This window comes from Massilia cavernae (genome assembly GCF_003590855.1).
In the GTDB taxonomy this organism is placed as follows: Bacteria; Pseudomonadota; Gammaproteobacteria; order Burkholderiales; family Burkholderiaceae_D; genus Telluria_A; species Telluria_A cavernae.
This window is the reverse complement of record NZ_QYUP01000109.1, coordinates 1-41,487: the sequence shown is the minus strand read 5'-3', so window position 1 is coordinate 41,487 and position 41,487 is coordinate 1. Positions and strand designations below refer to the sequence as shown.

The 41,487-nt window shown below is 64.6% G+C and carries 31 protein-coding genes; 16 read left to right on the top strand and 15 right to left on the bottom strand.

Going from position 1 to position 41,487, the window contains the following annotated elements; all coding sequences use genetic code 11:
* Nucleotides 1–214 precede the first annotated feature (214 nt).
* Together D3872_RS11265 and D3872_RS11260 are read right to left on the bottom strand one after the other, a co-directional pair.
* Nucleotides 215–748: an A24 family peptidase gene (locus D3872_RS11265; RefSeq protein ID WP_119810854.1), complete on the bottom strand. Its 534-nt coding sequence runs from the start codon at nt 746–748 to the stop codon at nt 215–217.
* 74 nt (nt 749–822) lie between these two features.
* Complete coding sequence (locus D3872_RS11260; protein ID WP_182915778.1) at nt 823–1,005, bottom strand: Flp family type IVb pilin; 183 nt, start codon at nt 1,003–1,005, stop codon at nt 823–825.
* A 444-nt stretch (nt 1,006–1,449) separates the two neighbouring features.
* Here D3872_RS11260 and D3872_RS11255 point away from each other — a divergent pair, with 444 nt between their 5' ends.
* Complete coding sequence (locus tag D3872_RS11255) at nt 1,450–2,499, top strand: GGDEF domain-containing protein (protein WP_119810853.1); 1,050 nt, start codon at nt 1,450–1,452, stop codon at nt 2,497–2,499.
* Between the two features lie 14 nt (nt 2,500–2,513).
* Here D3872_RS11255 and D3872_RS11250 read toward each other — a convergent pair whose 3' ends face one another.
* Nucleotides 2,514–3,734 carry an HD-GYP domain-containing protein gene (locus tag D3872_RS11250; protein ID WP_119810852.1) on the bottom strand — a complete coding sequence of 407 codons (1,221 nt, stop codon included), beginning with the start codon at nt 3,732–3,734 and terminating at the stop codon, nt 2,514–2,516.
* Nucleotides 3,735–3,863: 129 nt separating this feature from the next.
* Between D3872_RS11250 and D3872_RS11245 the strand changes: the two genes are divergently transcribed.
* The 3 genes from D3872_RS11245 to icmF all read left to right on the top strand — a co-directional run bounded on the left by D3872_RS11245 (nt 3,864) and on the right by icmF (nt 11,989).
* On the top strand, nt 3,864–4,796 hold the full coding sequence (locus D3872_RS11245) for a LysR substrate-binding domain-containing protein (protein WP_119810851.1): 933 nt from the start codon (nt 3,864–3,866) through the stop codon (nt 4,794–4,796).
* A gap of 219 nt (nt 4,797–5,015) precedes the next feature.
* Nucleotides 5,016–8,582 carry an indolepyruvate ferredoxin oxidoreductase family protein gene (locus tag D3872_RS11240; protein WP_119810850.1) on the top strand — a complete coding sequence of 1,189 codons (3,567 nt, stop codon included), beginning with the start codon at nt 5,016–5,018 and terminating at the stop codon, nt 8,580–8,582.
* 119 nt (nt 8,583–8,701) lie between these two features.
* Nucleotides 8,702–11,989: a fused isobutyryl-CoA mutase/GTPase IcmF gene (icmF, locus tag D3872_RS11235; RefSeq protein WP_119810849.1), complete on the top strand. Its 3,288-nt coding sequence runs from the start codon at nt 8,702–8,704 to the stop codon at nt 11,987–11,989.
* Between the two features lie 15 nt (nt 11,990–12,004).
* Here the strand turns inward: icmF and D3872_RS11230 are convergent, their stop codons facing one another.
* A complete protein-coding gene (locus D3872_RS11230; protein WP_119810848.1) occupies nt 12,005–13,093 on the bottom strand; it encodes a WD40/YVTN/BNR-like repeat-containing protein in 1,089 nt (362 codons plus the stop codon).
* Nucleotide 13,094: 1 nt separating this feature from the next.
* Nucleotides 13,095–13,364: a MoaD/ThiS family protein gene (locus tag D3872_RS11225; protein WP_119810847.1), complete on the bottom strand. Its 270-nt coding sequence runs from the start codon at nt 13,362–13,364 to the stop codon at nt 13,095–13,097.
* 152 nt (nt 13,365–13,516) lie between these two features.
* Here D3872_RS11225 and D3872_RS11220 point away from each other — a divergent pair, with 152 nt between their 5' ends.
* On the top strand, nt 13,517–13,831 hold the full coding sequence (locus tag D3872_RS11220) for a hypothetical protein (RefSeq protein WP_119810846.1): 315 nt from the start codon (nt 13,517–13,519) through the stop codon (nt 13,829–13,831).
* Here the strand turns inward: D3872_RS11220 and D3872_RS11215 are convergent.
* Genes D3872_RS11215 through D3872_RS11205 form a run of 3 tightly spaced genes read right to left on the bottom strand, consistent with a single transcriptional unit; the run spans nt 13,828 to nt 16,293 of the window.
* Complete coding sequence (locus D3872_RS11215) at nt 13,828–14,376, bottom strand: GNAT family N-acetyltransferase (protein WP_182915777.1); 549 nt, start codon at nt 14,374–14,376, stop codon at nt 13,828–13,830. The two genes, D3872_RS11220 and D3872_RS11215, sit on opposite strands and share 4 nt — an antisense overlap.
* A 22-nt stretch (nt 14,377–14,398) precedes the next feature.
* Nucleotides 14,399–15,337 (bottom strand): GNAT family N-acetyltransferase, encoded by a 939-nt coding sequence (locus D3872_RS11210; RefSeq protein ID WP_119810844.1) that lies wholly within the window; start codon nt 15,335–15,337, stop codon nt 14,399–14,401.
* Nucleotides 15,334–16,293: a polysaccharide deacetylase family protein gene (locus tag D3872_RS11205; protein WP_119810843.1), complete on the bottom strand. Its 960-nt coding sequence runs from the start codon at nt 16,291–16,293 to the stop codon at nt 15,334–15,336. Before D3872_RS11205 ends, D3872_RS11210 begins: the two co-directional genes overlap by 4 nt.
* Nucleotides 16,294–16,804: 511 nt before the next feature.
* On the opposite strand from D3872_RS11205, the gene D3872_RS11200 reads away from it, so the two are divergent.
* The 5 genes from D3872_RS11200 to prsR all read left to right on the top strand — a co-directional run bounded on the left by D3872_RS11200 (nt 16,805) and on the right by prsR (nt 24,210).
* Nucleotides 16,805–18,094 carry a nucleotide sugar dehydrogenase gene (locus tag D3872_RS11200; RefSeq protein ID WP_119810857.1) on the top strand — a complete coding sequence of 430 codons (1,290 nt, stop codon included), beginning with the start codon at nt 16,805–16,807 and terminating at the stop codon, nt 18,092–18,094.
* Between the two features lie 91 nt (nt 18,095–18,185).
* Nucleotides 18,186–19,220, top strand: coding sequence for an SDR family oxidoreductase (locus D3872_RS11195; protein ID WP_119810842.1), 1,035 nt, complete (start codon nt 18,186–18,188; stop codon nt 19,218–19,220).
* Nucleotides 19,221–19,280: 60 nt separating this feature from the next.
* Complete coding sequence (locus tag D3872_RS11190; RefSeq protein ID WP_182915776.1) at nt 19,281–20,678, top strand: TIGR03013 family XrtA/PEP-CTERM system glycosyltransferase; 1,398 nt, start codon at nt 19,281–19,283, stop codon at nt 20,676–20,678.
* Nucleotides 20,679–20,751: 73 nt separating this feature from the next.
* Entirely contained in the window at nt 20,752–22,827 is a 2,076-nt protein-coding gene (gene prsK / locus D3872_RS11185; protein ID WP_119810841.1) for an XrtA/PEP-CTERM system histidine kinase PrsK, read from the top strand.
* A gap of 15 nt (nt 22,828–22,842) precedes the next feature.
* A complete protein-coding gene (gene prsR / locus D3872_RS11180) occupies nt 22,843–24,210 on the top strand; it encodes a PEP-CTERM-box response regulator transcription factor (RefSeq protein WP_119810840.1) in 1,368 nt (455 codons plus the stop codon).
* A gap of 156 nt (nt 24,211–24,366) precedes the next feature.
* Here the strand turns inward: prsR and D3872_RS11175 are convergent, their stop codons facing one another.
* From D3872_RS11175 to D3872_RS11150, 6 genes are read right to left on the bottom strand one after another with little or no spacing between them, the layout of a single operon-like run.
* Nucleotides 24,367–24,999, bottom strand: coding sequence for a tetratricopeptide repeat protein (locus tag D3872_RS11175; protein ID WP_119810839.1), 633 nt, complete (start codon nt 24,997–24,999; stop codon nt 24,367–24,369).
* A 43-nt stretch (nt 25,000–25,042) separates the two neighbouring features.
* Nucleotides 25,043–25,897, bottom strand: a complete 855-nt coding sequence (locus tag D3872_RS11170) for a hydrolase 1, exosortase A system-associated (protein WP_182915779.1) — start codon at nt 25,895–25,897, stop codon at nt 25,043–25,045.
* On the bottom strand, nt 25,872–26,738 hold the full coding sequence (locus D3872_RS11165; RefSeq protein WP_119810838.1) for a hydrolase 2, exosortase A system-associated: 867 nt from the start codon (nt 26,736–26,738) through the stop codon (nt 25,872–25,874). Before D3872_RS11165 ends, D3872_RS11170 begins: the two co-directional genes overlap by 26 nt.
* A complete protein-coding gene (locus D3872_RS11160; protein ID WP_119810837.1) occupies nt 26,738–26,983 on the bottom strand; it encodes an acyl carrier protein in 246 nt (81 codons plus the stop codon). The genes D3872_RS11165 and D3872_RS11160 overlap by 1 nt, the downstream gene beginning before the upstream one ends.
* A gap of 50 nt (nt 26,984–27,033) precedes the next feature.
* On the bottom strand, nt 27,034–28,050 hold the full coding sequence (locus D3872_RS11155) for a polysaccharide deacetylase family protein (protein WP_119810836.1): 1,017 nt from the start codon (nt 28,048–28,050) through the stop codon (nt 27,034–27,036).
* Nucleotides 28,040–29,395, bottom strand: a complete 1,356-nt coding sequence (locus tag D3872_RS11150; protein ID WP_119810835.1) for a putative O-glycosylation ligase, exosortase A system-associated — start codon at nt 29,393–29,395, stop codon at nt 28,040–28,042. The genes D3872_RS11155 and D3872_RS11150 overlap by 11 nt, the downstream gene beginning before the upstream one ends.
* A 250-nt stretch (nt 29,396–29,645) precedes the next feature.
* Here D3872_RS11150 and D3872_RS11145 point away from each other — a divergent pair, with 250 nt between their 5' ends.
* Genes D3872_RS11145 through D3872_RS11125 form a run of 5 tightly spaced genes read left to right on the top strand, consistent with a single transcriptional unit; the run spans nt 29,646 to nt 36,748 of the window.
* A complete protein-coding gene (locus D3872_RS11145; protein ID WP_119810834.1) occupies nt 29,646–31,244 on the top strand; it encodes an acyl-CoA ligase (AMP-forming), exosortase A system-associated in 1,599 nt (532 codons plus the stop codon).
* On the top strand, nt 31,241–32,476 hold the full coding sequence (locus D3872_RS11140) for a pyridoxal-dependent decarboxylase, exosortase A system-associated (RefSeq protein ID WP_119810833.1): 1,236 nt from the start codon (nt 31,241–31,243) through the stop codon (nt 32,474–32,476). The genes D3872_RS11145 and D3872_RS11140 overlap by 4 nt, the downstream gene beginning before the upstream one ends.
* A gap of 59 nt (nt 32,477–32,535) precedes the next feature.
* Nucleotides 32,536–34,386: an asparagine synthetase B family protein gene (locus tag D3872_RS11135; RefSeq protein WP_119810832.1), complete on the top strand. Its 1,851-nt coding sequence runs from the start codon at nt 32,536–32,538 to the stop codon at nt 34,384–34,386.
* Between the two features lie 23 nt (nt 34,387–34,409).
* Entirely contained in the window at nt 34,410–35,597 is a 1,188-nt protein-coding gene (locus D3872_RS11130; RefSeq protein WP_147373860.1) for a DegT/DnrJ/EryC1/StrS family aminotransferase, read from the top strand.
* Complete coding sequence (locus tag D3872_RS11125) at nt 35,594–36,748, top strand: GNAT family N-acetyltransferase (protein ID WP_182915775.1); 1,155 nt, start codon at nt 35,594–35,596, stop codon at nt 36,746–36,748. The genes D3872_RS11130 and D3872_RS11125 overlap by 4 nt, the downstream gene beginning before the upstream one ends.
* A gap of 4 nt (nt 36,749–36,752) precedes the next feature.
* Here the strand turns inward: D3872_RS11125 and D3872_RS25265 are convergent, their stop codons facing one another.
* Nucleotides 36,753–38,585: a hypothetical protein gene (locus D3872_RS25265; RefSeq protein ID WP_147373859.1), complete on the bottom strand. Its 1,833-nt coding sequence runs from the start codon at nt 38,583–38,585 to the stop codon at nt 36,753–36,755.
* Between the two features lie 2,367 nt (nt 38,586–40,952).
* Here D3872_RS25265 and D3872_RS11115 point away from each other — a divergent pair.
* On the top strand, nt 40,953–41,487 hold a 535-nt coding region (locus D3872_RS11115), incomplete at its 3' end, for an asparagine synthetase B family protein (protein WP_220476931.1).

Below are 41,487 nucleotides of genomic sequence, written 5' to 3'. Positions count from 1 at the left end.
CACGGTCTTCGGCTGCGGCGGCAAGGTGGCGACCGGCTCCGGCGCGGAACCCGGCTGCAGGCGCAGCGCCTCATTGCTCCTGGCTGCTGCAAGTTCCGCATCGATCATGTTTTTCCCCTTCTCCGGCCTTCGCTTTTTGGAAAGTTACGAATTGATTCTACGGGCCGGGCGTGGCGGTCTTTTGACAATGAGCAAGTAATCCAATGTGGCAAACTCAGCCGTGGCGCAGCACCAGCACCAGCATGGTGGCGGCGGCGATCGCCACCCCATAGGGCATGCCGCCGACGCTGGGAACCGCCAGCAGTTCGCCGGTGGCCGGCGCCCCGGTCAGGCGCATGTAAAGCGGACGCAACAAGGCGCGCATATTGGCCAGGGTGGCGCGCAGCAGGCCGCGGGCCAGCACGATGGCCAGCGCCATCAGGCCGCCGATGCAGAACGCCGCCAGCGCGATTTCCAGCGCCAGCACGGGGCCGGTGAAGGCGCCGGCCATCGCCATCAGCTTGACGTCGCCGGCGGCCATGCCGCGCACACAGTAAAGGGGGAAGAACACGGCGAAGCCGACCGCGAGGCCCGCCAGGCCGGTCGACAACAGCGAAAAGGGTATGCCGGAGGCAAGATGCAGCACGGCGGCGCTCAGCAGCCCGCAGCCGATCAGGCGGTTGGGGATCTTTCGTTCCACCAGATCATGCACACTGGCTGCAAGCACCAGCGCAATCAGGAACAGGTCGAGGGAGGTCAGGGTGCTCATGGCGGTCTCAGGGGAAAAATGCCTTCCGGGCCGGGCCCAGCCCGGAAAGCTGGCGTTGGCTAAACCGTTGCGGGTCAGCCTGGGACTACAAGCTTGCCGGAGATCTGGGTGAACGCGTTCGTCAGCCCATCGCCCAGCACGTCCACGCCGATCAGCAGTGCAGTGGCAATCAGGGCCGCGATCAGGCCATACTCGATCGCGGTGACGCCATCTTCGTCATTCACGAACTGTTTCACGGCAGTGGTAATGGTGTTCATGACAACTCCTTCGCTAAAGTTCGACACAAAGCCCTGGCGCGGTTGGACAGCGGTAAGTTGCTTTCCTTGAAGATTTTTTCCGTACTTCAATTCTTGCGCCATTGAGTCCACTATATATTTCGATGCCACACGGCAATTTGACTGCGCACAAATTTTCCATGTGGAACTACTTGATGCTTTTCTGGATGCTTTGGCAACGTGTGTATCCAGAAAGATAAATTTACCGCCAGCATGTCGTCGCGCACGCACACGGCGTTAGAATCGCGCTGTAGGGCTGACGGGTGCACGCAGCAATTGCCAAATATGCAAAAAACTATTATCCTGCAATGCTGTTCTTTGGAATTGCCTGTGCTTGGCTTCTCAGTGCGCCTTTGCTAAGTTGAGGATTGGACGCGGTTATTCCTGAGCTGGGCCTAGTTGCTTGATTACATTTCTGAGAACGACATGGATTCACTTCTGAGACACATGGTGGACATGACCGGCCACCGCGATCACACGATGCTCGACATCTCGGCGATTTCGGCGGTGCAGGAACTGGCCGGCGCGCTGCAAACCCGCGTGCTCGCCATCAACACTGTCCGTGGCCAGAAGTTCGTCCGTCCCCGCGCGATGGTTGGCGCCGGCCTGCCGCCGCGCCTCTTCGACCAGCCCGACAGCGCCCAGCTGGACGAACCGCTGTCCGGCTACCCCGAGCTGGGCGCCTGCATTGCGCAGCACGAGGACAGCGTCGAAGCGATCACCGCCGACGGCAGGCGCATCCTGTGGTTGCCGATCTGGATGGGCGACAAGGTCACCACCTGCCTCGAAATCGTCCACCCGCACCCTTACTCCAGCGACACCATCCACGTCATCGGCGGCATCGTCAGTGTCTACCGCAATTTCCAGAACCTGCTCGACTACAGCGAGCGCGACTCGCTCACCGGCCTGCTCAACCGCAAGACCTTCGACGACCAGCTCAACAAGATGGTCCAGGTCACCGCCGAGCACGAACCGGCGCCGCCGCCGCTGCCGGGCCAGCCCGAGCGGCGCCAGCATGTTGATTCCGAGAAGCAATGGCTGGCGGTGGTCGACGTCGACCATTTCAAGGCGGTCAACGACAAGTTCGGCCACCTGTACGGCGACGAAGTGCTGATCCTGATCGCCAACTTGCTGCAGTCCTCGTTCCGCGCCCAGGACCGCGTGTTCCGCTTTGGCGGCGAGGAATTCGTCGTGCTGCTGCGCTCCACCTCGCTGGTCAACGCGCAAAAGATCATCGACCGCTTCCGCACCAACGTCGAGAGCTACGAGTTCCCGCAGGTGGGCCGGGTCACGGTCAGCGTGGGCTTCGTCGGCATCAGCGCCTACGAGTCGCCGGTGAACATCCTGGGACGGGCCGACCAGGCCCTGTACTACGCCAAGAGCAACGGCCGCAACCAGGCCTGCCACTACGACCAGCTGGTCTCGGGCGGCCAGCTGCAGGCGGTCGCCTCCAACGCTACGGCGGAATTTTTCTGAGTTTGGCTGGCCGCTCAGGCCAGCAGCATGAAGCGCATCGGGTCGACGTTCCACTTCTGCGGCGATTCGTGGCGCACGATCTTGTCGCCGCCGCCGAAGCCGAGCGCGCGCGACAGGTCGACCGTCTCCGGCCTGATATAGGCGTTTTGTTTGGTGTGGAAGAACACGTTGACCTTCGGCGCCAGCAGATTGGTTTCGTGCGCCTCGATGACCACGCCAAGCCGCCCCGATTCCAGCATCACCATGGTGCCGACCGGGTAGATCCCGACGCAGCGCATGAACTCCTGCACGAACACCGGGTTGAAGTGGAACTTGCTCCACTCGTAGATCTTGCGCAGCGCTTCCGCCGCCGACATGCCCTTGTGGTAGCAGCGGTCGGCGGTGATGGCGTCGTACACGTCGACGATCGCCGCCATCTGGACCAGCTCGCTGATCGCGGCGCCGGCCTGCTTGCCGGGATAGCCGCTGCCGTCGTGGCGCTCATGGTGGTGCAGCGTGATGTCGAGCGGGATCTGGCCGATTTCGGGCGACTTGCGCAGGATGTCGTAGCCGTCCTTCGGGTGCTTGCGGATGATGTCGAATTCTTCATCGGTCAGGCTGCCCGGCTTGTTCAGGATCGCGTCCGGCACCAGCGCCTTGCCGGTATCGTGCAGCAGCCCGCCCAAACCGGCCTGGTAAGTGGTTTCCGCATCCAGCCCGCGCGCGCGGCAGAACGACACCAGCAGCGCGCACACGCTGACCGAATGCAGGAAGGTGTAGTCGTCCTTGTTCTTGATGCGCAGCAGGCCGACCAGCGCGCCCGGATTGCGCAGGATCGATTCGGTAATGTCCTGCACCACCGGCGCCACCCGGTCGACCTCGATCGCCTTGCCCAGGCGCGCGTCCTGCATCACGCTGCGCACCATCGCCGCCGCCTGCTGGCGGATCTCGGCCGCGCGGCGCAGCTCCTCGCCCAGCGACGTGCGGGCGACGACCGCCGGCCTGGCCGCGATCTCGGCCAGCGCGGCCTCGGTACGCGCCGCCGTTTCCTCCACGGTGGGCGCATCCGCGACGTCGAGCCCGCGCGAAACGTCGATCACGACGTCGTGAATGCCCGCATCGACGATCTTGCGAATCTCGTCCTGGGTGCGCAGCAGCAGCTTGTTGCGCACGAAGGGATGGGTCATCCAGTCACAGCTCAGGTCATGGATGAACATCCCGACCTTCAATTGCGAGGCGTCGACATTTTTGAGCATAGTGGCAGGTAGGCGTGGTCTAATCCCGCAAACCGGGTGGTGAATCGAGTATATCGCTTCTGTTTCATCGTGGCGTTTCTTTCAGGCATTTAAATTGCATTTTTGAAATTTCTTTTGGGTTTACGCAACATGGAATTACGCCAACTCCGGTACTTCGTCGCGATTGTCGACCATGGCTCGCTGTCGCGCGCGGCACTGGTGCTGCATGTCGCCCAGCCGGCCCTGACCCAGCAGCTGCGCCAGCTCGAGGATGAGCTCGGCGCCCGGCTGCTGCACCGTTCGGCGCAAGGGGTGTTGTGCACCGACGCCGGCAAGGTGTTCTACGAGCATGCCCAGGCGATCCTGAAACAGGTGGCCGACGCCCGCTCGGCCGTCACCCAGTCGACCACGCGCCCGTCCGGCAGCGTCACCCTCGGCCTGCCGCACAGCATCTCGGGCGCGCTGGCGCTGCCGCTGCTGATGGCCACCCGCGAGCACTACCCCGAGATCACGCTGCAGCTGACCGAGGAACTGTCCGGCAACCTGTCCGAACAACTCAGGTCTGGCCGCATCAACCTGGCCGTGCTGTTCGACGACGGCCAGCTCGGCGCCTTCACCAGCACCCCGCTGATCGAGGAAGACCTGATGTTCATCTGCCGCGCCGGCTCGGCCCTGGACCCCGGCGGCGCCAGCGTCGCGTTTGCCGACGCGCTCGGGCGCACCCTGATCCTGCCCGCCCAGCAGCAGGGCGTGCGACCGCGCATCGAAAACGCCGCCCACGCGGCCGGCCTGGCGCTGGCCAACGTCATCGAGATCAACTCGATCGCCATCCTCAAGTCGGCCCTGCTGGCCGACATGGGCGCCACCCTGCTGCCGGCCGCGCCGCTGCAGGACCAGGTCGAAAGCGGCGCCCTGGTGGCGCGCCCCATCCACAGCCCGGCGCTGGCGCGCAGCGTCACCCTGTGCGCCTCGAAGAACATCCCGCTGACCAACGCCGCCGCCGCGGTCGGCCGGCTGGTGCACCAGGTCGCGCGCGACTTGTGCGAACGGGGCGCATGGCGCGGCGCCCACCTGCCCAAATAAGCGGCAGCGCAACAAGCCCCATCATAAATTCTTATACCCCCATCCCGAAAGCCTATTTCCCTACCGCGGGGAAGGTCATTACACTCGCGCACTGGCCGTGATTCCGCCCACGGAAACGGCCGGCAAGTCCGCTAACAGCGGCACCCTCCCCGGCAGGACCGGCGCTTACCCGGCGCCACTCCTGCCCGAGAATTCTGAATTACCATTTTGGAGCCTCACATGCCAGACGACACCTCGGCGATCGCGCCTGCCGCGCAGGAAATCGCATCCCGCCTGACCACGGTCACCCTCGACGACAAGTACACCGCCACCACCGGGAACATCTTCCTGTCCGGCATCCAGGCGCTGGTGCGCCTGCCGATGATGCAGCGCGTGCGCGACGCCGCCGAAGGCCTGAACACCGCTGGTTTCGTGTCCGGCTACCGCGGCTCCCCGCTGGGCGGCCTCGATGAAAACCTGTGGAAGGCGAAGAAGCACCTCGAAGCCCACCATGTGCAGTTCGTCCCCGGCGTCAACGAAGACCTGGCCGCGACCGCGGTGTGGGGTTCGCAGCAGGTCGACCTGATCGGCCCGGCGAAATACGACGGCGTGTTCGCCATGTGGTACGGCAAAGGCCCTGGCGTGGACCGCTGCGGCGACGTCTTCAAGCACATGAACCATGCCGGCACCTCGAAGCACGGCGGCGTGCTGCTGGTGGCCGGCGACGACCACGGCGCCTATTCGTCGACCCTGCCGCACCAGTCCGACCACCTGTTCTCGGCCTCGATGATCCCGGTCCTGTATCCATGCAATGTGCAGGAATACCTCGACCTCGGCATCCACGGCTGGGCCATGTCGCGCTTCTCCGGCTGCACCGTCGCCTTCAAGGCGCTGGCCGACACGGTCGAATCGTCGGCCTCGATCGACGCCGACCCGTTCCGCGTCACCGTCAAGATCCCGCAGGACTTCCAGATGCCGGAAGGCGGCCTGAATGCACGCCTGTCCAGCATCCCGCTGGGCCAGCAGGCGCGCAACCAGGAAGCGCTGATGCAGGACTACAAGATCTACGCGGCGCTGGCCTATGCGCGCGAGAACAAGCTCAATCACGTCACCATCGACAGCCCTGACGCCAAGCTTGGCATCATCGCCTCCGGCAAGTCCTACCTCGACGTGCTGGAAGCGCTGGCCGACCTCGGCATCGACGAGAAGATGGCCCGGGAAGTGGGTCTGCGCCTGTTCAAGGTGGCGATGCCATGGCCGCTGGAACCGGACAGCGTGCGCGAATTCGCCCAGGGCCTGGACGAGATCCTGGTGGTCGAAGAGAAGCGCCAGATCGTCGAATACCAGCTCAAGGAACAGCTGTACAACTGGCGCGACGACGTGCGTCCGCGCGTGATCGGCAAGTTCAACGAAAAAGGCGAATGGGTCGCGCCGCGCGGCGAATGGCTGCTGACCTCCAAGGCCGATTTCTCGGTATCGCAAGTGGCGCGCGTGATCGCCTCGCGCGTGGCGCGCCTGGTCACCGACGAAAAGACCTGCGACCAGATCCGCGACCGCCTGGCCTTCCTCGACGCCAAGGACGCGGTCCTCAAGAAGGCCAACAACACCCCGTTCCGCCCGGCGTTCTATTGCTCCGGCTGCCCGCACAACACCTCGACCAAGGTACCGGAAGGCAGCCTGGCGCTGGCCGGCATCGGCTGCCACGTGATGGCGACCTCGATCTACCCCGAGATGAACAAGCTGACCACCCACATGGGCGGCGAAGGCGCGCCGTGGATCGGCCAGGCCGCGTTCTCGAAGATCCCGCACGTGTTCCAGAACCTGGGCGACGGCACCTACTTCCACTCGGGCTACCTGGCGATCCGCGCGGCGGTGGCGGCGAACGTCAACATCACCTACAAGATCCTGTACAACGACGCGGTCGCGATGACCGGCGGCCAGCCGGTCGACGGCACCACCTCGGTGCCGCTGATCGCCCAGCAGATGGCGGCCGAGGGCATCAAGCGCATCGCGCTGGTGACCGAAGACCTGTCGCGCTACAGCGACCGTTCCAGCCTGCCCGCGATCGTCACCCTGCACGACCGCAAGGAGATGGACGCGATCCAGCGCGAATTGCGCGATATCGAAGGCGTCTCGGTCATCATCTACGACCAGACCTGCGCCGCCGAGAAGCGCCGCCGCCGCAAGAAGGGCCAGTTCCCCGACCCTAACAAGCGCGTGGTCATCAACGACGCCGTCTGCGAAGGCTGCGGCGACTGCGGCGTGCAGTCGAACTGCGTGTCGATCCTGCCGAAGGAAACCGAATTCGGCCGCAAGCGCACCATCGACCAATCTTCCTGCAACAAGGACTTCTCATGCACCAAGGGCTTCTGCCCGAGCTTCGTCACGGTCGAAGGCGGCACCGTGAAGAAATCGAAGACCGGCGTGGCCAAGAACAACGAGGACGACGGCTTCGGCGCGTTGCCGCTGCCGGCGCTGCCGTCGGTCGAACAGCCGTACAACATCCTGATCAACGGCATCGGCGGCACCGGCGTAATCACCGTCGGCGCGTTGATGGGCATGGCCGCCCACCTCGAAGGCAAGGGCGCCTCGGTGCTGGACATGACCGGCATGTCGCAGAAAAACGGCTCGGTCACCTCGCACGTCAAGGTCGCCAAGACCCCGGCCCACCTGCGCGCGCAGCGCATCGCCACCGGCGAAGCGGACCTGATCCTCGGCTGCGACATGCTGACTGCCGGCGCGCAGGACGCGATTTCGAAGATGCGTCCGGGCCGCACCATGGCCGTCATCAACCTGCACGAGCAGCCGCCCGGCACCTTCGCGCAGAACGCCGACTGGCAGTTCCCGGCCGCCCAGGTGCGCGCGCTGATCAACGAATCGGTTGGCGCACCTGCAATCGATGCGGCCGACTTCATCGACGCCACCAAGCTGGCGACCGCGCTGATGGGCGACTCGATCGCCGCCAACCTGTTCATGCTCGGTTACGCATGGCAGAAGGGCCGCATTCCGCTGAACGAAGCGTCGCTGCTGCGCGCGATCGAACTGAATGGCGTCGGCATCGAATCGAACAAGCGCAGCTTCCTGTGGGGCCGCCGCGCGGCGGTGGACCTGAAGAAGGTCGAGCGCATCTGCACGCCGACGCAAGCCATCGTCGTGCAGATGCCGCAGAGCCTGGACAGCATCATCAGGAAGCGCGTCGAGTTCCTGACCGCCTACCAGGACGCTGCCTATGCGGAGCAGTACGTGCAGCTGGTGTCGAAGGTGCGCGACGCGGAAGCGGCGCAGGGCCTGGGCAGCAAGCTGGCTACCGCGGTGGCGAAGTACTACTTCAAGCTGATGGCCTACAAGGACGAATACGAAGTGGCGCGCCTGTACACCGACGGCCGCTTCGTCGAGCAGCTCAAGTCGCAGTTCGACGGCGACTTCTCGCTCAAGTTCCACCTTGCCCCGCCGCTGCTGGCGAAGAAGGACGGCAAGGGCCACCTGGTCAAGGCGCAATTCGGTTCGTGGATGTGGAGCGCGTTCAAGCTGCTGGCCAAATTCAAGGGCCTGCGCGGCGGCGTCTTCGACATCTTCGGCTACACCGAAGAGCGCAGGATGGAGCGCGCGCTTATCGGTGAATACCGTGAGATGATTGACGCCCTGGTGGCTGCGCTGGATGCGGGCAACCACGCGAAGGCGGTCGAGCTGGCGAACCTGCCGGAACAGATCCGCGGCTTCGGGCATGTGAAGGAAAAGGCGGTTGCCAACTTCCGCACGGAAAAAGCTCGCTTGCTGGCTGGCAACATCAACCAGCAGGTAGCGTAAGACCCGTAGGGCGGATAAGCGTGGCTGCCGCCGAGGCCGCATCCGCCGCTTTTTTCCCTCTGCTTGACGTTAACGTAAACGTCATATACCGTACCAGAACGATATCGCAAGGAACATCAATGAACGACCAGACCCCTGCCGCCAAGCTGGCCAATCCCGACCAGCCAAAACTGTCCAACAAGGTGCGCTTCGTCACGGCGGCTTCGCTGTTCGACGGCCACGACGCATCGATCAACATCATGCGCCGCATCCTGCAGTCGAACGGCGTCGAAGTGGTCCACCTCGGCCACAACCGCTCGGTCGACGAAGTCGTCACCGCCGCGCTGGCCGAAGACGTGCAGGGCATCGCCATCTCCAGCTACCAGGGCGGCCACGTCGAATACTTCAAGTACATGATCGACCTGCTGCGCGAGCGCGGCGGCGCCCACATCAAGGTGTTCGGCGGCGGCGGCGGCGTGATCGTCCCGTCCGAAATCGCCGAACTGCACGCCTACGGCGTCACCCGCATCTTCAGCCCGCAGGACGGCCAGCACATGGGCCTGGTCGGCATGATCCAGTCGATGGTGCGGGCCTGCGACATCGACCTGTCGGACTACTCTCCAACCTCGCTGGCGCCGCTGCAAACCGGCGACGTGGCTTCGCGCCACCGCCCGCTGGCCCAGCTGATCACCGCGCTGGAAAACGGCAAGGCGGCGGACTCGCTGCGCAAGGAAATCATTGAGGCGGCCGAAGGCCTGCACGTCCCCGTGCTGGGCATCACCGGCACCGGCGGCGCCGGCAAGTCGTCGCTGACCGATGAACTGATCCGCCGCATCCGCCTCGACCAGGGCGACGCGCTGAACATCGCGGTGATCTCGATCGACCCATCGCGCCGCAAGTCCGGCGGCGCGCTGCTGGGCGACCGCATCCGCATGAACGCGATCAACCCATGGAACAGCCAGACGCGCGTGTTCATGCGCTCGCTCGCGACCCGCGAAGCCGGCTCGGAAATCTCGCAGGCGCTGCCCGACGTGATCGCAGCCTGCAAGGTGGCGGGCTTCGACCTGGTGATCGTCGAGACCTCCGGCATCGGCCAGGGCGACGCCGCCATCGTGCCGCACGTCGACCTGTCGATGTACGTGATGACGCCGGAATTCGGCGCCGCCTCGCAGCTGGAAAAAATCGACATGCTCGATTTCGCCGACCTCATCGCCATCAACAAGTTCGACCGCAAGGGCGCGCAGGATGCGCTGCGCGACGTCGCCAAGCAGTACCAGCGCAACCGCGAACTGTGGAGCCAGAGCCCGGACCAGATGCCGGTCTACGGTACCCAGGCATCGCGCTTCAACGACGACGGCGTCACCGCGCTGTACCAGGGCCTGCTGCCGAAGCTTGCCGGATTCGGCCTGAAGACCAGCGCCAGCAAGCTGGCCGCGCTGTCGATCCGCCACTCGAGCGGCAAGAACGTGATCGTGCCCCCAAGCAGGGCGCGCTACCTGGCCGAGATCTCCGACACCGTGCGCGGCTATCACAAGAACACCCGGAAGCAGGTGACGCTGGCGCGCGAACGCCAGCAGCTGTCGGAGTCGAAGCGCATGTTGGCCGCCGCCGGCAAGGGCGCGGACTTCGACGACCTGATCCTCGAGCGCGATCACGCGATGGATAGCGGCGCCAGGAAGCTGCTGGCGATGTGGCCCGACATGCAGGCCGCCTACTCGGGCGACGACTACGTCGTCAAGATCCGCGACAAGGAAATCCGCACCCAGCTGGTCCAGCGCACCTTGTCCGGCACCGCGATCCGCAAGGTGGCGCTGCCGAAGTACGAAGACCACGGCGAAGTGCTGCGCTTCCTGATGCTGGAAAACGTGCCGGGCTCGTTCCCGTACACCGCCGGCGTGTTCGCGTTCAAGCGCGAGGGCGAAGACCCGACCCGCATGTTCGCCGGCGAAGGCGACGCCTTCCGCACCAACCGCCGCTTCAAGCTGGTCTCGACCGGCATGGACGCCAAGCGCCTGTCGACCGCGTTCGACTCGGTGACCCTGTACGGCGCCGACCCGGCGATCCGTCCCGACATCTACGGCAAGGTCGGCAATTCGGGCGTGTCGATCGCCACCCTGGACGACATGAAGGTGCTGTACGACGGCTTCAACCTGTGCAGCCCGTCGACCAGTGTGTCGATGACCATCAACGGCCCTGCCCCGACCATCCTGGCGATGTTCATGAACACCGCCATCGACCAGCAGATCGACAAGTTCATCGAAGAGAACAAGCGCCAGCCGACCGACGACGAAGCGGCCAAGATCCGCGAATGGGTGCTGGCCAACGTGCGCGGCACGGTGCAGGCCGACATCCTGAAGGAAGACCAGGGCCAGAACACCTGCATCTTCTCGACCGAGTTCTCGCTGAAGGTCATGGGCGACATCCAGGAATACTTCGTGCACCAGCAGGTGCGCAACTTCTACTCGGTGTCGATCTCCGGCTACCACATCGCCGAAGCGGGCGCGAACCCGATCTCGCAGCTGGCGTTCACGCTGTCGAACGGCTTCACCTTCGTGGAAGCCTACCTCGCGCGCGGCATGCACATCGACGACTTCGCGCCCAACCTGTCGTTCTTCTTCAGTAACGGCATGGACCCGGAATACACGGTGCTGGGCCGCGTGGCGCGCCGCATCTGGGCCATCACGATGCGCGACAAGTACGGCGCCAACGAGCGCAGCCAGAAGCTGAAGTACCACGTCCAGACTTCGGGCCGCTCGCTGCACGCGCAGGAGATCGACTTCAACGACATCCGCACCACGCTGCAGGCGCTGATCGCGATCTACGACAACTGCAACAGCCTGCACACCAACGCCTACGACGAGGCGATCACCACGCCGACCGACGAGTCGGTGCGCAGGGCATTGGCAATTCAATTGATCATCAACCGCGAATGGGGCCTGGCCAAGAACGAGAACCCGAACCAGGGCTCGTTCATCATCGACGAACTGACCGACATGGTCGAGGAAGCGGTGCTGCAGGAATTCGAGCGCATCGCCGAGCGCGGCGGCGTGCTGGGCGCGATGGAAACCGGCTACCAGCGCGGCAAGATCCAGGAAGAGTCGATGCTGTACGAGCACAAGAAACACGACGGCTCGCTCCCTATCATCGGCGTCAACACCTTCCGCAACCCGAAGGCCAGCGAGACCCCGGCCACCATCGAGCTGGCGCGTTCGACCGACGACGAAAAGCAGTCGCAGCTGACCCGCCTGGAGGAATTCCACCAGCGCCACGCGGCGGAAGCTCCGCAGGCACTGGCGGCATTGCAGCAGGCGGCGATCGACAACGCCAACGTGTTCGAGAAGCTGATGGACGCGGTGCGCGTCTGCTCGCTCGGCCAGATCACCACCGCGCTGTTCGAGGTGGGCGGGCAGTACCGCCGCAATATGTAAGCAGCCGGAATGCCGTCAGCCGAAGCGCACCGCGTAGGCTGGCGGCAGGTTCCCTGCCAGCGCCTGCCAGCTGTCGCCGGCGTCAATCGAGCTCCACACGTTGCCGCTGGTCGAGGCCATCAGCAAACTCTTCCCGTCTTCATCCACCGCCAGCCCATGGCGGTACACCAGGTCGTAGCAGTGTTCCTGCGGCAGTCCCGCGCGCAGCACGTCGAAGGTCTTGCCGCCGTCCCTGGTGCGGGTCACCGACATCGCAGCGCCGACCGGCACGCGGCGCTGGTCGGCTTCGGCCGGCGCGAACCATGCCGTATTGCCGTCCCGCGGGTGGGCCGCCACCGCGAACCCGAAATTCGACACCGGCACTCCCGTGATCTCGGCCCAGTTGCGGCCGCCGTTTTCCGAACGCCACATGCCGCAATGGTGCTGGCACCAGACCACGTCCGGACTGCCCTCCGAACGCGCCAGCCGGTGCGGATCCTGCACCGCCTCGTTTTCGTTCATCTCGGGCGGCATGTAGTCTGCGCGCATGCCGGTCGAGGACACGGTCCAGGTCGCGCCGCCGTCCGTGCTGCGCCAGGCGCCGCCGCAGGACACGCCGACCAGGATGTTCTTGCTGTCGCGCGGATCGACGCAGATGCTGTGGATGCCCGGTACGTCATAACCTCCGCCGAACCAGCCGGCGCGCTCCGGAGCGTCCCACAGCGCGCGCACCAGCTGCCACGAGTCGCCGCGGTCGGTGGATTTGAACAGGCCACCCGGCAAGGTACCGGCCCACAGCACGCCCGGTTCATCCGCGCCGCCGGTTTCCAGCGCCCAGATCAGTTTGTTGGTCCACTCGACCGTGTCGGTGCTGTCGTCCGGCTTGGCCGGGTAGGCCGGCGCGGCGATTTCGGTCCAGGCCTCGCTGCCGGCGTCCTTGCGATGCAGCTTGACGCCGAAATGGCCCAGGTTGAGCGCCGCGTACGTGCTGCCGTCGCGCGGGTCGGCCAGCGCGATCGATACCGGCTCGCCCAGGAAGTGGACCGGGCCGATATCCCAGCCGCCGCCGTTGCGATGCAATTCGAACAGGCCCTTGCGGGTCGAAAGCAGCGCGCGCTCGCTCATGTCATCCTCCGGAAAGTGCTTGCAGTATGTAGACCATACTGTCGTTTTTTAAGGGATCGTCCAGCCGCGTGCGGTCGACCACACGGCGGCCGTCGATGAAGATCGCCACGTTCTCGCGCAGGTGGCCCTGGTCGTCCAGCACATAGCCGCGCAGCAGGGCGTTGCCTTCGAAAGTGGCGTCGAGGGCGTCGCGCAACCGGCCGGCGGCAGTTTCCACTGTCGGCACCGGGATGAAACGCGCGAGCTGCTGGGTAAAGACAAGGCGGGCCATGGCATGGTGGGCTGCTGGAGAGAGACTGATTGTAGCCCGGAGACCTTGCCCTGTCGTCATCTTTTGCCTCGGTTTCGCAGCGACGCAACGGCCCAACTCAGCATGCGACTATCTGCTTACAATAAAGCCAGGCAAACCACAGGAGCCGCAGCATGCCGATCAAACCTGAAGAACTCGCCGCCTTGATGCTGGAAGTCGAGAAGGAAGACCCGATCGACTTCGCCGACCTGCCCTTCCGCGACGACGAACTGCGCGCGCTGGTGGCAAACCACCTGTGTGAGATGGCGGCGGCGATGGAGAAGTTCAGTGCCGAGGACAAGCTGATGACGCTGCTCGCGGTGTCCGCCAAGCTGGTGCTGGAAAACCTGGTGCTCAACGTGCAGCTGCTGCGCCGGCATGGCCTTCCGGTGAGCGAAAGCGTGGAGAGTCTGCTGGGAAGGTTGCGCAAGCCCGATGGCGGGCGCTAGCGGCGGAAGCTGAAGCGGAACTTGCGCCGGATGGCAGCCGGCTCAAGCTCGATGACGGTCGCCACGCGCTGCCAGCCGGCCCGCGTAAAGGCGCGGATCGAGGGCGTATTCGAGTGCCAGATGCGGGCGTAGTTGCGTTCGAACCCGTGCGCGCCCATTGCCTTGCCCGATTCCGCGACCAGTGTCGTGGCCACCTCGCGCCCCCGCATCTCGGGCAGCGTCATGATGTGGACCAGTTTCGCCTGGCGCGCTTCCAGCGGCCAGAAATTGCGCTTCAGGTAACGGCCGCCATACCAGTAAAAGCACACCCCGACGATGCGGCTGCCATCGAAACAGGCAAAGGCGCGCGCTTCTTCCCCCAGATAGCCGGACTGCTCGGCGATCTGCGCATCGCTGCTCGCCGCCAGTTCGGCCACCCCCACCTCGCGCACCGAAAACGCCGCGCTGCGTTCGCTGCGGGGAGGAACTTCAGCGGCGGTGCCGCAGGCATAAATATCGTAGATCGAATACTCGCGGAACAGCAAGTGCAGGACCTTCTTTGCCATTTGCTTCATCGTGGCCCTGCACCTATTGCGAAAAGCGCAACACGCGCTTCAGCCTGGACTTCAGGCCGTAACGCGTCAGGACGGCGCCGCTCCAGGCGGAGAAGCGGTCCATCGCCGCGTGCGCATACAGGATCGCGGCGTTGCGCAGGCCACGCCGGACGAAGTAGACATTCGCGCAATGCCGCTGGTGGGTGGAGAACAAGCGCTTGTGGTCGGACGAGCCCTCGGTAAAGTCGAAGTAGAGGAATTTCCCTTCCTCGAACAACTGCTGGACCGCCATCCACTGCAAGACCAGGCCGACCGACTTGTCCATGTACTCCGGATCGTAGCCGACATAGGAATAACTGAGCACGCCATCCGTCACCGGACAGTAGAGGTAGGAGACCGGCCGTGCGCCGTCGAACAGGATATAGGCGCGCACCCGGCCTGCCGCCGCCCAGCGCTCCGCTTCGCGCAGGAATTCTTCCGAATCGGGCAGGCCGGCGTCGAGCAGGCGCTCCTGGTAAGTCAGTTTCGATACCTGGCGCGCGAGCTGGAAGTACTCGCGCATTTGTTCCGGCTCTTTGTAGAGCCGCCAGTTCAGGGCGCCGCCGCAATGGTCGGCGAATTTCTTGACCTTGCGGTTGACCGTCGACCGGGTCTTGGACGAAAATTTCTTCTGGTATTCCTCGAAGGTCTGGCGCAGGTCGATGTGGCAGTGCTGGTACTGCTGGGGTACATAGCGCAGGTACCCACCGACGCGGGTGAGCACCTCCAGCGGCCCGCACACCGGCATCCCGCGGACGACAAAGCCCTCGCTGCCTTCCAGCAGCGCATCGCCTGGAACGCCGGGCGACGCCACCGCCTCGATATTGTCGACCAGGCTCTCCGCGCGCATCTGCAGCGTAATTTCCAGACTGAACAGGGTCAGGTCGCTGAGCTGGAACTTGAAAGGCACGCGCCGGCGATCCCAGTCGCTCATGCGAACCTCCGGACCAGTTGTTCGGCGATGCGCCCGCCGGTACGCCAGAGTGGCGACGCCAGCAGGGGCGGCTGCACGGCGGCGCGCGGCGGAACCAGGCCATCGAAGCCACAGGTGCGGAACGAGTCGCGGTTCCTGTTGAGGAATGCGCACAGCTTGTCGAAGCGCTTGACGACGATGTCGTCGCGACGGTCCATGCGCGCGTTCAGCAGTTCGAAACTGTGGGACAGGATGACGAACGACGACCGCCCTGCTTCCAGCGCCTGCCACAACAAGCCTTCGAGCTCGGCATAGGAGCATGCCGTCAACTGGGCATGGCGCTGCCTACCGGTTCCTTCCTTAAAGACCGTCATCGGATATTCCCAAACCCCGGCGCATTCGAACGGTTCGCTGGCGACCTGCCCCGGCAGCAGACCGCTGTCGAGGCCGAACGTGGTGGCGTTGTAGCTGCTGTCGAAGGCGATGCCATTGGCGGCGAGCGCGTCCATGGTGTCGCGGTTGAAGCCGAAGCTGCCCGCGCGAAAAGTGTTCGGCCGCTTGCATCCGGTCATTTCAATCATGCCGGCACCAGCCTTGATCAGGCTGGCCTGCTCGGCCAGGGAGAAGTAGCGCAGATGCTGGCGCTTTGCCTGCGCTCCGGGCAGCAAGGGCGTGCGGGCCTCGTCCACCCATTCGGTGTGCAGGTGCAGTTGCACCTCGTGTCCGGCATCGCGCACCATCCCGGTCACGTCCTGCAGCGGCTGCTGGCCGAACCGGGCGGAAAACAAGGGCTCGACAAAAAATACGCCTTTTAGCCCATGGTCGTTCAATGTTTGCAGCTGGTACGGCATGCCGTACTGCCCCGCAGGGGTCGTCCCGACGATGTACCTCGAATAGGCGGCGGGGAATTTCCGGTCGATATCCTGCCAGCCGTCGCACCATATCTCGACGTCGACGGTAAAAAAGACATTCAGCATAGGGTGCAGCCCGGGACTGCCGAGGGGCCAGGACAGCGCGCTTGCACCTCAGATGCGGATTCCCAGCCATGCTGGCGACAAAAGTTTTTCATTAGTCAATATTACTAGAGGGCTTTGCCCGTCACAAGCCGAATTCGAGGCCGCGAACGAATCCGTAACGGATGAGGGCGCACGATTGTCAAGGAAGAAAATTTGGCATTTAGAGATGCTAAAATTGCACGAAAATATGGGCTACTGCGTCTCTCGCCCGAGACCGATGCTTTGGGCGGCCGGCCCCAGACGCACGTTCAAGATTTTGTTGCGTGGCGCATACGCCCAGTATCGGCCGTAATATTGGCATCGTACAATTGACGCGATCAGAGACCAGAGGTGTCGTTTTTACATTGCTTTCCACCATTTGTTGTTTCCATTTGGCAAATTTTGTTACTATATCTGTTGAGCGGATACGGGACATGTGTTAAAGTGGAAATTATCATTATTACAAAATTCTATCTTGGAACGGAACTCGATCATGAAAGCAGATGACGTCGTCGCAGTTGTTGGACTTGGATATGTCGGGTTGCCACTAGCGGTCGAGTTTGGCAAGAAGAGCGCCACCATCGGATTCGACCTTTCCGCCAGCAAGATTGAGAGTTACCGCAAGCACATCGACCCGACCGGCGAACTGGCCACCGAGGACCTGCAGGCCGCGCATCACCTGACCGTCAGCACCGATCCCACCGTGCTCAAGGACGCCAACTACATCGTCGTCGCCGTGCCGACCCCGGTCGACATCGCGCACAACCCCGACTTCACCCCGCTCGCGGGCGCCAGCAAGACCGTCGGCCAGAACATGAAGAAAGGCGCGATCGTCATCTTCGAATCGACCGTGTACCCCGGCGCCACCGAGGAAGTCTGCATCCCCATCCTGGAACAGCACTCCGGCCTGAAATGGAAGGAAGACTTCCACGTCGGCTTCTCGCCCGAGCGCATCAACCCGGGCGACAAGGAACACATCCTGACCACGATCCTGAAAGTGGTGTCCGGCGACGACGCCGACACGCTGGACAAGATCGCCAGGCTGTACGAATCGGTGATCACCGCCGGCGTTTACCGCGCTTCCAGCATCAAGGTCGCCGAAGCGGCCAAGGTCATCGAGAACACCCAGCGCGACCTGAACATCGCGCTGATGAACGAACTGGCGATCATCTTCGACAAGATCGGCATCGATACGCTGGAAGTGCTGAAGGCAGCCGGCACCAAGTGGAACTTCCTGCCCTTCCGTCCGGGCCTGGTGGGCGGCCACTGCATCGGCGTCGATCCCTACTACCTGACCCACAAGGCCGAAATGATCGGCTACCACCCGCAGGTGATCCTGGCCGGGCGCCGCATCAACGACGGCATGGCCAAGTTCGTGGCCGAGAAGACCGTCAAGTCGATGATCGCCGCCGGCTTCCACGTCAAGGGTTCCAAGGTCAACGTCATCGGCCTGACCTTCAAGGAAAACTGCCCCGACCTGCGCAACTCGAAAGTGGCCGACATCGTCTGCGAACTGCAGTCCTACGGTTGCGACGTCCATGTCTACGACCCGGTGGCCTGCCCTGACGAAGCGATGCATGAATACGGCATCAGGCTCGACCGCTGGGAAGACCTGCCGCGCGCCGACGCCGTGGTTGCCGCGGTCGCCCACAAGGAACTGCTGGCCCGCCCGCTGGGCGACCTGCAGTCGAAGCTGAGCGAAAACGGCTGCTTTATCGACGTCAAATCGCAGTTCGACAAGAAGGCGCTGCTCGAAGCGGGCTACAGCGTCTGGCGCCTGTAAGACCAGACGCGCCCTCTTCATTCAACAAGACCGCCGGCCCAGCCGGCAGCACGCGCCGGACTGGCGTGCTGCATCAGGAAAGAAGCATACAGTGAACAGGTTCCAGGACGTTCAAGGACATTTGCGCGGGCACCGCTACCACTGGCTGGTAACGGGCGCGGCCGGCTTCATCGGCTCCAACCTCGTCGAGGGACTGCTCAAGCTGGGCCAGCGCGTGACCGGCCTCGACAACTTCGCCACCGGCCACCAGCACAATCTCGACCAGGTCAGGGAACTGGTGGGCGAGCAGGCCTGGGCCGGCTTCGACTTCATCAACGGCGACATCCGTGCAGCGGCCGACTGCGCGCGCGCCTGCGAAGGCATCGACTTCGTGCTGCACCAGGCCGCCCTTGGCTCGGTATCGCGCTCGATCGCCGACCCGGTCACCACCAACGACGTCAACGTCGGCGGCTTCCTGAACATGCTGGTCGCCGCGCGCGACGCCAGGGTGCGCCGCTTCGTCTACGCCGCGTCGAGCTCCACCTACGGCGACCACCCGGCCCTGCCCAAGGTCGAAGGCGTGATCGGCAACCCGCTGTCGCCCTATGCCGTCACCAAGTATGTCAACGAGATGTATGCCGACGTGTTCGCGCGCTGCTACGGCACCGAGGCGATCGGCCTGCGCTACTTCAACGTGTTCGGCCCGCGCCAGGACCCGCACGGCGCCTACGCCGCGGTGATCCCGCAATGGGTGGCGGCGCTGATCGAAGGGGGCGAACTGCGCATCAACGGCGACGGCGAGACCAGCCGCGATTTCTGCTTCATCGACAACGTGGTCCAGGCCAACCTGCTGGCCGCCATGGCCGCGCCGGACGCCGCCAACCAGGTCTACAACGTGGCCCTCAACGAGCGCACCAGCCTGAACCAGCTGCACCAGATGATGTGCGCGATCCTGGTCAAGCAGTTCCCGCACCTGGAAGGCCACACGCCGAACTACGTCGATTTCCGGGCTGGCGACGTGCGCCATTCGCAAGCCGACATCAGCAAGGCCGCGTCGATGCTGGGTTACGCGCCGACCCACCGCATCGATGAAGGCCTGCAGCAGGCCATGGCCTGGTATGTGCGCAACCTGGCGCCTGCGGCATGAGGCGCCGGCCGGCGGCATGAGGCGCCGCTGCCCTGCCCCGGCAGGCATCTGGAGAATAAAGTGCTAAAAATTTCGAATCACTATGTATCGAAGATCGTCTTCTTCCTGCTGTTCGTGGAAGTGCTGGTCCTGGTCGGCGCCGCCTACGCGGGCGCGGCCGTGCGCTTCCTCGGGCTGGGCGACGGCATGCCGGGCATCGACCACTTCTTCACTTCCGCCATCGCGTTCGCGGCCGCCATCATCTTCTCGATGAGCGCGATGGGCATGTACCAGCTGAACTTCGCGGAAGGCCTGCGCAATCCCTTCTTCAACAAGCTGATGCCGTCGTTCGCGATCGGCTTCATGATCCTGACCCTGCTGTTCTACGTGGCCCCGGAAATCCAGATCGGCCGCGGCATGCTGCTGGTGGTGTTCCTGATCGCCGCCGCCGGCATCCTGGTCGCGCGCACCATCTTCTTCAAGACCTCCGAACTGCGCTTCCTCGAATCGCGCATCCTGTTCCTCGGCAGCGGCGCGCTGGCCAAGGAATGCAGCGAGCTGGCGCGGCGCGACACCAATTACCACAAGTACGACATCGCCGGCTTCATCGCGATGCCGCAGGAAGAGGCGCTGGTGCCGGAGGACGAGCTGGTCAAGCTGCGCGAAGGACGCTCGCTGGCCTCGCTGGCGACCGGCAAGAACATCAAGGAAATCGTGGTCTCGGTGGAAAACCGCCGCTCCGGCTTCCCGATCCAGGAACTTCTCGACTGCAAGCTGCAGGGCATCAAGGTCACCGACGCCGCCACCTTCTTCGAACGCGAAACCTGCCAGATCCGGGTCGACTCGCTGCCGCCAAGCTGGCTGGTGTTCGGCGGCGGCTTCGACCAGGGCTTCATCCGCACCTTCATGAAGCGCGCCTTCGACCTGATCTGCTCCGGCATCATCCTGACCGTGACCTTCCCGATCATGCTGCTTACCGTGCTGCTGATCTACCTGGAAGACCGCGCCCCGGTCTTCTACCAGCAGGAACGGGTCGGCAAGGAAGGCTACACCTTCAGGGTGCTGAAGTTCCGCAGCATGCGCAGCGACGCCGAACAGGGCGGCCAGCCGCAGTGGGCGGCCCAGAACGACCCGCGCGTGACCACCGTCGGCAACTTCATCCGCAAGACCCGCATCGACGAACTGCCGCAGATCCTCAACGTGTTCAAGGGCGAAATGTCGTTTGTCGGCCCGCGCCCGGAGCGCCCTTACTTCGTCGAGCAGCTGATCGAAGTGGTCCCTTACTATAACGTGCGCCACAGCATCAAGCCGGGCATCACCGGCTGGGCCCAGGTACGCTACGGATATGGCTCATCGGCTGAAGATGCGTTGCAAAAATTGCAGTATGACCTGTATTATGTGAAGAACAACAGTTTGTTCCTTGATATCCTGATCCTGATCGATACGCTCAAGGTCGTGCTGTTCCGCAGCGGCCGCTAGCGGCGGCCGGCCGGGCCATCGGTCACCCTTTTAGAAACTGCGCTCCCGCCGCAGCCGAGATGGACGGTGCCATTTGACCAGTATCGCAACATTTAGTTACGCCACCTGCGCGGCAGCCTTCCTGCTGCTCGGGCTGCTGCTGGCAAGCAGCTGGCGCGGCCGCCCGCACAGCCGCGCGCTGGCTGCCGCCTGCACCGTGACCGCGCTGTGGGCCCTCGCCATCGCCTTGCAGGCGCCGGGCGACCACAGCTCCGACCGCTGGGTCAACAGCCTCGGCATCCTGCGCAGCGCCGCCTGGTCCGGTGTGCTGGTGCTCTTGAGCGGGAACTACCGCAAGGAAAGCGGCAAGATGCCGTTCCGTCTGCAGCCGGCGCTGGTGCTGGGCGCCGCCTTCTACCTTCTGTACCTGCTCGGCACAGCCGCCGGCCAGTGGAGCATCGGCTTTGCCAACGAACGCGCCTTCATCCCGAGCGTGGCCGCCAGCGTCGGCCTGGCCGTCCTCGGCATGCTGCTGGTCGAACAGCTGTACCGCAACAAACCGGTGCAGGAGCGCTGGGCCATCAAGTTCGCCTGCATCGGCATCGGCGGCATGTTCGCCTACGACTTCTACCTGTACAGCGACACCATGCTGTTCCGCCAGATCAACCCGGACATCTGGGCCGCGCGCGGCATCATCAACACCCTGACCGTGCCGCTGCTGGCATTCTCGATCGCGCGCAGCGCCTCATGGTCGACCGAGCTGGCGGTGTCGCGCCGGGTGATGTTCCATTCGGCCGCCCTGTTCGGCTCGGCGATCTACCTGCTGGCGATGGGTTCGGCCGGCTACTACCTGCGCTACTTCGGCGGCAGCTGGGGTACGGTGATGCAGGTGTCCTTCCTGTTCGGCGCGCTGGTGCTGCTGGTCGGCATCCTGTTCTCGGGCACCTTCCGGGCCTGGCTCAAGGTCGTCATCTCCAAGCACTTCTACACCTACAATTACGACTACCGCGAGGAATGGCTGCGCTTCACCCGCACCCTGTCCGAGCACGGCCCCGGACTCGGACAGCGCGTGATCCAGGCGGTCGGCGCCCTGGTCGAAAGCCCCGGCGGCGCGCTGTGGATCCGGCGCGAGTCGGGCCACTGCGTGCCGGCCGCGGCCTGGCATGCGGTCCTGCCCTCGGCCGAGGAACCGCTTGACTCGCCGTTCTGCTGCTTCCTCGAGCAGCGCGAATGGGTGGTCGACCTGCAGGAATACGCCCAGAACCCCGACAAGTACGATTCGGTGCCGCTGCCGGAATGGCTGGCCGGCTTCCAGCGCGGCTGGCTGGTGGTGCCGCTGATCCTGCAGGGCCGGCTGTTCGGCATGGTGGTGCTGCAGCGCCCGCGCAGCCCGATCAACCTGAACTGGGAGGTGATCGACCTGCTCAAGATCGCCGGCAGCCAGGCCGCCAGCTACCTTGCCCAGGAGGAAGCCGGCAACGCGCTGATGGTGGCGCGCCAGTTCGAATCGTTCAACCGCATGTCGACCTTCGTCGTCCACGACCTGAAGAACCTGGTGTCGCAGCTGTCGCTGCTCACTTCCAACGCCGAAAAGCACAAGGACAATCCGGAATTCCAGCGCGACATGCTGGAAACCCTGGACTTCTCGGTACAGAAGATGCGGCTGCTGCTGCAAAGGCTGGGCCGCAGCGTGGCGCCTTCGCATCCGGCGCCGCTGGCGCTCGACCATGTGCTGCGCGAGGCGGTGGCCGACAAGGCCGCCTTCGAGCCGCGTCCCTCGCTCGACATCGGCGACGCCACGCTCAAGGTGGTGGCCGACCACGAACGGCTCGAGCGCGTGCTCGGCCACCTGATCCAGAACGCGATCGAAGCGACCGCACGCAACGGCCGGATCAGCATCCGGATGGCGCGCAAGGGCGACGCCGCCGAGATCACCATCAGCGATACCGGCGAGGGCATGAGCGAGGAATTCATCCGCGACCGGCTGTTCAAGCCCTTCGAATCGACCAAGTCGGCCGGCATGGGCATCGGCGTGTTCGAAAGCCGGGAGTACATCTCGGAACTGGGCGGGGCGCTTGAAGTGACCAGCAGCCAGCCCGGCGGTACGACCTTCAAGATCATGCTGCCGCTGCACGGCGTTGAAGCCGAAACCGTTAATATCGCTGCATAAAGCAAGAGGCTCGTTGTGACCCAAACCAAGCAGAAACTGTTGATCATCGAAGACGACCCCGGGCTGCAGAAGCAGCTGCGCTGGAGTTTCGATGCTTATGAGGTGGTCGTCGCCGGCGACCGCGAGAGCGCGCTGGCCCAGATCCGACGCCACGAGCCGCCGGTGGTGACGATGGACCTCGGCCTGCCGCCCGATCCCGACGGCGCCACCGAAGGCCTGGCCACGCTGCAGCAGATCCTGGCGCTGGCGCCGGATACGCGCGTGATCGTCCTGACCGGCAACCAGGACCGCGGCAACGCGGTCAAGGCGATCGCCATGGGCGCCTACGATTTCCACCAGAAGCCGTGCGACCAGGAAGTGCTGGGCATGGTGCTGCAGCGCGCCTACTTCCTGCATGCGCTGCAGTGCGAAAACCGCCGCATGCAGCAGTCGCAGGCCGACTCGCCGACCTCGGGCATCATCACGCGCGACGCCGGCATGTTGAAGGTCTGCCGCAACCTGGAAAAAGTGGCGCCGACCTCGGCTTCGGTGATGGTGCTGGGCGAGAGCGGCACCGGCAAGGAAGTGATGGCGCGCGCCGTGCACAACCTGTCGCCGCGCGCCGCCAACCGCTTCATGGCGATCAACTGCGCGGCGATCCCGGAAAACCTGCTCGAGAGCGAGCTGTTCGGCTATGAAAAGGGCGCCTTCACCGGCGCCGCCAAGCAGACCAAGGGCAAGGTCGAACTGGCCCACGGCGGCACCTTCTTCCTCGACGAAGTCGGAGACCTGCCGATGTCGCTGCAGGCCAAGCTACTGCGCTTCCTGCAGGAGCGCGTGATAGAGCGCGTCGGCGGCCACGAGGAGATCGCGGTCGACGTGCGCATCGTCTGCGCAACCCACCAGAACCTGAAGGAACTGACCGCCGCCGGCCGCTTCCGCGAAGACCTGTATTACCGCCTGTCGGAAATCGTGGTGACCATTCCGCCGCTACGCGCGCGGACCGGCGACGCCGCCCTGCTGGCCCATCATTTCAAGAACAAGTTCAGCGCCAGGGAATCGCGCGGCACGCTGCACTTCAGCGCCGAGGCGCTGGCCGTGATCGAAGCCCATCCCTGGCCGGGTAACGTGCGTGAAATGGAAAACTGCATCAAGCGCGCCATCATCATGGCGGACGGGCCCCAGATCACCGTCGACGACCTGGGCCTGGGCGGCGCCGGCCACGAGGAGCAGCCGATCAACCTGCGCCAGGTGCGCGAGGAGGCGGAATACGGCGCGATCGTCAAGGCGCTGGCCCGGGCCGACGGCAACATCGTGCGCGCCGCCGAAATGCTGGGCGTGAGCCGCCCGACCCTGTACGACCTGATGGCCAGGCACGCGCTGAAACCGGTCGACGCTGCCTGAGTCCCGCCTTTACCCCTGCTGCATGGCAGGGTGTTGAAATTATTTACACCGCGGAAAAAGCGGCCCCGCCACGGCCTGGAACCCCGTATGTCAGCGGCAGCACCAACTGCCGGCCCGGCGCCCTTCATGCAATGGCAGGAGCTGCCATTGCATCGCTCACTGCGCCGGCTTGTCCCACTCGCCAGCCGCAACCAGCTTGTTTTTCAGCCCCGGCAGGGGGAAATCCTGGTCGTAAGCCACCATGGCGTGGCGCCGCGCATTCGCGTAGTCCTTCTTCTTCAGGTAGAGCAGGCCAAGGTTGTAGTTGGCGGTCGGGTCCTTGGGCAGCAGTTCCACCGCCGTCGTAAACATCTTCAGCGCTTCGTCAGTCTTGCCCATGGTGAACAGATAATTTCCATAGGTCGCACGTACCACGCCGTCGTCGGGCGCAAACCGGATCGCCCGGTTGAAGTAGCACTCGACCGGGAACTTGGCGAAGGGCACCTTGGTGGTCCTGAGCCGCTGGCCGACTTTCGCCATGGTCGCCAGTGCGCGCGGGTGGTTGGGAATCGCGCGCAGCGTGTAGTCGAGGTCGGCGCCGATCTCGCCGGTGCTGCCCTTGATGCCGGCTTCGACGTCGGGCGTGAAGTGCGCGTCCTCGACAATTTCCAGGTTGACCTGGCCGCGCATGCGGTAGTCGAGCGGCCCGAAGTGGTTTTTCAGCTCGCCGCAATAATTCGCCGCCTGGGCGCCCGCGCTGGCCGACAGCGCCAGCGCTGCGGCTGCCAGCGGGTGTAAAAGCTTGTTCATGAAAACTCCTTTTGTGTCCGGCAGCAAGGGCGCTGCCCTCCCCTTACCAGGATCGCACCCACTCCACGGTCAGCCGCGCTACCCGGTCCTTCCATACGCGGCGGGAAAACGAGTGATCCGCCTCGTCGATTCTCTGCTGCGTCACCCGCCCGGCCTTCAGCAGGTCCTGCCATTCGGGGGCTCCCCTGACCAGGTCGAGGAACTCCTGCGCGGTCAGGTCGGCTTCGCTGAAGATGAACAGTACTTGTCCCTTGAAGCGTGCCAGGCCGGCCCGCATGCGTTCGGGCAACGGGGCCGCGTCCTGGGCCGCCGGTCCGCCGCCTGTCCGTCCCGCGCCCAGCGCAGCCGAGACCATCCTTGCCAGCGAGGCGGCGGCGGCGGCGAAGTCGAAGCGGCCGCGCGCGATTTTTTTCCACAGCGCCGGGTCCGTCAGGCGGGCCCGGTAATAATGCTTGAGCGTGGTCCTGGCTATGCCGTTGGCAGTGCGCGCCCAGGGATTGAGCAGCACCAGGCCGCTGACGCGGCGGTCGCCGCCCGCATAGAACATCGCGGCCGACGCGCCATCGCACAAACCCCAGATCACCACCTCGTCCATTCCGGGAACGGCGCTGAAGAAGCGGTCAACGGCGGCCTGCAGGTCGTCGCCGACCGTTTCGAAATTGCGCATGTCCCCTTCGCTGTCGCCCATGCCGCGGTAATCGAAACGCATGGCGGCAATGCCCTCGGCAGCCAGCGCGCGCGCCAGCCCGGTGAACTGGCGGTGGCTTCCGGCCCGGTACTGGGGCCCGCCGACGACGATCAGTACGCCGCGCCTGGCGGCTTGTTCGGGCAGGCTGACAATGCCATACAAGGCATCGTCGCCGCAGTCGAAACTAAGCGCAATTTCTTGATAGTTCACTGGCTGGCCTCGCGACAAGGGCGGAAGTAGCCGCCAGCAGCGCCGGCGCCTCCTCGATTTCCTGGGTCGCCCAGAACGGAGCGCAGCTGACGCGGTGCAGGCTGACATCGGCGCCTTCGCGGCGCCATGCGGCGAGCACCCGCTCGACGGCGGGCGCGAGCGGGCGCTCGGCCGCGGATGCGGTTTCGAACCAGTCGACCGGGCATTGCGGGGGCGCCATCCGGGCCAGGTCGAGGCCGTCGATCGCCGCCGCCAGTTCGGGCGCCAGTTCGTAGCCGGCCACTTCCAGCATCTCGCCGCCCAGCAGGGCCTTGCGCAGTTCCGCCGTGCCGGCCGCCGGAGCGCCGTCCGCCACCATCGCGCGGGCCGTGAGCAGGCGCAGGAACTGGGTCAGGAACGCGCTGCCGCTGTGCACCGGCTGCCACAGGAGCAGCCGCTCCACCGGATGGGCGGCGCCCCGGGCATAGTCGAGCGCGAGCAAGGCGCCCAGGCGCAGGCCCCACAGCCCGACCGACTGCCCGAGGCGCTGTTCCAGCCAGCGGCAGCCCGCGGCCAAGTCGGCTTTCCAGGTCTCCCAGCGGGCCTCGGCGAATTCGCCGCTGCTGTCGCCGCAGCCGTGCAGGTCAAGCTGCAGCACGCCGTAGCCGGCATCGGCCAGCGCGCGCGCCTGCAGCGCCGCGACACGGCGCGACTTGTTCATTTCGTCGCCAAACGGATGGACATACAGGATCGCGCCGCGGCACCCGTCCCCCGCCGGCGGATGGAACAGGCAGAAACGCTGTCCCGGGTCCGTTTGCAGGAAGAAAGGCTGGGCGCCGGTCCGCTTTGGCGACGCTGTCATCAGGCCAGCTTTTGCTCGACGAAGGCGTTCAGGCTGCCCAGCGTTTCGAAAGTGGCCGCGCCGATTTCGTCATCGTCGATGACGAAGCCGAAGTGCTCTTCCAGCGCCGCCATCAGGTTTACCACGGCCATCGAATCGAGTTCCGGGATGCTGCCCAGCAGGGCCGACTGGGGGGTGAGATCCTTGCCGGCATCGCCCAAGCTGAGCACTTCCACCAGGATATTCTTTACATCGTTGAGATACATGGACGTCCTATTTAATCAAAAACATAACAAAGTGACATGGTAGCATGGCGCTATACGGTGTCACCATTCCGGCGCGCATTTTGCACCATGCGCAGCATGAAGCGAAGGGGCTTGCGGTCCCAGGGCGTGAAGCGCGGCAGCTGGAACAGGTCGCCGCCGGGACGGGCCGCGCCCCAGGAGGTGGACACGGCTGCCTCGAACCCCACTTCCCTGGCCATGGCGGCGTGCCGGGACAGGTAATCCTGGCCCGGTTTGCCGTTCGGATAGGCAAACAGGCGGACCGGGGCGCCGATGAGGCCTTCCAGCGCGTCCTTGCCATCGGCCATTTCGCGGCGCGCGCCGGCATCGTCCATGCGCGCCAGGATCGGATGGTTGACGGTATGCCCGCCGATCTCGATGCCGGCCTGGTGCAGCTGGCGCACCTGGCTTGAGGTCATCATCAGGTTTTCCGGCAGCGCGGCCGGCACCAGGGCGCGCACCGCGTCCACCGCGTCGAGGCGCGCCGCGAGCGGCAGGTATTTCAGGGTGTTCAGCAGGCTCGCGATGGCGGCGCGCCGTTCGGCCACCGTGCCCAGCGCGAACCGGCCGTAACCGTGCGGGCCGAGGTCGATCGCATCGGGCGCCCTGCGGATCAGTTCGATGACCGTATCGTTCCACATGCGCCCGCCGTCGAGGAAGCCGGTGGCGACGAAGACTGTGGCCGGCAAACCGTGCTTGTGCAGGATAGGCAGGGCCACCTCGGCATTGTCGGCGTAGCCATCGTCGAAGGTGATGCAGGCCGCACGGGGCGGCAGTTTACCGCTGCGCAGGCCGCGCACGCCCTCCCCCAGCGACATGAAATTGAAGCTGTGCTTCAGCTGGCCGAGCTGGGCATCAAAGCGCGCCGCATGCATCTCGTCCGGGAACAGCGGGTCAGGCTGGGGCAGCACGCGGTGGAAGATCAGGATCGACAGGCGGCCGCTGCCGGCAAAGCCGACCCGCGCCAGCGCCCGGCAGGCCAGCGCGGACAAGCCGGGGCCCTGGCCGGCCGGAACCGCGGGCAGTCGCTGGCTTCGCTCAAGCAGCATGGGCGCCCTTGCGCGGCGCAGTGCCGGCCTGGTTGGCCAGCGCGTGGCCGCCACCCGGGCCGGCCGCCAGGCTGCCGGCCGGAACCGCACGGGCGGCCAGCTGCCTTTCCTTGAGCGCCTTTTCAACCAGCGCGCCAGTGCAGACGATGATGGCGATCAGGTAGTAGGGCACATCGTAATAAAGCAGGCTGAGGAAGGCGCCACCGACGGCGAAGCCAACCATGCTCACCTGGATCATGCGCGCCAGGCTGCCGGCCCACTTGAGTTCGTCCCATCCCTTGGTGGTCCTCACGATCCAGCTTGCCTTGCGCCACGTGAGGATCGCCAGCAAGATATACAGCCCGAGTCCGACAAAGCCATGTTCGCCCAGCGCCTGGAAGTAAATACTGTGGGCGGCGTGCACGTCGTCCGGGACCGGGGCATACAAGCCGAACGCGATCCGGTTATAGATCTCGAAGCCGCCGCCGACCAGGGGCCGGTCCAGCGCCAGTTTATAGGCCATCCACCAGGCGTTGATGCGCCCCATCGCGGAGGCATCCTGCTCATAGGTATTGATGGAGTCCATGCGGGTAAACCACTGTTCCGGCATGAACATGAACGCGACCGGTATCAGCATGACCAGGATGGCGCCGGTGACCATTTTCTTGGGACTCTTCAGCCAGAGGAAGAAAACCATCGCCACGATACCGACCAGCGCGCCGCGCGAGTACGATCCCAGCGCGGCAAAGGCGCACAGCACCATGGCCGCCGCCAAACCCCAACGCACCCACTTCTTCGCTTCCATGTGGTAGAGGTAGAACATCAGGGGGATGCTCGTGATAAACGCCAATGCGACCTCGTTGTTGCCTTCGATATAACTCCCGGGCGGTCCCCAGACGATGTTATTGCCGCCGCTCAGCAAGGTGAACAGGCCGCCCTTGGTACCGAAGAATCCGATCGACAGGACCAGTGCCCAGATCAGCAGGTGGATCTGCTCCTTGGTCTTGATCAGCATCATGGTTACCACGGTCATCAGCATGATCTTCCACACGCGGTTCAGCATGACCAGCGACTCGTCGGGCCACATCGAAAAGATCGTCGTCACGACCATCCAGGCGGTGAATGCGAACAGGATCACCACGATCGGGGTGGCCGGCAGCTTTTTCGGTTCCTTGGTGACCAACAAGGCGATCAGGGTGGTGCCCGCGACAATCGCGGCGAAGGGGAAGGAGTAGGCAAAATCCCAGCTCAGCCGATGGGGATTCATCACGCTGACCCATACCCACATGAGCACGCCGATGTAAGGGCGTTTTAAGATGAAAGGAAGTGAGCCGAAAACGATCAGCGTGATAAGCGTGTCGCGCATAGAAGATCTGGGTAAGGGAAATTACTCGGGTCGGCATCAGCTTAGCGCACTTCCGTCGGGCCCGGCACGTTTTGGCCACACGAATTGCTCTTGCTGATGTTCAAGTGTTAAGATTCAAAGTGAAATCGGTGGGAATGTCACTGCGAAACGAGTTAATATTATCACAATTAAGTTGCGAGTCCGCGCACGCCGCGGGGGGTGGTTTTTCCCCGTCCCGTGCCTGCGATTCCCGGATATAGGCAAGGATTCAATGAGCGACCTCGTGCATGACTTCATCTTCGCTTCTGCGCGCCTCAGCCCCGCCGCCGAAGCCCTCGTATATGGCAACATTCGTGTCGATTACGCAACGCTTGCAACAAATGTCCGGCAAGTAGCCGAGTCCCTCGCGGCCCTCGGCCTTTCGCGCGGAGAACGGCTGGCGGTCTATCTCGAGAAGAACATCGAGAATGTGGCCGCCATGTTCGGCGCGGCCGCCGCCGGCGGCGTGTTCGTTCCCGTCAATCCGCTGCTCAAGCCCGAGCAGGTCAGCTATATCCTGGCCGACTGCAACGTGCGCATCCTGGTGACCTCGGCCGACCGCCTGAAACTGCTGGCCCCGGCGCTGCGCCAGTGCCCGGACCTGCGCACCGTGATCGTGGCCGGCAAGGCCGGCGAGCTGCCCGACCTCGGACGGATCGGCGTCATGGCCTGGGACACGGCGCTGGCAGCGGCGGCGTCCGGCGCGCACCGCCCGGCGACGGTGCGCAACATCGATGCCGACATGGCCGCGATCCTGTATACCTCGGGCAGCACCGGCAAGCCCAAGGGCGTCGTGCTGTCCCACCGCAACATGGTGGCGGGCGCCAACAGCGTGGCCAGCTACCTGGAAAACACGCCGGCCGACCGCATCCTGGCAGTGCTGCCGCTCAGCTTCGACTACGGCCTGAGCCAGCTGACCACCGCCTTCAGCGTCGGCGCCACCGCCGTGCTGATCAACCACCTGTTCCCGCGCGACATACTCAATGCGGTCGTGGCCGAGCGCATCACCGGCCTGGCGGCCGTGCCGCCGCTGTGGATCCAGGTGGCGCCGCTGCCGTGGCCGGCCGACTGCACGCTGCGCTACCTGACCAATTCCGGCGGCGCCATGCAACGCCCGACCCTGGACGCGCTGCGCCGCGCCCTGCCGAACGCCAAACCGTTCCTGATGTACGGCCTGACCGAGGCCTTCCGCTCGACCTTCCTGCCGCCGTCCGAGCTCGAGCGCCGCCCCGATTCGATGGGCAAGGCGATCCCGAACGCCGAAGTGATGGTACTGCGGCCGGACGGCAGCGAATGCGATCCGGGCGAAGCGGGCGAGCTGGTGCACCGCGGCGCGCTGGTCTCGCTCGGCTACTGGAACGACCGCGCCAAGACCGCCGAGCGCTTCAAGCCGCTGCAGTCGGTGCAACACGGCCTGCCGCTGACCGAAATGGCGGTGTGGTCGGGCGACACCGTGCGCAAGGACGAGGAAGGCTTCCTGTACTTCATCAGCCGCAACGACGAAATGATCAAGACCTCGGGCTACCGGGTCAGCCCGTCCGAAGTCGAGGAAGTCGTGTACGCGCGCGACGGCGTGGCCGAAGCCGCTGCCATCGGGCTCAAGCACCCGGCGCTGGGACAGGCCATCGTGGTCGTCGCCCATGCCGCGGAAGGGGTGGCGCTGGACGAAGCCGCGCTGCTGGCGGCCTGCAAGCCGCACCTGCCTGGCTACATGCTGCCGGCCAAATTCATCATTTCCCCGGCCAGCCTGCCGCGCAATCCGAACGGCAAGATTGATCGCAAGCTGCTGAGCACCCAGCTGGAGAACCTGTTCATGGAAGCCGCACAATGAGCGCCCCGCGTCCCCAGCATGCCCCGCTCGAGCAGTTCGAGGTCAGGGACGACTGCCTGCAGGTGGGCGGTATGCCGCTGACCCGCCTGGCCGAGCGCGTCGGCAGCACGCCCTTCTACGCCTACGACCGCGCCAGGCTGAGCGAACGCGTGGCCCTGCTGCGCGAACACCTGCCGCCCGAGATCCACCTGCATTACGCGATGAAGGCCAACCCGATGCCGGCGGTGGTGCAGCACATGGCCACCCTGGTCGACGGCCTCGACATCGCCTCCGGCGGCGAGCAGCGGGTCGCACTCGACACGCCGATGGACCCGGGTCTGGTCAGTTTCGCCGGCCCCGGCAAGAGCGACGCCGACCTGCGCTGCGCGATTGCCGCCGGCGTGGTGCTGAACATGGAGTCGGACGCCGAAATGGAGCGCATCGCCGCCATCGGCAAGCGCATGGCGATCCGGCCGAAGGTGGCGGTGCGGGTCAATCCCGACTTCGAGCTGAAGTCGTCCGGCATGAAGATGGGCGGCGGGCCCAAGCAGTTCGGCATCGATGCCGAGCTGGTGCCCGCTACCCTGCGCCGCATCGGCGAACTGGAACTGGACTTCCAGGGCTTCCATATCTACAGCGGCTCGCAGAACCTGAAGGCGGCAGCGATCCAGGAAGCCCACGAAAAAACCTTCGCGCTGGCGATCCGCCTGGCCGCGCACTGGCCCGGCCCGCTGCGCACCCTGAATATCGGCGGCGGCTTCGGCATCCCCTACTTCCCCGGCGAACAGCGGCTCGACCTGGCGGCCGTCGGCGCCAACCTCAAGCGCATCCTGCCGGGCGTGCGCGAGCACCTGCCCGATACACAGGTCGTGATCGAACTGGGCCGCTACCTGGTGGCCGAGGCCGGCATCTACGTCAGCCGGGTGATCGAGCGCAAGGTTTCGCGCGGCCAGGTCTACCTGGTCACCGACGGCGGCCTGCACCACCACCTGTCGGCCTCGGGCAATTTCGGCCAGGTCATCCGCAAGAACTACCCTGTGGTCATCGGCAACCGGGTCGCCGGCGGCGAGCGTGAAACGGCGTCGGTGGTCGGACCGCTGTGCACCCCGCTCGACCTGCTGGCTGACCAGATGGAACTGGCGAAAGCGGAGCCCGGCGACCTGGTCGTCGTGTTCCAGTCCGGCGCCTACGGCCTGTCGGCCAGCCCGGTCTCCTTCCTGAGCCATCCGGCCGCGCTCGAAGTCCTGGTCTGAACATCTAATTAGCAAGCCTAGCGAGGAATAGTCATGACTGAATTTGCAGGGATTCCGCAGTGAGTGGGCTGTGCGGCTGGATCGGCCATGGAACCGGCGCGGCGGACAACCGGGTCCTGATCGAAAACATGGCGGCGCCGCTGGCGGCGTTCGACGCCACCCCCGTGCGCGCGCTGCAGGGAGCGCGCAGCGCCGCCGCGGTGGCGGCGCTGGGCCCAAGCGCCCACCTGTACCAGAACGACGGGCTGACCGTGGCGCTGTGGGGACAACCGGCGCTGGCTGGCGCCGGGCCGGCGCAGCTTGGCGGCGACGGCCTGGCCGAAGCGCTGGCGCAGGCCTGGCGGCGCGACCCGGACAGCGTATGCGCTTCGCTGAGCGGCGCGTTTTCGCTGTGCATCCTGGACGAGCCGCGCGGCGAAGCCCTGCTGGCGATCGACCGCATGGGCACCCAGCAGATGAGCTACCAGGCCGCCGCCGGCGCGCTGGTGTTCGCCTCCTCGGCCGATGCGATCGTGCGCCATCCGCTGACGCCGGCCGTGATCGACCCGCAGGGCTTGTACAACTATGTCTACTTCCACATGGTGCCCGGTCCGGGCACCGTGTACCGCGGCCAGGAACGCCTGCTGCCGGGCGAATACCTGCGCTTCAAGGACGGGCGCATCAACAAGCGCGCCTACTGGCGCATGGTGTTCCGCGAACGGCCGGAGCAGGATGAAAGCCAGCTGAAGGACCAGTTCCGCCAGATCCTGCGCAACAGCGTGCGCGAAGCGTCCGGCGGCCAGCAGGTGGGCGCCTTCCTCAGCGGCGGCACCGACAGTTCGACCATCGCCGGCATTCTGTGCGAAGTCGGCGGCAAGCCGGCCAACACCTATTCGATCGGCTTCGAGGCCGAAGGCTACGACGAGATGTCGTATGCGCGCCTGGCGTCGCGCCACTTCGGCACCAGCCACCACGAATACTATGTCACGCCGGACGACGTGGTGGACGCCATCCCGCGCATCGCGGCCGTGTTCGACCAGCCCTTCGGCAATGCTTCGGCGGTGCCGGCCTTCTATTGCGCGCGCATGGCCGGGGCCGACGGCGTCACCCGCATGCTGGGCGGCGACGGCGGCGACGAACTATTCGGCGGCAACGAACGCTATTCCAAGCAGCACATCTTCGCGATGTACGAGCAGGTGCCCGGCATGCTGCGCAAGGCCCTGCTGGAGCCGGCCGTGTTCAATTTCCCGGGCGGCAAAAATATCAAGCTGATCCGCAAGGCGCGCAGCTACATCGAGCAAGCCTCGGTGCCGATGCCGGCGCGGCTGGAAACCTACAACCTGCTGGGACGCTTCGGTCCGTCGCAAGTCTTCACCGACGACTTCCTGGCCAGCGCCGACACCGATGCGCCGCTCGCCAGCCTGGCCCACACCTACGCCCAGAGCGATGCGTCGAGCCTGATCAACCGCATGCTGGCGCTCGACCTGAAGATCACCCTGGCCGACAACGACCTGCCGAAGGTGGTCAAGGCCTGCGAGCTGGCGGCGATGGAAGTCGCCTTCCCCTTCCTGTCGGACGAGATGGTGGCCTTCTCGTCGCGCCTGACCGCGCGCCAGAAGCTGAACGGCACCCAGCTGCGCTGGTTCTTCAAGGAGGCGCTGCGCGGCTTCCTGCCGGACCAGATCATCACCAAGCAGAAGCACGGCTTCGGGCTGCCGTTCGGGGTCTGGCTGCAGAAGCACAAGCCGCTGCAGGAACTGGCGCTCGACAGCCTGACCGGGCTCAAGGCGCGCCGCATCGTGCGCCCGGAATTCATCGACGCGCTGGTCGGCCAGCACCTGGAGGAACACGCCGGCTACCACGGCACCATGGTGTGGGTCCTGATGATGATGGAGCAGTGGTTCCGGCAGCGCGAAGCGCAGCGGGGCTGATCAACACCACCGGTGACTGGCCCATGAAACCGACCGCATCCACGCTGGAATACCAACGGTTCGACCCGGCCAGTTGCGGATTCCCGCGCCCGTTCGCGCCGCTGCTGCCGGCGTTTCGATGGTCAGCCCTGAGCCTTGGCGGCGGCGATGCGCCCGACCCCGCGCTGTTCGAGGGACCGGGGGTGCGCCACTTCTCGCGCGGGCGCTATGCCCTGCACGAGGCTTACCGCAGCGCCGGCGTGGGTCCGGCCGGCGCGCTGCTGGCGCCGGCCTACCATTGCCGCACCATGATGGATCCCGCGCTCGCGCTTGGCGGCGCGGTACGCTTTTACGACATCGGCAGCGACCTGACGCCCGACCTGGACAGCATTCGGGCGCTGCTGGCGGCGCCCGGCGTCGCGGCCAGGGCGCTGGTCCTGCCGCACTATTTCGGCGTCGAGCAGCCAGCCGCGCTGGTGGACCAGCTCGCAGCGCTGTGCGCGGCGCACGGCATGGCCCTGGTCGAGGATTGCTCGCATGCCTGGCAGCTTGCCGCCAGGCGCGCGCCGGCCGCGCGGACGCAGGCCGGCCGCGCCGTCGTCGCCAGCCCCTACAAATTTTTCGCCTGCGAAGACGGCGGCGTGCTGTGGAGCGCCGCGGTTCCGTCGTCGCCGCCGGCGTCAAGCGGCATGCTGGACGAGCTCAGGGCGTTGAAGCGGGCATGGGAGCGCAGCCGCCTGGCGCGCCAGGCCGGGCCGCCGCTGCCATTGCCGCAAGCAGGCAGGCTCGAGTTCGGCACGGTGGTCGCCGAATCCGGCGCCCTGCCCTCGCCCCTGTACGAACGCGCCTGCGAACAACAGGCCAGCCTTGGCCTGTCGCGCTGGGTCATGCGGCGCACCCGGCTGACCCCGCTCATCCGCCGCCGCCGCGAGCATTACCAGCAATGGAACGCGGCCGTCGCCGGCCTGCGCGGCGCACGCGCGCTGTTTCCGGAACTGGCGCCCGATTGCGTGCCCTATATGTTCCCCCTTGAAATCAACATGCCCAATCCATCTTTCTTCCTGCTCAAGCAAGCAGGACTGCCGATCTGGCGCTGGGACGACATGGCGGTGTCCGGCAGCGAGGTGGCGGCGCGCTACCGCACCCACCTTCTGCACCTGCCATGCCACCAGGACCTGACCCGGGAGCAGATGCGATGGATGACCTCGCTCGTAGCCGAGGTGCTGGCATGAGCGGCGGGACGGCCATGCCGCTGGCGCCGCTTGCCGCTGCCACCGACCCGGGCACCGTCGAGGTGTTCGCGCATCCGGACGCCCTGCCCGCGGATGTGCAAGGTTTCATGCACGAGGCTGAAAAACGCAATGTCGGCCTGGGCCTTTGCTGGTATCGCAACCTGGTCGCGGCGGTATACGCGGACGACCCGGGTGTGCGTTTCTACGTGCTGCGCAACAAGGGGCAGGTGCGGGCGGTCATGCCGCTGCGGGCGGAAAAGGAGCGCCTCGGCTGGCGGCTCACGTCGCTGTCCAATTTTTACACCAGCCTGTATGAACCGGTCCTCGCGCCCGGGGTGACGGCGGCCGGCCTGCTGCCGCTGCTATCGGCACTGAACCGCGAGTTCCGCCCGCTGTCTTCGCTGATGCTGGCGCCGATGGATGCCGGGGGCGAGGCGTACCGCACGCTGCTCGGCGCGATGCGCCTCAAGGGATGGCTGCCGTTCGAGTATTTCAGCTTCGGAAACTGGTACCTGCCGGTGTCGTTCGACTGGAACAAGTACCTCGCCCAGCGCAGCAGTACGCAGAGGAACACGATCCGCAGGATGGGCAAGAAATTCGCCAACGACGGCGGCGTGCTGGAAATCGTCACCGGCCCCGACGATTTACCGGGCGCGATCGAAGCGTATGAGCGCGTGTATGCCGCAAGCTGGAAGAAACCGGAGCCGTTCCCCGCTTTCGTGCCGGGACTGGTCCAAAGCTGCGCTGCGAAAGGCTACCTGCGCCTCGGACTGGCGTGGCTCGGCGGCGAGCCGGTCGCCGCCCAGGTGTGGATCGTCGCGCACGGGCGCGCCGAAATCTACAAGGTCGCGTATGACGAGAAATTCAAGGCGTACTCGCCGGGCACACTGGTCACGGCACTGCTGATGCAGCATGTGATCGATGTCGACAAGGTGGGGGAAGTGGACTACCTGATCGGGGAGGACCCGTACAAGAAAACGTGGATGAGCCACCGGCGCGACCGCCGGGGCATCATCGCCTACAACCCGCGCGCGCTGTCCGGACTGGCCGGACTGGCGCGGGAATCGGCTGGACGGCTGGTGAAAGCCGTCCGCGCGTGGCTGCATTCGGACCAGCCGGGCGGCGGCGCCGGTACGCCGCCGCACAGCTGAACGATTAAGCCGAGGTGCGCAGGAAGAACAGGTTCGAGCTGCCCGACGGCATCAGCAGGAAACCACGCAGCGCCGGAATGTAGCGGAACCGGTTGTGCACGCCGTCGCCCGGGGTTGCCGGAGGACGCTTGGTGCTGGTCGGCGCCAGGATGCTCATGTCCCACATGTTGGTCGCGTTCGGCTTCACGATGTACACCCGGCCGGCACCTGCTCCCTGGCCACAGTAGAACATGAAGCGGTCGTTGACCGGATCGTAGTCCATGCCTGCGTATGCCGGCCTTTCAGCGGCAAACGTGGTCAGGGCGGTGCTGGCGTTGAAGCGGACCGCGATCTGCTGCGTACCGTTGACCGGAATCCGGCTGGCCTGGAGCGCCTCCGCGCCGTAGCCCTGGCCATCGCCCCAGTTCAGCGTAAACAGCTGGTTACGCTGCGAATCGTGGGCGATCGGGAACCTTACCTCGTCCGCCGTACGAGTGGTGATCGGGCGGGTCCAAGTCTTGGTCTGCGGCGACCAGCGCGCCAGGTCGGTACTGAATACCTCGCCGGTGCTGCGGATCTTTGCCGCACCCAGGTCGCCGCCGGCCGGCATGTTGGCCCAGGTACCTGCCGGATCCCAGGTGTTCGTGTCCAGGTTGAAGCCGTCGACCGTGGCGAAGGTGTAGGCATTACCGTAGGCGCCGAACACACCGAACAGCATCAGGCGATTTACCTGCGGCACGAAGTGCATGCTGCTGTACAGATGGCGCGAGATCGGCTTGCCATCGGCATAGTACGGGGCATCCATGCGGACCTGGGTACTTGCAGCCCTGCGCAGGCGCCAGACCGGCGCATTGTCCGTCAGCTTCAGCGATACCACGCGGTTATCGTAGGAATCCATGTGGCCGCCCGCGCCAGCGATCAGGATCTCGTTGGTCAGCTCGTTATACGCAATCCCGTTGTAAGCGTCCACTGCCGCACCGCCTGCGCCGGAGGTACCAGGAATCTCGATCCACTGGTTCAGCGGCTTGCCCTGCAACCAGGTCGGATCGCCACCCGTTGGCGGCGGGGTCGGCTCAGTCGGCGGAATCGGCTCGGTCGGTGCCACCGGCGGTACCACCGGCGGTACCACCGGGACCGTCGGCGCGGTGTAGCGGGCCGGCTTGACACCCCAGACCGGGTTGACGTTGAAGGCTGCGATCATTTCCGGCCAGTTGCTGGTGCTGGTCACGCGGTTGTACGCTTCCTGGGCGCCAGGCACGCCATGCTCTACAGCATAGGCGATTGCAGGTACCAGGTTGCCCCACAGTGCGGTTTCGCCAGGCATGTATTGGCCTGCGAGCACGCCTTCCGTCGTACCTTGCCATTCTGGAACGACTGCATAGGTTGCGTCGTAGACCTGCTTTTCGTTCTGGTACCAAGGGCCGGTACCGGTATCGTAGTCAGGCGTGTTGCTTGGCGAGATCATCATCGTGTACGGCACGGCGTTGACATACCAGAAACCGTCGCGGGTGCCGAGGCGACCGACCACACTCTTCGCTTTCCATGCGAAGAAGGCGCTCAGCTTGGTGCTGGCGGTCGCCGCGATCGGCAAGCCCAGCGATACCGAATAGCCGAAGGCGGCGGTAACGAAGTCCTGCTGCCATGGGGCGGCGATGCGGATCGTGTCGTCGTAGCCTTCGCCTGGCTTGATCCAGCCGAACGGGTTGTTCGCCTGCGCCACATAGCGGCCGTGGAAGTGTTCGATGTTCGCTTCGACCGAGGCGATAAACTCGGAACGCAGTGCGGTGTCGTCGTCCGGGGTGACGCACAGGCCTGGACGCGGGCGCGCCAGTCCCATGCGCAGCTGCGGGTCTGCCATGCGCCGACGGCGGACTGCACCAGGCCTTTGCTGCCGGTGCGCAGGAACTCGTTGTCGCCGTTCCCCAGATAGTTGGCGGTGGTCGCAAACTGAACCTCTTCCATGAAGTACCAGCGGCCGGTTGCCAGGTAGGCGAGAAAGCCGACCGATGGGCTGTGCGCGACGTCCCAGCCCGGCGGGTTGCCGCCGGTCGGGGTCGGCGTGTACTGACCGTTGGTCGAACCGCCAACGTCCTTGAAGCCCTCGTTGTCGCCAATGTTCAGCGTTGGGTAGCGGCTGAATCGCAGTGGACGGTTGGTGGTTTCGTCACGGTAGTGGATGGCCCAGCGGCCGGCGGAAAAGCCGTTGCGGACCAGGGCGCCATACGTTACCGGCAGGTCGGAGATCAGGTAAGCCACGTCGTGCTGCGGCAGCATGCCGATCGGGGTCTGGTAACCTGACGATGCCATGTTGTCTTCGTCGTAGTAGAAGTTACCTGCCTGAAGCGGCGTGTAGGTCGTCACCAGGCCGTTCAGCACGGCGGCGCCGGCGGCCAGCTGGCCGAAGTAGGAAGGAACCAGGCCGGTCGACTGCAGGTAGGCGGAGTCCTGGCGTGCGATCACGCCCATGTCGGTGGCTGCCCAGTACGACAAGGCGGCGCCTTTGATCAGCGGAGTACGCGTGTGGTGCTTCAGGTCGATCAGTGCCGACATGCGCTGGGTGCGGTTCAGCTTGAATGTGAAGGTGGCGCTCTTGTTTTTCGGTGCGGCGACGCGCAGGAAGCCGTTTTCGATCCAAGGCAGCATCTCGATCGCGCCATTGGCCCAGACGCGAACTTCCAGCCAAGCCACCAGGTGGGTGTCGGTGCCGACCCGCTTGCGGTAGATAAACGAGGACATGGCCGGGCCCGAGACCCAGGTCTGGAATGGGGTATCCCAGGCGGTGTTTTCCCAGAGTACGGTGCCGAAAGCGCCGCAAGTGACTTCAGCGACGGCGCCGCCGGTTTTCAGGGCCGCAGTGGTGATTGCCGCAGCAGTGGTGGTGGTCGCAGCTGCGCTGCTGACGTTGATCGTGGTGGCGGCGGTGCCGCTCACCGCGGCCTGGCCGGCCAGCACGGCGAACTTCACGGAGCCGTCGGGCCAGCGGTTCTTGACGGTCATTTGCAGGGTGCCCTTGTCGGACACCACGGTACGGCCGGAAATCACGTCGCCGCGGCGGAATGCGAAACCGAGGCAGAACGGTACCGAGCTCTGGCCGGTCGTGCTCATCACGGTGAACCTGGCGCCGGGGACCGTGGCGGCTGTGCCGGTCCCCGGGCCGGTTGGCGTCGGTACTTCGCTGAACACGACGCCGGAGGCGAACTGGTTCCCCAGTTCTTCAGGGCTGCTGCCGGCGCCACAAGCGGTCAATGCACCGGTAGCGGCAAGGGCGGACGAAGTGCGCAGGAAAGTACGGCGTTTATTGTCGATCATGTAAATTGTCTCTGTAAATGGATTAACGGGCAGAAAGTGTCTGCGCGGAATCTGGCAATTGAGAAAGCCCTGTTCACGCTCCGGACCCACTATTTGTCAAACGGTTATCAGTGGGCCAGGCAATAACTTAGATAAGACACACTGTTCGTCGGCCCCGCGTTGCTTTGCGGCACCGGATGAATTCATTCTAACTGCGTATTGTGGGCAATTAAAATATCCACACAGCAAGAAAATGCAAAAAACGACGGCAATTTGTGTTTTTTTTGAGATACAACACATTTTCCTGCGAGAACTTTAAACGTGTTGAAAACACATGCGGGCTATCTGGACTGCTGGTTTTGTTGCGCGCGTGTTATCGGTTATTAGCGCGAAGATACGAATTATTAGCGTGAAGTTACAGCTTATTGCTAATTGCTACCAATAATAAGTCTTCTGTCATGTTTTCCAATCGGAAATAAAATATCCTCCAACTCGGTTGGCAGAGCGAGTTGCCGTTGAATAATGAATGGAAAGATCTGTCCGGAAAGAATATGTACTAGAATATACATATTCTCTCGATGCAATTTTATTTTCTTGGCGGATGCAGATCCGGAGTACTGCTGAGTTAGCGTTGCCACTATATAAGAAACGTGGGGAAATTGAGAAACGGAAAGATGTTACGAGATGCAAGCGGGAACGATTATTGCCCTATTTCCGAAAGAATATTAATAATCGGAAATGCGCATCTCTGCAGTACGCCAGGCGGGGAGTCTGGTGGCATATTTACAACAATATTTCCGTGGGTGAAGCTGCATGCCCGGGGCGATGCCTGGGCTTGCATCGGGCGCGCTGTTTTTTAAACAACTAGTCACTCTTTGATTTACAATAAAACTCAACGGTCAGCGCCCAAACTACATACGCGATAACAGGAACCGATATGAACGATTCGTTTCTCAGCATCAGAAGTGTGTCGGGAAAATTTGTAGTTCGCGGCCAGCCCGCATGCGCGCTGGGCCACCGCCTGGAGCGCAGCGACGGCGCCGTGGACGGCATCTATGCAAACTGGACCTGGGATGGCAGCTGCCTCACCGCCAGAAACGACCGTTACGGCATGTTTCCGATTTACTATACGTGCCGGGATGGCGAATTCGCCATTTCGTCTTCCATTCCGCGCCTGCTGGAGGCCGGCGCCAGCTGCGCGCTGGATGAACCAGCGCTGTCGGTATTCTTCCGGCTTGGATTCTTCATCGGCGACGACACCCCTTTCCGCGATATCCGGGCGCTGCCGCCGAATACGACGCTGCGCTGGAACGGGAGACTGCAGCTGGAATCGGGCGGCCGCGCATTGGGCCGGACCCAGCCGCCGATGTCGCGCGACACCGCGCTCGACACCTATATCGCCTTGTTCCGCCAGTCGATCAAGCGCCGTCCGCCGCCGGAACCGGATTTCACGGTGCCCTTGAGCGGCGGCC

Bases quoted from the DNA above. Each gene is read 5' to 3' on its own strand.
- D3872_RS11265 (WP_119810854.1), bottom strand. From the start codon at position 748: ATGAGCACCCTGACCTCCCTCGACCTGTTCCTGATTGCGCTGGTGCTT.
- D3872_RS11260 (WP_182915778.1), bottom strand. From the start codon at position 1,005: ATGAACACCATTACCACTGCCGTGAAACAGTTCGTGAATGACGAAGAT.
- D3872_RS11255 (WP_119810853.1), top strand. From the start codon at position 1,450: ATGGATTCACTTCTGAGACACATGGTGGACATGACCGGCCACCGCGAT.
- D3872_RS11250 (WP_119810852.1), bottom strand. From the start codon at position 3,734: ATGCTCAAAAATGTCGACGCCTCGCAATTGAAGGTCGGGATGTTCATC.
- D3872_RS11245 (WP_119810851.1), top strand. From the start codon at position 3,864: ATGGAATTACGCCAACTCCGGTACTTCGTCGCGATTGTCGACCATGGC.
- D3872_RS11240 (WP_119810850.1), top strand. From the start codon at position 5,016: ATGCCAGACGACACCTCGGCGATCGCGCCTGCCGCGCAGGAAATCGCA.
- icmF (WP_119810849.1), top strand. From the start codon at position 8,702: ATGAACGACCAGACCCCTGCCGCCAAGCTGGCCAATCCCGACCAGCCA.
- D3872_RS11230 (WP_119810848.1), bottom strand. From the start codon at position 13,093: ATGAGCGAGCGCGCGCTGCTTTCGACCCGCAAGGGCCTGTTCGAATTG.
- D3872_RS11225 (WP_119810847.1), bottom strand. From the start codon at position 13,364: ATGGCCCGCCTTGTCTTTACCCAGCAGCTCGCGCGTTTCATCCCGGTG.
- D3872_RS11220 (WP_119810846.1), top strand. From the start codon at position 13,517: ATGCCGATCAAACCTGAAGAACTCGCCGCCTTGATGCTGGAAGTCGAG.
- D3872_RS11215 (WP_182915777.1), bottom strand. From the start codon at position 14,376: ATGGCAAAGAAGGTCCTGCACTTGCTGTTCCGCGAGTATTCGATCTAC.
- D3872_RS11210 (WP_119810844.1), bottom strand. From the start codon at position 15,337: ATGAGCGACTGGGATCGCCGGCGCGTGCCTTTCAAGTTCCAGCTCAGC.
- D3872_RS11205 (WP_119810843.1), bottom strand. From the start codon at position 16,293: ATGCTGAATGTCTTTTTTACCGTCGACGTCGAGATATGGTGCGACGGC.
- D3872_RS11200 (WP_119810857.1), top strand. From the start codon at position 16,805: ATGAAAGCAGATGACGTCGTCGCAGTTGTTGGACTTGGATATGTCGGG.
- D3872_RS11175 (WP_119810839.1), bottom strand. From the start codon at position 24,999: ATGAACAAGCTTTTACACCCGCTGGCAGCCGCAGCGCTGGCGCTGTCG.
- D3872_RS11165 (WP_119810838.1), bottom strand. From the start codon at position 26,738: ATGACAGCGTCGCCAAAGCGGACCGGCGCCCAGCCTTTCTTCCTGCAA.
- D3872_RS11160 (WP_119810837.1), bottom strand. From the start codon at position 26,983: ATGTATCTCAACGATGTAAAGAATATCCTGGTGGAAGTGCTCAGCTTG.
- D3872_RS11155 (WP_119810836.1), bottom strand. From the start codon at position 28,050: ATGCTGCTTGAGCGAAGCCAGCGACTGCCCGCGGTTCCGGCCGGCCAG.
- D3872_RS11150 (WP_119810835.1), bottom strand. From the start codon at position 29,395: ATGCGCGACACGCTTATCACGCTGATCGTTTTCGGCTCACTTCCTTTC.
- D3872_RS11145 (WP_119810834.1), top strand. From the start codon at position 29,646: ATGAGCGACCTCGTGCATGACTTCATCTTCGCTTCTGCGCGCCTCAGC.
- D3872_RS11140 (WP_119810833.1), top strand. From the start codon at position 31,241: ATGAGCGCCCCGCGTCCCCAGCATGCCCCGCTCGAGCAGTTCGAGGTC.
- D3872_RS11130 (WP_147373860.1), top strand. From the start codon at position 34,410: ATGAAACCGACCGCATCCACGCTGGAATACCAACGGTTCGACCCGGCC.
- D3872_RS11125 (WP_182915775.1), top strand. From the start codon at position 35,594: ATGAGCGGCGGGACGGCCATGCCGCTGGCGCCGCTTGCCGCTGCCACC.
- D3872_RS25265 (WP_147373859.1), bottom strand. From the start codon at position 38,585: ATGGCAGACCCGCAGCTGCGCATGGGACTGGCGCGCCCGCGTCCAGGC.